The 54,844-nt window shown below is 56.9% G+C and carries 58 protein-coding genes, 1 tRNA gene and 1 pseudogene (2 of these 60 only partly in view); 28 read left to right on the forward strand and 32 right to left on the reverse strand.

What is annotated here, in order from left to right:
- From ABLQ08_RS11735 to ABLQ08_RS11770, 8 genes are all read left to right on the forward strand, one after another.
- A protein-coding gene (locus ABLQ08_RS11735) for a tetratricopeptide repeat protein (RefSeq protein WP_352942103.1) crosses the window boundary here: on the forward strand, positions 1-1,018 show its 3' portion. 104 nt of this gene lie to the left of the window's left edge; only the last 1,018 of its 1,122 coding nucleotides appear in the window; the start codon falls outside the window, past its left edge; the stop codon is at positions 1,016-1,018.
- A gap of 157 nt (positions 1,019-1,175) precedes the next feature.
- The gene (gene efp / locus ABLQ08_RS11740) at positions 1,176-1,739 is read left to right on the forward strand and encodes an elongation factor P (protein WP_094074798.1); all 564 of its coding nucleotides are present in this window, start codon (positions 1,176-1,178) and stop codon (positions 1,737-1,739) included.
- Between the two features lie 72 nt (positions 1,740-1,811).
- Complete coding sequence (locus ABLQ08_RS11745; RefSeq protein WP_352942105.1) at positions 1,812-2,618, forward strand: inositol monophosphatase family protein; 807 nt, start codon at positions 1,812-1,814, stop codon at positions 2,616-2,618.
- Positions 2,619-3,081: 463 nt separating this feature from the next.
- Complete coding sequence (locus ABLQ08_RS11750; protein ID WP_352942108.1) at positions 3,082-4,071, forward strand: flagellar motor protein MotA; 990 nt, start codon at positions 3,082-3,084, stop codon at positions 4,069-4,071.
- Between the two features lie 3 nt (positions 4,072-4,074).
- Entirely contained in the window at positions 4,075-5,118 is a 1,044-nt protein-coding gene (locus ABLQ08_RS11755; RefSeq protein WP_352942109.1) for a peptidoglycan -binding protein, read from the forward strand.
- Between the two features lie 43 nt (positions 5,119-5,161).
- Entirely contained in the window at positions 5,162-5,551 is a 390-nt protein-coding gene (locus tag ABLQ08_RS11760; RefSeq protein WP_352942112.1) for an MAPEG family protein, read from the forward strand.
- 124 nt (positions 5,552-5,675) lie between these two features.
- Positions 5,676-6,398 carry a M50 family metallopeptidase gene (locus ABLQ08_RS11765; RefSeq protein ID WP_352942114.1) on the forward strand — a complete coding sequence of 241 codons (723 nt, stop codon included), beginning with the start codon at positions 5,676-5,678 and terminating at the stop codon, positions 6,396-6,398.
- A complete protein-coding gene (locus ABLQ08_RS11770) occupies positions 6,395-7,300 on the forward strand; it encodes a bestrophin family protein (protein ID WP_352942117.1) in 906 nt (301 codons plus the stop codon). Before ABLQ08_RS11765 ends, ABLQ08_RS11770 begins: the two co-directional genes overlap by 4 nt.
- A gap of 54 nt (positions 7,301-7,354) precedes the next feature.
- On the opposite strand, the gene ABLQ08_RS11775 is transcribed toward ABLQ08_RS11770, so the two are convergent.
- From ABLQ08_RS11775 to ABLQ08_RS11785, 3 genes are read right to left on the reverse strand one after another with little or no spacing between them, the layout of a single operon-like run.
- Positions 7,355-7,537: a hypothetical protein gene (locus ABLQ08_RS11775; RefSeq protein WP_352942120.1), complete on the reverse strand. Its 183-nt coding sequence runs from the start codon at positions 7,535-7,537 to the stop codon at positions 7,355-7,357.
- A 14-nt stretch (positions 7,538-7,551) separates the two neighbouring features.
- Positions 7,552-8,703: an aromatic ring-hydroxylating oxygenase subunit alpha gene (locus ABLQ08_RS11780; protein WP_352942122.1), complete on the reverse strand. Its 1,152-nt coding sequence runs from the start codon at positions 8,701-8,703 to the stop codon at positions 7,552-7,554.
- On the reverse strand, positions 8,700-9,287 hold the full coding sequence (locus tag ABLQ08_RS11785) for a TetR/AcrR family transcriptional regulator (protein ID WP_352942124.1): 588 nt from the start codon (positions 9,285-9,287) through the stop codon (positions 8,700-8,702). The genes ABLQ08_RS11780 and ABLQ08_RS11785 overlap by 4 nt, the downstream gene beginning before the upstream one ends.
- A gap of 86 nt (positions 9,288-9,373) precedes the next feature.
- On the opposite strand from ABLQ08_RS11785, the gene ABLQ08_RS11790 reads away from it, so the two are divergent.
- Together ABLQ08_RS11790 and ABLQ08_RS11795 are read left to right on the forward strand one after the other, a co-directional pair.
- On the forward strand, positions 9,374-10,267 hold the full coding sequence (locus tag ABLQ08_RS11790; RefSeq protein ID WP_352942126.1) for a sterol desaturase family protein: 894 nt from the start codon (positions 9,374-9,376) through the stop codon (positions 10,265-10,267).
- A 13-nt stretch (positions 10,268-10,280) separates the two neighbouring features.
- Positions 10,281-10,760, forward strand: a complete 480-nt coding sequence (locus ABLQ08_RS11795; RefSeq protein ID WP_352942128.1) for a DUF2141 domain-containing protein — start codon at positions 10,281-10,283, stop codon at positions 10,758-10,760.
- A gap of 104 nt (positions 10,761-10,864) precedes the next feature.
- Here the strand turns inward: ABLQ08_RS11795 and ABLQ08_RS11800 are convergent, their stop codons facing one another.
- Positions 10,865-11,269: a LuxR C-terminal-related transcriptional regulator gene (locus ABLQ08_RS11800; protein WP_352942131.1), complete on the reverse strand. Its 405-nt coding sequence runs from the start codon at positions 11,267-11,269 to the stop codon at positions 10,865-10,867.
- Between the two features lie 16 nt (positions 11,270-11,285).
- On the opposite strand from ABLQ08_RS11800, the gene ABLQ08_RS11805 reads away from it, so the two are divergent.
- A complete protein-coding gene (locus tag ABLQ08_RS11805) occupies positions 11,286-11,648 on the forward strand; it encodes a nuclear transport factor 2 family protein (protein ID WP_352942133.1) in 363 nt (120 codons plus the stop codon).
- A gap of 186 nt (positions 11,649-11,834) precedes the next feature.
- On the opposite strand, the pseudogene ABLQ08_RS11810 reads toward ABLQ08_RS11805, so the two are convergent.
- Positions 11,835-12,560, reverse strand: a pseudogene (locus ABLQ08_RS11810) (DUF1013 domain-containing protein); the annotation flags it as partial.
- 158 nt (positions 12,561-12,718) lie between these two features.
- Entirely contained in the window at positions 12,719-13,720 is a 1,002-nt protein-coding gene (locus ABLQ08_RS11815) for an NAD(P)H-quinone oxidoreductase (RefSeq protein ID WP_352942136.1), read from the reverse strand.
- A 164-nt stretch (positions 13,721-13,884) separates the two neighbouring features.
- On the opposite strand from ABLQ08_RS11815, the gene ABLQ08_RS11820 reads away from it, so the two are divergent.
- Both ABLQ08_RS11820 and ABLQ08_RS11825 read left to right on the forward strand, forming a co-directional pair.
- The gene (locus ABLQ08_RS11820; protein WP_352942139.1) at positions 13,885-14,082 is read left to right on the forward strand and encodes a DUF1192 domain-containing protein; all 198 of its coding nucleotides are present in this window, start codon (positions 13,885-13,887) and stop codon (positions 14,080-14,082) included.
- 415 nt (positions 14,083-14,497) lie between these two features.
- Positions 14,498-15,040 carry a DUF1465 family protein gene (locus tag ABLQ08_RS11825; protein WP_352942141.1) on the forward strand — a complete coding sequence of 181 codons (543 nt, stop codon included), beginning with the start codon at positions 14,498-14,500 and terminating at the stop codon, positions 15,038-15,040.
- Between the two features lie 206 nt (positions 15,041-15,246).
- On the opposite strand, the gene rpmE is transcribed toward ABLQ08_RS11825, so the two are convergent.
- A complete protein-coding gene (gene rpmE / locus ABLQ08_RS11830; protein ID WP_008196026.1) occupies positions 15,247-15,471 on the reverse strand; it encodes a 50S ribosomal protein L31 in 225 nt (74 codons plus the stop codon).
- Here rpmE and ABLQ08_RS11835 point away from each other — a divergent pair.
- A complete protein-coding gene (locus ABLQ08_RS11835; protein WP_352942145.1) occupies positions 15,470-15,796 on the forward strand; it encodes a hypothetical protein in 327 nt (108 codons plus the stop codon). The genes rpmE and ABLQ08_RS11835 overlap by 2 nt on opposite strands.
- Positions 15,774-17,597, forward strand: a complete 1,824-nt coding sequence (locus ABLQ08_RS11840) for an ABC transporter transmembrane domain-containing protein (RefSeq protein WP_417714909.1) — start codon at positions 15,774-15,776, stop codon at positions 17,595-17,597. Before ABLQ08_RS11835 ends, ABLQ08_RS11840 begins: the two co-directional genes overlap by 23 nt.
- 98 nt (positions 17,598-17,695) lie before the next feature.
- Here ABLQ08_RS11840 and ABLQ08_RS11845 read toward each other — a convergent pair whose 3' ends face one another.
- Together ABLQ08_RS11845 and ABLQ08_RS11850 are read right to left on the reverse strand one after the other, a co-directional pair.
- Entirely contained in the window at positions 17,696-18,487 is a 792-nt protein-coding gene (locus tag ABLQ08_RS11845; protein ID WP_352942149.1) for an SDR family NAD(P)-dependent oxidoreductase, read from the reverse strand.
- A gap of 136 nt (positions 18,488-18,623) precedes the next feature.
- The gene (locus ABLQ08_RS11850; RefSeq protein WP_352942152.1) at positions 18,624-20,531 is read right to left on the reverse strand and encodes a propionyl-CoA synthetase; all 1,908 of its coding nucleotides are present in this window, start codon (positions 20,529-20,531) and stop codon (positions 18,624-18,626) included.
- 172 nt (positions 20,532-20,703) lie between these two features.
- On the opposite strand from ABLQ08_RS11850, the gene ABLQ08_RS11855 reads away from it, so the two are divergent.
- Together ABLQ08_RS11855 and ABLQ08_RS11860 are read left to right on the forward strand one after the other, a co-directional pair.
- A complete protein-coding gene (locus ABLQ08_RS11855) occupies positions 20,704-21,468 on the forward strand; it encodes a sulfite exporter TauE/SafE family protein (RefSeq protein ID WP_352942154.1) in 765 nt (254 codons plus the stop codon).
- A gap of 85 nt (positions 21,469-21,553) precedes the next feature.
- Entirely contained in the window at positions 21,554-23,188 is a 1,635-nt protein-coding gene (locus tag ABLQ08_RS11860) for an acyl-CoA synthetase (RefSeq protein WP_352942157.1), read from the forward strand.
- Positions 23,189-23,266: 78 nt separating this feature from the next.
- Here ABLQ08_RS11860 and ABLQ08_RS11865 read toward each other — a convergent pair whose 3' ends face one another.
- The gene (locus ABLQ08_RS11865) at positions 23,267-23,446 is read right to left on the reverse strand and encodes a YdcH family protein (RefSeq protein ID WP_352942159.1); all 180 of its coding nucleotides are present in this window, start codon (positions 23,444-23,446) and stop codon (positions 23,267-23,269) included.
- Between the two features lie 356 nt (positions 23,447-23,802).
- On the opposite strand from ABLQ08_RS11865, the gene ABLQ08_RS11870 reads away from it, so the two are divergent.
- The 3 genes from ABLQ08_RS11870 to ABLQ08_RS11880 all read left to right on the forward strand — a co-directional run bounded on the left by ABLQ08_RS11870 (position 23,803) and on the right by ABLQ08_RS11880 (position 25,765).
- Positions 23,803-24,009 carry a YdcH family protein gene (locus ABLQ08_RS11870; RefSeq protein ID WP_352942162.1) on the forward strand — a complete coding sequence of 69 codons (207 nt, stop codon included), beginning with the start codon at positions 23,803-23,805 and terminating at the stop codon, positions 24,007-24,009.
- A 138-nt stretch (positions 24,010-24,147) separates the two neighbouring features.
- The gene (gene purE / locus ABLQ08_RS11875; RefSeq protein ID WP_352942166.1) at positions 24,148-24,642 is read left to right on the forward strand and encodes a 5-(carboxyamino)imidazole ribonucleotide mutase; all 495 of its coding nucleotides are present in this window, start codon (positions 24,148-24,150) and stop codon (positions 24,640-24,642) included.
- A 28-nt stretch (positions 24,643-24,670) separates the two neighbouring features.
- Positions 24,671-25,765 (forward strand): 5-(carboxyamino)imidazole ribonucleotide synthase, encoded by a 1,095-nt coding sequence (locus ABLQ08_RS11880; RefSeq protein WP_352942169.1) that lies wholly within the window; start codon positions 24,671-24,673, stop codon positions 25,763-25,765.
- Positions 25,766-25,811: 46 nt separating this feature from the next.
- On the opposite strand, the gene ABLQ08_RS11885 is transcribed toward ABLQ08_RS11880, so the two are convergent.
- Positions 25,812-27,209: an MATE family efflux transporter gene (locus ABLQ08_RS11885; protein WP_352942172.1), complete on the reverse strand. Its 1,398-nt coding sequence runs from the start codon at positions 27,207-27,209 to the stop codon at positions 25,812-25,814.
- 402 nt (positions 27,210-27,611) lie between these two features.
- Between ABLQ08_RS11885 and rpsU the strand changes: the two genes are divergently transcribed.
- A complete protein-coding gene (gene rpsU / locus ABLQ08_RS11890; protein WP_008188883.1) occupies positions 27,612-27,839 on the forward strand; it encodes a 30S ribosomal protein S21 in 228 nt (75 codons plus the stop codon).
- A gap of 170 nt (positions 27,840-28,009) precedes the next feature.
- Complete coding sequence (locus tag ABLQ08_RS11895; protein ID WP_352942176.1) at positions 28,010-28,864, forward strand: tetratricopeptide repeat protein; 855 nt, start codon at positions 28,010-28,012, stop codon at positions 28,862-28,864.
- A 25-nt stretch (positions 28,865-28,889) separates the two neighbouring features.
- Here the strand turns inward: ABLQ08_RS11895 and ABLQ08_RS11900 are convergent, their stop codons facing one another.
- The 11 genes from ABLQ08_RS11900 to ABLQ08_RS11950 form a co-directional block, all read right to left on the reverse strand.
- Complete coding sequence (locus ABLQ08_RS11900) at positions 28,890-29,561, reverse strand: RluA family pseudouridine synthase (RefSeq protein ID WP_352942179.1); 672 nt, start codon at positions 29,559-29,561, stop codon at positions 28,890-28,892.
- A gap of 103 nt (positions 29,562-29,664) precedes the next feature.
- Entirely contained in the window at positions 29,665-29,946 is a 282-nt protein-coding gene (locus ABLQ08_RS11905) for an aa3-type cytochrome c oxidase subunit IV (protein WP_352942181.1), read from the reverse strand.
- Between the two features lie 165 nt (positions 29,947-30,111).
- Positions 30,112-31,491 (reverse strand): ABC1 kinase family protein, encoded by a 1,380-nt coding sequence (locus tag ABLQ08_RS11910; RefSeq protein WP_352942184.1) that lies wholly within the window; start codon positions 31,489-31,491, stop codon positions 30,112-30,114.
- 97 nt (positions 31,492-31,588) lie between these two features.
- The gene (locus ABLQ08_RS11915; protein WP_352942186.1) at positions 31,589-32,503 is read right to left on the reverse strand and encodes a heme-dependent oxidative N-demethylase family protein; all 915 of its coding nucleotides are present in this window, start codon (positions 32,501-32,503) and stop codon (positions 31,589-31,591) included.
- Between the two features lie 124 nt (positions 32,504-32,627).
- Positions 32,628-33,629, reverse strand: a complete 1,002-nt coding sequence (gene iolG, locus ABLQ08_RS11920) for an inositol 2-dehydrogenase (RefSeq protein ID WP_352942188.1) — start codon at positions 33,627-33,629, stop codon at positions 32,628-32,630.
- A 55-nt stretch (positions 33,630-33,684) separates the two neighbouring features.
- Positions 33,685-34,458, reverse strand: a complete 774-nt coding sequence (locus ABLQ08_RS11925; RefSeq protein ID WP_352942190.1) for an ATP-binding cassette domain-containing protein — start codon at positions 34,456-34,458, stop codon at positions 33,685-33,687.
- An 11-nt stretch (positions 34,459-34,469) separates the two neighbouring features.
- The gene (locus tag ABLQ08_RS11930) at positions 34,470-35,543 is read right to left on the reverse strand and encodes an ABC transporter permease (protein ID WP_352942193.1); all 1,074 of its coding nucleotides are present in this window, start codon (positions 35,541-35,543) and stop codon (positions 34,470-34,472) included.
- Positions 35,544-35,639: 96 nt separating this feature from the next.
- Positions 35,640-36,584, reverse strand: a complete 945-nt coding sequence (locus ABLQ08_RS11935; RefSeq protein WP_352942195.1) for a sugar ABC transporter substrate-binding protein — start codon at positions 36,582-36,584, stop codon at positions 35,640-35,642.
- A gap of 37 nt (positions 36,585-36,621) precedes the next feature.
- Entirely contained in the window at positions 36,622-37,455 is an 834-nt protein-coding gene (locus ABLQ08_RS11940) for a TIM barrel protein (RefSeq protein WP_352942197.1), read from the reverse strand.
- 134 nt (positions 37,456-37,589) lie between these two features.
- Positions 37,590-38,621, reverse strand: a complete 1,032-nt coding sequence (locus ABLQ08_RS11945) for a LacI family DNA-binding transcriptional regulator (RefSeq protein ID WP_352942200.1) — start codon at positions 38,619-38,621, stop codon at positions 37,590-37,592.
- Between the two features lie 180 nt (positions 38,622-38,801).
- On the reverse strand, positions 38,802-40,628 hold the full coding sequence (locus ABLQ08_RS11950; RefSeq protein ID WP_352942202.1) for a M3 family oligoendopeptidase: 1,827 nt from the start codon (positions 40,626-40,628) through the stop codon (positions 38,802-38,804).
- 188 nt (positions 40,629-40,816) lie between these two features.
- Here ABLQ08_RS11950 and ABLQ08_RS11955 point away from each other — a divergent pair, with 188 nt between their 5' ends.
- Positions 40,817-42,385 carry a sigma-54-dependent transcriptional regulator gene (locus ABLQ08_RS11955; protein WP_352942205.1) on the forward strand — a complete coding sequence of 523 codons (1,569 nt, stop codon included), beginning with the start codon at positions 40,817-40,819 and terminating at the stop codon, positions 42,383-42,385.
- A gap of 292 nt (positions 42,386-42,677) precedes the next feature.
- Positions 42,678-44,429 carry a DUF882 domain-containing protein gene (locus tag ABLQ08_RS11960; protein WP_417714913.1) on the forward strand — a complete coding sequence of 584 codons (1,752 nt, stop codon included), beginning with the start codon at positions 42,678-42,680 and terminating at the stop codon, positions 44,427-44,429.
- Between the two features lie 91 nt (positions 44,430-44,520).
- Here ABLQ08_RS11960 and ABLQ08_RS11965 read toward each other — a convergent pair whose 3' ends face one another.
- From ABLQ08_RS11965 to ABLQ08_RS11975, 3 genes are all read right to left on the reverse strand, one after another.
- Positions 44,521-44,787 (reverse strand): DUF2312 domain-containing protein, encoded by a 267-nt coding sequence (locus tag ABLQ08_RS11965; protein ID WP_207142257.1) that lies wholly within the window; start codon positions 44,785-44,787, stop codon positions 44,521-44,523.
- A 146-nt stretch (positions 44,788-44,933) separates the two neighbouring features.
- Positions 44,934-45,230: a DUF1244 domain-containing protein gene (locus tag ABLQ08_RS11970; RefSeq protein WP_352942209.1), complete on the reverse strand. Its 297-nt coding sequence runs from the start codon at positions 45,228-45,230 to the stop codon at positions 44,934-44,936.
- 39 nt (positions 45,231-45,269) lie between these two features.
- Positions 45,270-46,079, reverse strand: a complete 810-nt coding sequence (locus ABLQ08_RS11975) for an N-formylglutamate amidohydrolase (RefSeq protein ID WP_352942212.1) — start codon at positions 46,077-46,079, stop codon at positions 45,270-45,272.
- Between the two features lie 573 nt (positions 46,080-46,652).
- Here ABLQ08_RS11975 and ABLQ08_RS11980 point away from each other — a divergent pair.
- Positions 46,653-47,084, forward strand: coding sequence for a DUF1036 domain-containing protein (locus ABLQ08_RS11980; RefSeq protein WP_352942214.1), 432 nt, complete (start codon positions 46,653-46,655; stop codon positions 47,082-47,084).
- A complete protein-coding gene (pyk, locus tag ABLQ08_RS11985) occupies positions 47,081-48,517 on the forward strand; it encodes a pyruvate kinase (RefSeq protein WP_352942216.1) in 1,437 nt (478 codons plus the stop codon). Before ABLQ08_RS11980 ends, pyk begins: the two co-directional genes overlap by 4 nt.
- Positions 48,518-48,564: 47 nt before the next feature.
- Here the strand turns inward: pyk and ABLQ08_RS11990 are convergent, their stop codons facing one another.
- From ABLQ08_RS11990 to cpdR, 5 genes are all read right to left on the reverse strand, one after another.
- The gene (locus tag ABLQ08_RS11990; protein WP_352942218.1) at positions 48,565-49,572 is read right to left on the reverse strand and encodes an alpha/beta fold hydrolase; all 1,008 of its coding nucleotides are present in this window, start codon (positions 49,570-49,572) and stop codon (positions 48,565-48,567) included.
- An 81-nt stretch (positions 49,573-49,653) separates the two neighbouring features.
- Positions 49,654-50,304, reverse strand: a complete 651-nt coding sequence (locus tag ABLQ08_RS11995) for a tetratricopeptide repeat protein (RefSeq protein WP_352942220.1) — start codon at positions 50,302-50,304, stop codon at positions 49,654-49,656.
- A 173-nt stretch (positions 50,305-50,477) separates the two neighbouring features.
- Complete coding sequence (gene ykgO, locus ABLQ08_RS12000) at positions 50,478-50,603, reverse strand: type B 50S ribosomal protein L36 (RefSeq protein WP_352942222.1); 126 nt, start codon at positions 50,601-50,603, stop codon at positions 50,478-50,480.
- 153 nt (positions 50,604-50,756) lie between these two features.
- Positions 50,757-50,831: transfer RNA gene (locus ABLQ08_RS12005), tRNA-Val, on the reverse strand.
- Between the two features lie 137 nt (positions 50,832-50,968).
- Positions 50,969-51,328 carry a cell cycle two-component system response regulator CpdR gene (gene cpdR, locus ABLQ08_RS12010; RefSeq protein WP_352942224.1) on the reverse strand — a complete coding sequence of 120 codons (360 nt, stop codon included), beginning with the start codon at positions 51,326-51,328 and terminating at the stop codon, positions 50,969-50,971.
- 239 nt (positions 51,329-51,567) lie between these two features.
- Between cpdR and ABLQ08_RS12015 the strand changes: the two genes are divergently transcribed.
- Both ABLQ08_RS12015 and hisN read left to right on the forward strand, forming a co-directional pair.
- The gene (locus ABLQ08_RS12015; RefSeq protein ID WP_352942227.1) at positions 51,568-52,467 is read left to right on the forward strand and encodes an N-formylglutamate amidohydrolase; all 900 of its coding nucleotides are present in this window, start codon (positions 51,568-51,570) and stop codon (positions 52,465-52,467) included.
- A 260-nt stretch (positions 52,468-52,727) separates the two neighbouring features.
- On the forward strand, positions 52,728-53,531 hold the full coding sequence (gene hisN / locus ABLQ08_RS12020; protein WP_352942229.1) for a histidinol-phosphatase: 804 nt from the start codon (positions 52,728-52,730) through the stop codon (positions 53,529-53,531).
- A 10-nt stretch (positions 53,532-53,541) separates the two neighbouring features.
- Here the strand turns inward: hisN and ABLQ08_RS12025 are convergent, their stop codons facing one another.
- Both ABLQ08_RS12025 and ABLQ08_RS12030 read right to left on the reverse strand, forming a co-directional pair.
- Positions 53,542-54,615, reverse strand: a complete 1,074-nt coding sequence (locus tag ABLQ08_RS12025) for an alpha/beta hydrolase (RefSeq protein ID WP_352942232.1) — start codon at positions 54,613-54,615, stop codon at positions 53,542-53,544.
- 119 nt (positions 54,616-54,734) lie between these two features.
- Positions 54,735-54,844: the final stretch of a hypothetical protein gene (locus ABLQ08_RS12030; protein ID WP_352942234.1), read on the reverse strand. Its footprint extends 310 nt past the window's final position; the window shows 110 of its 420 coding nt (coding positions 311-420); its start codon lies beyond the right edge, outside the window; its stop codon occupies positions 54,735-54,737.

The raw sequence follows: 54,844 nt of genomic DNA on the forward strand, positions 1-54,844 counted from the left end.
GACCGGCGCCGAAGCGCCTGCACCGGTCGAACTGCCGACAACGTCCAGTGCAGGGTCGCTCCCGGTTCTGGTTGATGTCACGACGCAAGACAAGACACTCCTGAGCATCGTGGACGCTGGTCCGCCCAAACTTGACGAGAGCGAGGAAGCCACTGCCGACACGGCTTACACCGCATTTCAACGCGGCTGGTTCCTGACCGCTCTTGGTCTTGCCACTCCATTGGCGGAAGATGGAGACCAGGCAGCCCAGGCGCTGCTGGGTGTATTGCACGAAGCCGGCCTCGGCATCGAACAGGACAAATCCAAGGCCGCCGACTGGTATGGCCTTGCCGCTGCAAAGGGTGATGCCGGATCTGCGATGCAGCTGGCACAGTTCTATCTTCTGGGTACTGGCGTCGACGTCGATAAGAAAAGGGCAGCCGATCTATTCGAACAGGCCGCCGACGCCGGCAACGCCTCTGCGCTGTACAATCTGGCTCTGCTCTATCAGGAAGGTGACGGCCGTCCATTCGACGAGGAAAAGGCGCGCGAACTTCTGGAAGAGGCAGCAAAACGCAATGATCCGGAAGCGCAATACGCTCTTGGCCTGTCTTTTCTCGAAGCACAGAGCGGTTTGAACGACCCGGGCCAGGGTGCGTTCTGGCTTGGCCGGGCGGCAAGACGCGGACACACGTCCGCTCAGGTCTATTACGGCATACTGCGCCACCAGGGCAAGGGCGTCGATCCGAACGAAACGGAAGCCGCCGACTGGTTCGAACGTGCCGCAACAGCCGGCAATCCGGTCGCGATGAACCGCCTTGCCCGTGTTTACGCCTATGGCCGAGGAAGGGAACAGGACTATGCGGCAGCCGCCGGATGGCACCTGATTGCCCGCACGCTCGGAGTTTCCGATTTGTCGCTGGACAGGATCGTTGAAAGTCTCGATGAAACCACCATGGAAGAGGCCCGGGAGCTGGCTGAGCAATATTCGGCCACATTGATGAAACCGACGGAAGATCCGGCCGCGGAATCTCCATAATCCTTCCACTTGCCGCGGCAAAAGCAGGAAGTTTGCCTTTTTTTCTTGAAACAGGGCCGCTTTTGTGGTGGACAGGCGCGAGCAAATTCCGGCGCACCAGTCTCCGCTGGCCGTAGCGCCGCTTAAGATCCAAACAAATCATAAAGTCGGTCGTTCCATGAAAATCAACGGTAACGAAATCAAGCCCGGTAACGTGCTTCAGCACCAGGACACGCTTTGGGCCGTCGTGAAAGTTCAGCACGTAAAGCCCGGCAAGGGTGGCGCGTTTGCTCAGGTCGAAATGAAAAACCTGCTCGATGGCCGCAAGCTCAACGAGCGCTTCCGCTCGGAAGACAAGGTCGAGCGCGTTCGTCTTGAGCAAAAGGACTTCCAGTACCTTTATACCCAGGACGACATGCTGATCTTCATGGATACGGAAACCTATGAGCAGCTGGAACTTCAGTCCGATTTCGTCGGCGACCGCGCCGCGTTCCTGCAGGACGGCATGATGGTCACCGTCGAGCTGCACGAAGAACGCCCGATCGGCATCACGCTGCCGCAGCACGTAACCCTGGAAATCAGTGAAGCCGACGCTGTTGTCAAAGGTCAGACCCAGTCTTCGTCTTACAAGCCTGCACTGATGGAAAACGGCGTGCGCGTGATGGTTCCGCCATTCATCACGGCTGGTGAAAAAATCATCGTGGACACCGGCACTCTGGAATATGTTCGCCGCGCGGACTGATCCACACAAAACCAAATCCGAATTGGTGCGCCCGGCCCGAACCGGGCAGCGCCCAACAACAAGTGACAATCTATGGCCCGCACAGCTCTCCTCAACGTGATGGTTCAAGCCGCGACCAAGGCCGGACGCAGTCTGGTCCGCGACTTCGGTGAAGTGGAAAATCTGCAGGTGTCCCGCAAGGGACCCGGTGACTTCGTTTCGGCCGCTGACCGCAAGGCCGAGGAGATCCTGCGCGGAGAGCTGACCAAGGCTCGCCCGACATTTGGCCTGGTCATGGAAGAAAGCGGCGAAGTCGAAGGTACCGACGGTCAGCACCGTTGGCACATTGATCCTCTGGATGGCACGACCAACTTTCTCCACGGCATTCCGATCTTCGCAACTTCCATTGCCCTGGAACGCGCCGGAGAGATCGTTGCCGGTGTCATTTACAATCCGGTCATGGACGAGCTCTACACCGCCGAGCGCGGCCGGGGAGCTTACATGAACGACCGTCGCCTTCGCGTGGCCGGCCGGATGGAACTTCCTGAAATGGTCTTCGGAACCGGCCTTCCCTTCATCGGCAAGGGAGATCACGGGCGCACCTTGCGCGAACTTCGCTACATCATGCCGGAAGTTGCCGGCATACGGCGCGCGGGCGCTGCGGCGCTTGACCTGGCCTGGACGGCGTCTGGCCGCCTCGATGGCTATTGGGAACGTAATCTCAACTCCTGGGACATTGCAGCCGGTCTTTTGATGGTAAAGGAAGCTGGCGGTTTCGTCAGCGATCTCGATGGCAAGAACAAGATGCTGGAAAATGGTGACGTCGTCGTCGGCAACGAGGACGCCCACAAGCACCTGCTACGCTTGCTGAAAAAGGCCGAAGCACCGGCCAAGGACTGAAATCTTTCATAAGTAGCAATTCGATAACCGGCGCCCTTGACTGAAGCGTCGGTTTTCGTGCTTTCCAGACCTATTTCAGCCCTGGGTTACGTTTAGAGGTTTCCAAGGTGTCAAAAATCACGCTATCAATCTGTTAGAGCACGTCTTGTTAATTTTGAACCATTTGATGGTGTCAAACCGGTTCAGCGGCCAGGCATGGTGCGAAGGGCGATGTATTTCATCGCACAAGTATCACAACGACGCCGATAGACTGGTTTGACACCACCCTCTTATAGAGAAAATGATCGATTAACAGATTGATGGGCCGGGCCGAATTGCCCTCTGGCTTCGTTGGGTCGCACTTATGGTGAGAAACACCATAGCGTGCAATCCGCCTTGCCAGCAGCCAATTCGACTCCGGTCAAATGCTTCAAAATTGGCAAGTCGTGCTCTGACCTCTGCAACAGGTGATTGATTGCGCAATATGGCCCGTGAATTTGACCCCTATAGCCTTTCCAGCCCGAGGGCGTATCTGACTTTCATGATCATCTTTCTGGTGATCGTTGCTTTTATCGCCTTTATTCTTTTCCCTCAGATATCGACTGCCTTCATGAGCAACCCGGGCCTTAACGGCCTGATTGTCTTCGTCGGTCTGTTCGGGGTCCTCTTGCTGTTCGGCCGGGTTATCCGGCTTTTCCCGGAAATTTCCTGGGTCAACAGTTTCCGGATGGGCGACCCGGCCCTCGATACACGCTCGCCTGTCCTGCTGGCTCCGATGGCGGCCTTGCTCGGCAACAAGGCCGGGGACATGGCGCTCACGCCGACAACGGCCCGCTCCATTCTCGATTCCATTGGCATGCGCCTCGAGGAATCGCGTGAAATGTCCCGCTACCTGACGGGTCTGCTCGTGTTCCTGGGACTGCTCGGCACCTTTTGGGGCCTGCTTCAGACCGTCAGTTCAGTCGGCGCCACCATCCAATCCCTTGATGTCGGCTCGGGCGATGCCAACGTGATATTCGAAGATCTCAAGGCTGGCCTCGAAGCTCCCCTTTCGGGCATGGGCACTGCGTTTTCGTCCTCCCTGTTCGGATTGACAGGCTCCCTCGTTCTTGGCTTTCTGGATTTGCAGGCCGGTCAGGCCCAGAACCGGTTCTACAACGAACTGGAAGACTGGCTTTCGACCGTCACCGATATCGATCCGGAAGACGCAACATTCGCTGCGCCGGAGTCCTCCGGTGTCGAACAGATCCAGGCTTCTATCCAGTCATTGCAAAAGAGCATGGAAGAGGGCAGCAGCAAGAACGCCAACCAGGCCATGGCAAACCTTGCCGAAGGTATTCAGGGCCTGGTCAAGCATGTGCGTTCCGAGCAGCAAATGATGCGCGACTGGGCTGAATCGCAAGGCGATCAGCAAAAGCGGATCGAGGGTCTGTTGACTTCGATCGCCTCAGCCTTCGACCGCGCCAAGGAGTAGAACATGGCTGGTGGACTAGCCGGACTTCGCGCCCGCCGCCGCGCTCAATCGACGGACTACTGGCCTGGTTTCGTAGACGCCATGGCGACGCTCCTGCTCGTCATTATTTTCCTGCTGTCGATCTTCATGATCGCGCAATTCTTCCTGTCGCAGCAGCTTTCCGGCCGCGACACGGTCCTGAACCGGTTGAACGCACAGATCAGCGAGCTGACCGAACTGCTTGCGCTGGAGCGGGCAACTTCCGGCGAGCTTGAAGACACAATCCTCGGCCTCCAGGCCAGCCTCAGCGATGCTGAGGCAGAACAGACGCGCCTGCTTGGATTGCTGGAGAGCAGTTCCGGCGCCGCCGATGCCGCCGGTGGCCGGGCGAGCCGCCTGGAAAATCTGCTGGACGACGAAAAGCAGGTAAGCCAGGAAGCCCTTGCCCAGGTGGAACTGCTCAATCAGCAGATCGCAGCACTCAGACGCCAGATCGCAGCGGCCAATGCCGCGTTGGAGGCCTCCGAGGCCAAGGAAGCCGAAAGCCAGGCCAAGATTGCCAGCCTTGGCCGCAGGCTTAATGCCGCTCTTGTCCAGCGCGTTCAGGAGCTTTCACGGTATCGGTCCGATTTCTTCGGCCGCCTCAGGGAAATTCTCTCGCAACGCTCCGACATATCCGTTGTCGGCGACCGCTTCGTTTTCCAATCCGAAGTGCTTTTCGATTCCGGCTCGGAAGACATCAATCCGGCCGGACAGACGGAGCTCGACAAGCTGGCTGACGCGATCCAGGAACTGAGCGTTCAGATCCCGGATGAAATCAACTGGGTTCTGCGCGTTGACGGTCATACGGACGCCCGCCCACTTTCCGGCACCGGCCGCCTGCGCAACAACTGGGAACTTTCAGCGGCACGCGCGATTTCCGTTGTGCGTTACCTGATTGAAAAAGGTGTCGATCCGAAACGCCTGGTGGCCGCTGGCTTTGGTGAGTTCCAGCCCCTCGAGGAAGGGGAAACTCCCGACGTTCTGGCTCGAAACCGGCGCATCGAACTAAAGCTGACGGAACGCTGACGCTTCAAAAATCAATCAGGGCACGGGCAAACGGGACATTACAATGCAGTTCGAATATGCAACCGTCCTGATCGCGTCAGCCTTGGGCCTTGTCCATATCGCCAGCGCGTCTTTTGCCTTCAAGGCCCAGGTCGGCCACAGGTATACGATCGGAGCACGCGACGAGGACCTGGTCCCGGAAGGTGTCGCCGGACGGCTGAAACGTGCGCAGCTCAATTTCCAGGAAACATTCCCCATTCTGATCGCACTGGTCCTGGTGCTCGATCACGTTCAGGGGTTTGACGACCTTAGCATGTTCGGCGCCGCCGCTTATCTGCTTGGACGCCTTCTGTTTCTGCCGCTCTACGCACTTGGCGTGCCACTTTACCGAACTCTGGCCTGGAAACTGGCGACAGGTGGCCTGGTGTTGCTCGGTGTCTCCGCCTTTATCTGAAATCCATCAGGCAAATCAATCAACACCAGAACTCCAAAACGAAAATTCCCGCGGAAAAACACCTTCAGAAGCATTTCCGCACTCCAGTGAGTGCAGACAACGAGGACATGGACAGGGTCAAAACATGCAACTGCTCAAAGGTCATTGGCAGCTGATCGTGATCACCGGGCTTCTGTTCCTGCTCTGGAACACACCGGTCGTCATCCCTTTGAAAATCCTGATTGTCTTCCTGCATGAGTTGTCCCATGCACTCGCCACTCTTTTGACTGGCGGTTCCGTCGTTGACCTTTCGCTGTCACCTCAGCAAGGCGGTCACGTCATCTCGCGTGGTGGTAACCGGTTTATCGTGCTTTCCGCCGGATATCTCGGCTCGCTTCTCCTCGGTGTCGTGCTGCTGGTAATTGCGGTTCAAACCAAGATGGACCGGCTCGCCGTCGCTCTGTTCGGCGTCGTCACTCTCTTGATCACGGCCTTTTACATTCGGGATCTGTTTCCATTTGTCTTTTGTTCGGTCACCGGCTTGGGATTGCTCGCCGCCGCGCGGTACCTTGACCGCCGCATCAACGATCTGCTGCTGCGCGTAATCGGATTGGCAAGCATGATCTATGTCCCCTACGACATTTTCGACGACACGATCAGACGATCGGGCGTCCGCTCGGACGCCTTCATGCTTTCGGAAGAATTTGGCGGACCTACTCTGTTCTGGGGCGGATTGTGGCTTGTTCTGAGTCTCGCGGTCATCGTCTTGTGCGCTAAACACGGACTGGGTCAGAACAGCAATCTCACGTTCAGCAAACACCGCTCACGCAACAGGCGGGCCCGGTTCAGCAAGGATAGCCAGAAATGATCCTCATGGAGCCTCCTTCCGCGCTGCGACTGTTTCTTGTCATGCAAGGGTCGATCGTCCCGCAGATTGTCAGCAAGATCATTTCCGTGGCAGTGCTGTCCGGCCTTGTACTGCTGCTCGACAGGCATGTGGTTTCGCTTCCGCGCATACCGATTGCTGCCATGGGGGTCTTCGGCATTGCGCTGTCTCTGTTTCTCGGCTTCCGCAATAACGCCGCCTATGATCGATGGTGGGAAGCGCGCCGGTTGTGGGGCGCATTGATTGGCGACGTCCGGAACCTGGCCCGGCAACTGGCGCTTTTCAACATCAAGACCTCGGACCGTGACTACATACTGTCGAACGTTGTCGCCTTCGCTCACTTGCACAAGGCCTTTTTACGCAAGCAAGATGCGCAAGACGATCTATCCGAATGGATGGACAGCGCAATGGCCAACAAATTGTGTCAGACCCGCAATCCCGCCGACGCCGCGCTAAGAAGCATAACCCACCGGCTTGCAGATCTTGCACAGGCAGGTGACCTCAGCGGCTATGGTCAGATGACGATTTCACAGACCATGTCCGCACTGGCAAATGCCCAGGCGGGCTGCGAACGAATTGCGATGACACCGTTGCCATTCGTGTATTCGCTGCTTATCCGCCGTACGACCTATCTCTACTGTTTCCTGCTGCCATTTGCCCTGATTGGAGCAACAAGCTGGTTTACCCCTGTCTTCGCTGCCATTGTCGCCTATGTCTTCTTTGGCCTGCAGGCGGTGACGAACGAGTTGGAACACCCTTTTTCCAATGTTCAGAACGGATTGCCGCTGGATGCGATGTGCCGGGTGATCGAGATTTCCGCCGCCGAAGCTTCCGGCCGTGTCCCGCCGGAACCACTGACACCCAAAAACCATGTACTGACCTGACACACTTATGTGCGGTTGGTCTTGAGATCCGCCAAAGCATTGTTTCGTTCGTCGTCAAAACCCGCCGATCCAGTAAAAGCACGACAGGGCAACCAGAAGCCAGAGACCCATGACCAACCAATAGCCAACCGGCTCTTCCGACCGGCGAAAAGCACGGTGCAACCAGACTGTTCCGGTGAAAAGATCAAGAATCACCCAGCCAAGAAGCAGGAAACCCAGGAATGTCGTCCAATGCATGTTGCACTCCCAACTCAGTCCGAAACCTGCAGCCGGCTCAGAATACTGCGATGAAACCAGCGGATGGGATCTTCGGCGCCAGGGCCGAGAGAAAGCGGTCCCAACTCGAATGCCGGTGATTGCAGACCTTGCTGAACCTTCTCGCAGATCCACACATCCTCTGTCTGAAAGTCTCCTGTTTCCAGCGGGTGCCTGGTCCAGTTATCTGACGAGATGATCCCGGTTTTCTTGTCGAAGCCCTGAATGTATTTGCGCTCATCCAGCGACTGCCAGGGACCGACCCAGTGGCGGATCGTCAATCGTGTCGTTGAAGCCGACGTTGGTTTCAGTGCCGTGATCGACAACCCGTAAGGTGTCGGCACGACAAGCGTGAGTGGAAAGAGGAAATATACCCCGCCAAACCCGGCCTGCTGCGCACTCTTGATCGTGCCGATCTTGCCATTTTCGTCGCGGATCTTTTTCGGCAACCGGTGACGCACGCCCTCCTCGTTCGCGTACCAGATCATGTGATCGCCGGCTTGCTCCCAGACATTCTTGTCCGGCGTCGGGCCGCCGAGTGTCTGTTCATGCAGATAGGCAAGGTGATACCCGTCGATGGCGTTTTCCGCGAAGACCTTCCAATTGCATTTCACGTCGTAGACCAGAGGCACCGCTTCCCTGACATCGGATGCATAGAGATCATGCGGCCAGGCCTGGTCAGCGATCGGGGCAATCCAGTCGTCGAAATTCGCATTGGGATCCGGGTTGACGAAGACGAGGCCTTTGAAAATGCCCAGGCCCGCAGGTTTCAAACCGAGTTTCGATCGCTCAAGATCCGGAAAACAGGTCTGTTTGTCGGGCACACCGCGCAACTCACCTGCCAGCCCGTAGGTCCAGCGATGATAGGGGCAAACGATCGACTTGCCGATATTGCCGCCATTTCCATCAAACAGCGTGGCGCCCCTGTGACGACAGACATTATGCACCGCGCCCAGGTCACCATCCTTGTTCCGGACCACTGCGATGGGAAAGCCGCCGATTTCGACAGCCTTGTAGTCACCGGCTTCCTTGAAGTCGCTGGTAATACCGGCAAAACACCAGGCATTCAGGAACAACTGATCCACTTCCCGCTCGTGCCAAACAGGATCTATATAGGCCTCACGACCAAGACGATGGAGTTCCGTCATAGTTCCTTCCCCAGAGCCGTGACCAGCATGAGTGCAGCCTTCTTGGAGGCCTCTATGAATTGCGCCGAAACACCGATCGGATAGAGCGCTTCAACGTTGAAGTAGATACCGGTGATTCCCGCGCCGGCGGCCGTTATCTGCTCTTTCGAGGCATGTGGGTACTCCCGTACAAACTCATTCTCGATTTGCTCGACGAAGTCTTCCAGCCATTCCCGCAACCTGCGGGCCAACTCGCTGTCATCCGGTGCCCCGGCGCTCAGGGCATTGAAGACCTGCACCAGGCGCGGGTTGGCGTAACGCGGATCGAACAACAGGTCGACAAGCACACTCAACCGGTTTTCGCCCGGTAGATAGGACAATAGCGAAGCCATGGAAGCCCGACTTTGAGAAAGAAATCGTTCAATCAGCGCAGCCAGAAGATCTTCCCGGTTACCGACATTGTGCCGGATGAGCGGGCGCGCGAGGCCGGCAACCTCCGCCACCTTGGCGAGGGTCGCGCCCTCAAGACCATAACGCGCCACACAGGTTTCAAACGCGTCCAGGATCTGTTCTCTGCGGTCATCCTTAATGTCCGGACGAGCCAATTTTGCCTCCAAATAGATTTTCAATGTTGACAATCTAATCGCACGAGCTCATTTAATTGTCAACTTTGATAATTTTGGAGAGCACCTTGCAAACCTTGCTCAGCCCTATCAGCCCGACATGGCTGGAACAGTTGGAGATCTTCATCGACGACTGGTTCTTTGTCATCGCACTCGGTTTCCTGACCTTCGAACTGATCCGGTACTGGATCTACAAGCGGCTAAGCTGGACGCTGATCGGTGATACGGTCACGAATTACATCACCCTGGCCATGTTCATCGGGCTGACGATCTTTTTTCTCGGCGCGTTCTATGTTGCGACGTTCTACTACGTTTGGCAGTTTGCGATTTTCGATATTGAGATCAACTGGATAACAGTGCTTGTCTGCATCGTTCTTGCCGATCTCGTCTACTACTGGGAACACCGGTTCATGCACCGGGTGAATTTCGGCTGGGCGACCCATTCGGTTCACCATTCCTCGCCGTTCTTCAATATTTCCGTTGCTTACCGCTTCGGGCCGATGGATTCGTTCTGGCCCGTCTTCTTCCATCTTCCGCTAGTTCTACTCGGCTTCAACCCGATGGTCGTCCTGTTCGCGGAAGTTGTCGTTCAGGTCTATCAGACTGCTCTTCACACCGAAGCGGTCGGCAAGCTGCCGCGTCCGGTTGAGGCGGTCATGAACACACCATCCCATCACCGGGTTCACCATGGCTCAAACCCGGCCTATCTCGACAAGAACTACGCCGGAATCTTCATCATCTGGGACAGGATGTTCAACACATTCGCGGAAGAACGAGAGAAGGTGGCTTACGGCCTCACGCGCCCCATCAATTCCGTCAACCCGCTGGTCGCCTTCCTGCATGGCTTCTATCGCCTAGGCAAGGAGGTCTGGCAGATGCCCGGACTGCTCAACAAGGTAGGCGTGCTGATAAATCCTCCCGGGTGGCAGCCGACCAGGAAAAACAACACATCCACCAAGTAACGCGGAGTTTCAAATGCCCACAATGCGTCAACGTATCACCGCCCTTTGTGTGAGCGCCGGTATCATTATCGGTGGTGCATGGATGGCAAGCCAGGTTCCGGTCGTGGAAGCGGAAGAAGCAAAGGCTGGAACCATGCCTGGCCTTGAAGTCACCGTTGATGGCGTACGCAACGGCAACGGCCAGGTGATCGTTCTCATCATGGATAACCGGGATGCCTTCAAGGCCTATGATTACGAGGCCGCTGTCGGATACCACGAGATACCTGCGTCGACAGGCGCTATTCAAGCCTTCTTTCCCGACCTCAACTCTGGCCCCTACGCCGTGGTCGCTTTTCACGACGAGAACGGAAACCGGGATCTGGACATGAACGGGCAGGTTCCAAGCGAAGGTTACACCGTTTCGGGAGCCCGGGACGCTTACGACGAACCTCCCTTCAAACGGGCCGCCTCCAGTGATCAGAAGCAAACCGTTCGGTTGTTCTACCTGAAGTAACCAGCTCAACGGCAGTTTCTTCACGCCAGAGACGATATCGTCGCTCCACCCGGCCATGGGCACATATCCATCTTCGGATGGATTGTGCCACCGAGCCAGGACAATTAGGCTTTGACCGTCGCTCGCGTTGCAGCGATCACAGCGTGCCGGGAAGGCAGCCCCAGGCGCTCCAGAATTGCGTGAACATGATCTTTGACGGTGGCAACGCTAATACCGAGCACTTCTGCAATCGCCCGATTGGACTGTCCGGCGATCACCAGTTCGGCCACTTCCCTCTGACGGGGTGTAAGGGGTGAAAGCAGATCTTTGGTGGAAACCTGCTCGACCACCGTCACAAGAGGCGCTCCGATCAACCGGCTCGCCTCCAGATCAATCTTCAATTGCTTTCCGGACGCGGCCAATGGCGCCAGAGCATCCAGGACCCCTGGTGGTATCGGTGCCTGTGGCTTCTCGCGCAGATCAGTCAGCGCCGACGACAGGGCTTTCAGTACCTCGGGATCGACAGACATCTAGAAGGAACCCTCCATGAGCATGATGCCATTAGAAATCACCAATTTCTTCCTTGCAATGCAGGCGGGTCCTTCCGGCCTGGAAATTCTCGGCTCGGTCTTTGCGGAAGATGCCGAATACGCGGAGCCGTTTTCAGGTCAACCTGAACCCCACAAAGGACGGAAAGCCATTCTGCAAGCCTTTGCGGAAAGCAGGACGGATGCTTTTGATGACGCTGTCATCAACCTGAGATCCGTCGAAGTTTCCAACGAAACGATCACCGTGAAATGGACCTGCTACTCGCAGGCAATTCCTGGCGGAAGCGGCAGCGGGACGAACGTATTCAAAATTTCAGGCGGCCGGATCGTCTCACTGGTGACGACGCTCGACCCGGCATGAAAAAGGCCGCCAGCGACATCCGCTGGCGGCCTTTTTCAAATTTGCATACGAGCAGCAGACTTACTTGTTTTCTTCGCTGCCCTCTTCGGCCGCTCCAGCCTCTTCAGCCTCGCCTGCCTCTTCAGCTTCGCCTGTCTCTTCAGCTTCGCCAACTTCTTCAGCTGCGATGTCAAAAGATACGGTGGCTTCTTCGGTCTCTGCTTCTTCGCTCTCGCTCTTCAACGAGTTCAATTTGGCAAAGACAGCATCGGCGTCGATTTCTTCCTCTTCCTCACGCTTGATCGGAGTGCTCGGATCAAGCGAGAAAGCCGCTGCGATTGCATCTTCGCTGGTGGTATCTTCGACCGGCATCAGCGTTTCGACAGGCTCACCAACCATTGGCTGCGGAGCGTTCTTCGCAGCTTTCTCAACTTCCATGTCCAGCTCAAGCTGGCTGCAGAGGCTGAGAGTAACCGGATCAGAGGGTGTCAGGTTCGCGGAATTCCAATGGGTGCGTTCCCGGATGGCTGCAATTGTCGGCTTGGTTGTTCCGACCAGGCGCATGATCTGCGCATCCTTGAGTTCAGGATGGTTGCGCACCAGCCAGAGAATCGCGTTCGGACGGTCCTGACGACGAGATACCGGTGTGTAGCGCGGCCCCTTGCGCTTGGATTCCGGCACAACGACCTTCGACCCCTGCAGCTTCAGCTGATAGTTAGGGTCGTTCTGAGCCTTTTCGACTTCTTCGCGCGTCAGCTGGCCGGTCAGAATCGGGTCGAGCCCTTTGATCCCCTGCGCAGCTTCGCCGTCGGCAATTGCCTTTACTTCAAGCGGGTGCAGTTTGCAGAAAGAAGCAATCTGCGTGAAGCTCAGTGCGGTGTTGTCTACGAGCCAGACGGCGGTTGCCTTCGGCATAAGCGGCGTGTTCGCCATCGGATAAATTCCTCTCGTCTGCTCCCCCGCCCGGCGGGGCGAAAAAGCGGTGTTCCATCTCTGTTTCACGGGAAGTGGCGGGAATATAAGCCGAACGTCGCGGAAACGCAAATGGAGTCACACATTCCTCTTTCCGCGACGCAACATTGCGATCTGACTCACTCCATGGTCAGGACGATTTTCCCAATATGGCCAGAGCTTTCCATCCGTTTGTGCGCCTCTGCAGCCTGAGTGAAAGGGAAGGTTGAATCCATGACCGGACCGACTTTGCCCGATTCGATCAGAGGCCAGACCTTGTCTTCGAGGCTTTGGGCAATCGCCGTTTTGAATGCGTCGCTTCTCGGCCGCAAGGTCGAACCGGTATGCGTCAGACGTTTTACCATCAGGCGCGAAAAATTTACGTTCTCAGCAATTCCGTTAAGCGTCGCAATCTGGCAGATCCGCCCTTCAACCGCGGCCGCCTTCCAGTTTCGCTCGACGTAATCGCCGCCGACCATGTCCAGGATAACATCGACCCCTTTTCCGTCCGTCAGCTCCAGGATTGTCTTTTCAAAAGCCTGGTCTCGATAATTGATGACATGATCCGCTCCAAGTTTACGAACCGCCTGAGCCTTTTCGTCCGACCCGACTGTGGTGAACACCTCCGCTCCAAAGGCCTTGGCGAGCTGAACTGCCGTGGTGCCGATTCCGGAGGTTCCACCATGAACCAGAAACCGTTCTCCACTCGAGAGGCCGCACCGGTCGAACACATTCGTCCAGACGGTAAAGAACGTTTCAGGCAAGGCGGCCGCCTCGATGACGGACAGACTTTGAGGTATCGGAAGCGCGTGCCCGCCCGGCACCTTGCAATAGGTCGCATAGCCGCCGCCTGGAGCAAGCGCGGTGACCATGTCTCCAACCTTGTGCCTCTTCACGTCCTTGCCGCAGAAGACCACTTCGCCGGCAACTTCCAGGCCCGGAAGGTCCGAAGCGCCCTTCGGCGGAGGATATGCCCCCTTCCGCTGCAACACGTCCGGCCGGTTAACGCCAGCCGCGACCACCCGAATCAGAATTTCGTGAGGATCGACCACTGGCATGGCGCGCGTTTCTGATTTCAGGACCTCCGGCCCACCCGGTTCGGAAATCGCTATCGCTGACATGCTTTCCGGCAGGTTCTGCATGAAGAGCATTCCTTCTGGTTCATTTTGAGACTGGTCACCACCCGGCAACTGGTAGCCTTGACGGTTTAACCTATATTGAGTGCGCAGTCAGACTATGAGAATGAAAACAGATCACACAAGCGCTCCTTTCAGATAGAGCGCATCAGACCTCAGGGAGCCGGACAATGAGCCTTTTTGACGATGACGCCCCCAAAAAACCCGCGCAGGGCGCGATCACGGTTGGTGAGGATCTGTCCCGTCTGTCGGAATCGGAGTTAACCGAGCGCATCGAAGCGCTGAACGAAGAGGTTAACCGTACCCGGCTGGAACTGGAGCAGCGCGGCAATATTCGCGATGCTGCAAATTCATTTTTCCAGAAATAACCTTGTTATTTGTAGCAAGGTTAACAACAAATGCGAATATCTGCCGCACAGTTAGGTAAACGAGGTAGGTAAATTTTTACTCGTTTACCTCTCGTTAATCTTTCCAAAGTATAAATTTATGCATCCAGTCATCTGGATGTGAGTGGCTCCTGTCCACTCTGTTTGACGCCTCCCTGTTAAAGACTTCTGAGCCGCAACCGTGCGGCTCTTTTTTTTGACCGCGCCTCATAGTATCTTATTGAAGTTCCGGCAAAAGCCGCTTTCTGCCAATCTGGCATACAGCTTGCAAAGCTATCGGCATGAGGAGCCGTTTCGTTCCAAAAAGGAACACCTGGCAAGGGATGTCTTATCCCGGGACAGGTCAGTAATAAAGAAACGGGTCAAACTGGAAGAGTAACTGAGGCGTAGTAATCCCATGACGGAAGAAACAAAAAAAGCCGTTGGTCCTGTTGGTGCCGTTCACATCGCGCATCACCTTGCCAATTCCGACAACTTCCAGAACCTGTTTCAGGAAGGCATGTCCCTGGTTGAGGAAACTGCCACCTATCTTGACGGCAGCGGACGCGACGAAGCCAAGCAACTGCCCCGTCCGGCTTCACTTGCATACGCCACCGAATCCATGCGCCTGACGACCCGTTTGATGCAGCTGGCGTCCTGGCTGTTGCTGCAACGCGCCGTCAACGAGGGTGAAATGTCCCGCGAACAGGCCGGCAGCGAAAAGAACAAGGTTCGCCTCGACAAGCTTTCCAGTTCCACCGGCGGCCCATCCTGGGACGAACTTCCGGCAACCCTGCGCGATCTGATCGAGCGTTCCACACGGCTTCAGGAGCGTGTCGTGCATCTGGACAAGATGCTTTATCGCAAGGATGCCGAAGAACACATCGAAGAAGCCACCAACGACAATCCGGTCGCCTCCCAGATCAGTCAGTTGCACGCCGCCTTCGGCAAGCTCGGCTAAGACTGCCGACACTCTTCTTTCACGGAAGCCGCCGCAAGGCGGCTTTTGTTTTTCCCGGCCCGAGTTTTCATCATTCTCTGCTGACCGGAAGAACATCAGCGATACGACAGGGAACAGTCGAAGGATCGACGACTTGTTTCATTTGCAGACAACAAAAAACCCGGCCAAAGGCCGGGTTTTTCGATAAGAAGCTGTTGCTAAGGTTATTAGGAACCCAGGAAACCAGCGAACTTGTTCTTGAAGCGGGACACACGGCCGCCGCGGTCCATCAGCTGACGGTCACCGCCAGTCCATGCCGGGTGAGACGTCGGGTCGATGTCCAGCTGCAGGGTGTCGCCTTCCGCACCATATGTGGAGCGGGTGGTGAATTCGGTACCATCGGTCATGACGACCTTGATGGTGTGGTAGTCGGGATGGATATCCGCTTTCATGGCCGATCCTTTCAAGCGCGTTGAGCTTCTTTCCGGGAAAGTCGCTACGCCAGCGCAAAACGAAGTAAAGGGCCGCCGATCCGGTTGCGGACGCCGCCCTCAGAAACATGAAGCGGGGATATACCCTAAGGCGACAGGCAAGACAAGGGGCAAAATCCTGCAATTCCTGTTTGGCTTCGATCAAGGAATTGCAGTCGGAAATCTGTCACATCGCAATAAACCGGCCATCAACCTTAAAGCCATTGTGCGATTGCCGGAACATGATAAAGACGGAGCCGACAAAGATCTGGCTGGTAGGAATGATGAGGAGAGCCATCTTGGCTGACACCCCTGCTGCAAGTGCAAACACCGATCAGAATAAATCCCGCAGGTCCCTAAGGCCGCTAACCCGGCTGTTGCCTTACCTTTTGAAACACAAAGGCATGGTGTCGGCAGCGGTCGCGGCTCTGTTTTCCGCGGCAATCATCACACTGATCTTGCCGGCAGCCGTGCGCAGGATGATCGATTTCGGCTTTGGTGCCGATGACCCTGCACTGGTGAACTCGTACTTTATTGTCCTGATCGGTGTCGTCTGCGCCTTGGCTACCGCAAGCGCCACACGCTATTTCCTGGTAATGTGGATCGGTGAGCGAGTGGTCGCGGAAGTCCGTTCTGATGTGTTTGCACACATGACACGGCTCAGCCCTTCATTTTACGACAGCGCCAAATCCGGCGAGATCCTGTCGAGACTGACCGCGGACACAACCCAGATCAAGGCGGCGTTTGGCTCCAGCGCATCTCTCGCGATGCGCAATTTTCTGATGTTTGCCGGGGCCTCCGTAATGATGGTGGTCACCAGCCCGCGACTTTCGGTCATCGTTCTGGCCGCCATCCCGGTTATCCTTGTCCCGGTGCTGGGCTTTGGAAGACAGGTGCGCAAGCGTTCGCGCTTTGCGCAGGACACTCTGGCCAGTGCCTCGGCCTATGCCAGCGAAATGCTCGGTTCGGTCAGAACCCTTCAGGCCTTTACCCATGAACGCCTCAGCTCTGACAAATACAGCTCCGCGATTGAAACTGCATTTCAGGCGGCCCGTAAGGCAATCCTGGCGCGCGCGGCCCTGACCGGCTTTGCCATTTGTGTGATCGGTGCCAGCATCGTTGCAGTCCTTTGGATCGGTGCAAGCGATGTCTTTGCCGGAAGAATTACCGGCGGTGAATTGAGCCAGTTCCTGCTCTATTCCATTCTGGCAGCAGGATCCCTGGCAGCACTCTCGGAGGTCTGGGGCGAACTCTCACAGGCGGCTGGGGCGGCAGAACGCCTGTCCGAACTTCTGGAAGTCCAACCGGAAATCAGCGCTCCGGCCAACCCGGTCAAGCTTCCCGAAAGAACTCGAGGCAACATTTCCTTCAACGATGTCTCGTTTGCTTACCAGAACAGCAAGAACATGCCCGTTGTCCGGGACCTGACCCTCGAGGTTTCTCCTGGCGAAACCGTTGCCGTTGTCGGCCCGTCCGGCGCTGGCAAGTCCACCCTGTTCAGCCTGTTGATGCGCTACTACGATCCGAACTCGGGCATTGTTCGCCTGAACGGTGTCGAGCTTTCCAAACTCGATCCGGAAGACCTGCGCCGGCACATTGCGCTTGTTCCCCAGGACACCGCAATTTTTGGTGCGTCCATTGCCGAAAACATCGCCTACGGACAGCCGGATGCGAGCCGGGAGGACATTGTTGCCGCCGCCAAGGCGGCCCTCGCCGCTCCCTTCATTGAGGCGATGCCTGATGGATACGACACCATGGTCGGCGAACGCGGCATCACACTTTCAGGCGGACAGCGCCAACGGATCGCGATTGCAAGGGCTGTTTTGAAAAGCGCACCCGTTCTGCTCCTCGACGAAGCCACAAGTGCCCTGGACGCTGAAAGCGAGAACCTGGTGCAACAGGCACTCGATCGCCTGATGCAGGATCGCACGACCCTGGTGATCGCCCACAGGCTTGCAACCGTTCTGAAGGCCGACCGGATCGTTGTCATGGAAGACGGGCGGATCGTGGAATCGGGAACTCACGCCGAACTCAGCGCGGCAGGAGGGCTCTACGCCAAACTTGCCCGGCTGCAATTCGGCGCCGAAGAGCAAAAAGAGACGGCGTAGCCGCCGTCTCTTTGATCAATCATGAAATTTCCGGGCTACCCACCACCATTGCGGCAAAGCTCAGCGCATGCTGAGACCCGAGAGCCAGACTTGCTGGCTCAGCTGTCATCCGGCACGGCAACGGTGTAGTTCAGAGGCAGGCGTCCGCCGTCGGCGAAAATCGTCTGCCCGGTAACGTATCCGGCATCACTAGACGCCAGAAAGGCTGCCACACCGGCAATCTCCGCCGGCTCACCGATCCGCAGCATCGGCGTACGCGACAGGACGCGATTTTTCGCAGCCGGGTCGCTGTTCACGGTGGCCAGCATTTCGGTCATGATCGAGCCTGGCCCGATTGCATTCACCCGGATGCCGTATTGCGCGAGCGACAGAGCCGCCGTCTTGGTCAGCTGCGTCATGCCGCCCTTGGAGACGCAGTAGGGAATCTGATTCGGGATTGCGACAACTGAATTGATCGACGACATGTTGATGATGCAGCCCGGTTCGCCGCCATTTTCAACTTTTTCAACCATGTGCCGGGCAACTGCCTGCGAGCACAGAAACGCTCCTTTCAGGTTCACCGAAAGAACGCGGTCGAAGTCTTCTTCTTCAACCTCAAGAAAATCGCCACCGGCTACGATTCCGGCATTGTTCACCAGGATATCGATATCGCCAAATGCATTCAGGGTTTCAGCGACCAAGTTCCGGACATCGAGACGCTCGGAGACATTGCAGTGAATATAGAGCACGTCACCCAGGCTCTTGAGTTCCTCGGCCGCTTCTTCTCCTGTTGTGTCGTCCACATCGGCGATAACGACCTTGGCGCCATCCATGACAAATCGCTTGGCAACGGCAAATCCGATCCCACGCGCTGCGCCCGTAATGATGGCGACCTTATTCTCCAAAGACACGAAAAACCTCACGGCTGCTAAAGAAATCTGAAGCCGCGTAACAAACGCGGGCCGCCACGCGGCGGCCCGACATTAGTGTGCAAAATTGACGCTGTCGATGCCTTCTGAAGACCTCCAGTAACGTCACCTCATTTGATCAAGCCGAAATCCCATGTGATTTCAAGGCGTCACTGATTTCGTCCAAGATTGCCGGATCGTCGATCGTTGCCGGCATCTTGTAGCTCTCGCCATCTGCGATCTGGCGCATGGTTCCCCGAAGGATCTTGCCGGAGCGTGTCTTGGGCAAACGGTCGACTGTGATCGCGATCTTGAAGGCGGCCACGGGGCCGATTTTCTCGCGCACCAGTCTCACCAGTTCCTTTTCGATTTCGTCATGTGAGCGCTCGACCCCTGCCTTCAGAACCACGAAGCCGCAGGGCAGCTGCCCCTTCAACTTGTCGGCAATTCCGATAACCGCGCATTCCGCGACATCCGGATGGGTCGCCAGGACTTCCTCCATGCCACCGGTGGAGAGCCGGTGTCCTGCAACGTTGATGATGTCATCCGTCCGCGCCATGATCGACAGGTAGCCGTCATCGTCGATCACTCCGGCATCTGCCGTCTTGTAGTACCCGGGGAACTCGGCAAGATATGCGTCGAAGAAGCGCTGATCGGCATTCCAGAGCGTCGGCAGACAGCCCGGCGGCAAGGGAAGTTTTACAACGATGTTGCCCAGCGTGTTCGCACCGAGCGGATGACCGGCATCGTCCAGAACCTGGACATCGTATCCGGGCATCGGCACTGTCGGAGATCCCGGTTTGACTGGCAACTGCCCAAGGCCGAGCGGATTGCCGACCATGCACCAACCGCTTTCCGTTTGCCACCAATGGTCAATCACCGGCACCTGCAGTTGATCAATCGCCCAGTTGACCGTTTCCGGGTCGGCCCTTTCCCCGGCCAGGAACAGAGACCGGTAGGTGGAAAGGTCGTACCTCTTGATCAGCTCACCATTCGGATCTTCCTTGCGGATCGCCCGGAATGCTGTCGGTGCCGTGAAGAGAGAAACGACCTTGTGGTCGGAGATGACGCGCCAGAAAACACCGGCATCGGGGGTTCCGACCGGCTTGCCTTCGAACACAACCGTCGTGCAGCCATGCAGAAGCGGGGCATAGCAAATGTAGGAGTGGCCGACGACCCAGCCGACATCGGACGCCGCCCAGAAAACTTCACCTGGCTGAACATCATAGAGATTGGACATCGTCCATTTCAGCGCGACCATATGGCCGCCGTTGTCCCTGACCACACCCTTGGGCTGTCCAGTCGTACCGGAAGTGTAAAGGATGTAGAGCGGATCCGTTGCCTTGACCGGCACGGGAGCGACTTTGCGCCCTTCCGCCTTTGCTTCGTCGGTCAGGCTTCCGAGATCAAAATCACGGCCGTCGATCAGGCCCGCCTCCTGCTCCTCTCGCTGAAACACCAGGCAACATTCCGGCTTGTGCGTCGAAAGGCTGATCGCCTCGTCAAGCAGCGGCTTGTAAGCGATGACGCGTCCCGGTTCGATACCGCAGGAAGCCGCGATGATCGCTTTTGGAGATGCATCGTCAATTCGGGTTGCCAGTTCATTGGCGGCAAAGCCGCCGAAGACCACTGAATGAATGACACCAAGGCGAGCGCAGGCCAGCATTGCCATCACTGCCTGCGGGATCATCGGCATATAGATGATCGCCCGATCGCCTTTTTCCAGTCCCCTGTCTTGCAGAACGGCCGCGAACGCCTCGACTTCCTCAAGGAGCTCCGCGTAAGTGTAGGTCGCAGTCTTGCCGGTGATCGGGCTGTCGTAGATCAGTGCAGGCTGCCCGGGACGACCGCGCTCGACATGCCTGTCCAGACAGTTGTAGCTGGTGTTGCATTCCCAGTCGGGGAACCACCGGCCATACTGCCCCTGATCGGGATCAAAAACCCTGTCGGTGGTTGAAATCCAGTCGATCTCCGAGGCTGCAGCCTTCCAGAATCCTTGCGGATCGTCCTTCCAGCCCTGATAGACTTCGTGATAGCGGCTTGCCATGAAATGTCCTCCCAAACAGCCAGTCCGGCCTTTGGTCCACAGAGTGCTGTAAGGGCAGGAGAAATTGCAAGCCTTCCCGCGTTATCAATTTGGAGGTCGGGACTTTACGTAAGCACTCTGGCATGCTTGTTACGCAGGTCCGTTCCCTGTACTTACCTGAACTTTCCTGCTTATGGTCCCTATCACAGATCCCTGGTTTTACGCCGCAGCCATTCCCGCGGTGTTTCTTGTCGGCCTGTCCAAGGGCGGTTTCGGCGGCACAATGGCCATGCTCGGCGTGCCGATCATGACGCTTGTCATCTCACCGCTTCAGGCAGCCGGGATCATGTTGCCGATACTGGTGATCATGGATGTGGTCGCGCTGACCGCCTACAAGGGCCGCGCCGACTGGAAAACCTTGTCGCTTCTCATTCCAGCCGCTGTGATTGGCATTGGAATCGGCTGGACGACAGCTGCTTATGTGGACGACACATTCGTAACGCTGCTGGTCGGAGTTACCTCTATCGCATTCGTGGCGGATTATGTCTTCAAGCGGAGAAAGGCAGCCGAGGGCGCGAGACACAATCCGCCGAAAGGTCTGTTCTGGGGGTCCATCGCCGGCTTCACCAGCTTCATCAGCCACACTGGCGGCCCGCCATTTCAGATGTACGTGCTGCCACTGCGTCTGAGCCCCGCTCTTTTCGTCGGGACGGCGGTGATATTCTTTGCCGTTGTAAATGCCGTCAAACTGATCCCGTATTTCATGCTCGGGCAGTTCGACACCACCAACCTGACAACGTCTGTCACGCTGTTTCCCGTTGCCCTGATCGCAACCCTGGCAGGTGTCAGGCTGGTCAGGATCATCAAGGGCGAGACCTTTTACGGGATCATCTACACCTTCATGGGTATTATCGGCGCGAAACTGACCTATGACGGCATTTCGGCGTATCTTCTGTGATCTGCAGCATCCGGGCCAAATGATGCATTGCACACTTGATCATTTCCGGCTTTCATGACGGAAAATTGATCAAGGGAGGATGATCATGGGTTCCAATGTCAGCCCTTACTCGCAAGGGCTTGATAAGAATACGGCTAACTACGCCCCGCTTAGCCCGCTTAGTTTTCTTGCACGCGCTGCGGATGTTTTCCCCGAACGCACTGCGATCATCCATGGAAAGCAACGGACCGATTACCGGACATTCTATCGCCGGTCCCGCCAGCTTGCCTCGGCCCTGAGCACACTCGGCATCGGCACCAATGACACTGTCAGCGTAATGCTGTCCAATGTCCCGCCAATGCTCGAGGCCCACTACGGCGTGCCCATGGCCAAGGCGGTTCTGCATTCCATGAACACCCGTCTCGACGCCGCGGTCATTGCTTTCCAGCTCGATCACGCAAATTGCAAGGTCCTGATCACTGATCGGGAATATGCCGCCGTCATCAAGGAAGCGCTTGGCATTGCGAAGGTTAGGCCAACGGTGATCGACTATTCCGATCCGGAATTTCCGCAGGACGGAGAGCGGCTTGGAACGCTCGATTATGAGGAGTTCCTGCAGTCAGGTGTTCCCGAATTCACATGGTCCCTGCCGGATGACGAGTGGGATGCCATCACGCTCAACTATACGTCCGGAACCACCGGAAACCCGAAAGGCGTGGTGTACCATCACCGCGGCGCCTATCTACTCGCTCAGGCCAATGTGATTACCGCCTCCATGGCCAAACACCCAGTCTATCTCTGGACCCTGCCGATGTTTCATTGCAACGGCTGGTGTTTCCCCTGGTCTCTGTCGGTCGTGGCCGGAACGCATGTCTGTTTGCGCTGGGTCCGTCCGAAACCGATGTGGGACCTGATCGCCGACGAAAAGGTCACCCACCTGTGCGGCGCGCCGATCATCATGTCGACGCTTCTGAACGCAGGCGACGATCAGAAACGCGAACTCGATCACGAGGTCGATTTCTTCACGGCTGCTGCCCCGCCACCAGAAAGCGTTCTGGCCGCCATGAAGACCGCTGGCTTCAACGTCACGCATCTTTACGGTTTGACCGAAGTCTACGGTCCGGCGGTGGTGAATGACTGGAAGTCGGAATGGGACGAATTGCCGCTCGGTGAGCAGGCACAGAAGAAAGCAAGGCAAGGTGTACGCTATGTCGCACTGGAAGACCTGACGGTTCTCGATCCCGAAACTCTGGATCCGGTTCCGGCTGACGGGGAAACGCTGGGCGAAGTCATGTTCCGCGGCAACGTGGTCATGAAAGGCTATCTGAAAAATCCCGAAGCCACGCAAAAGGCGTTTGAGGGTGGCTGGTTTCATTCCGGAGATCTCGGCGTTATGCACCCGGACGGCTACATCCAGCTCAAGGACCGGTCGAAGGACATCATCATTTCCGGTGGCGAGAACATTTCCTCCATCGAGGTCGAGGAAGTTCTCTACAAGCATCCCGACGTCCAGGCTGCGGCTGTTGTCGCCCGGCCGGATGAAAAATGGGGCGAAACGCCCTGTGCCTTTGTGGAACTCAAACCGGGCTCGGAAGCCAGCGAAGCGGACCTGATCGCGTTCTGCCGGGACTATCTCGCCAACTTCAAGACTCCCAAGACCGTGGTCTTCTGCGACCTGCCGAAAACCTCGACCGGCAAGATCCAGAAATTCGCCCTGCGCGAGCAGGCAAAGGCACTCTGAATTCCTGACAGATGCCTGCCTCAAAATACAAAAACGCCGCGACTTGCGCGGCGTTTTTTCATTTCACGGTTTGATGCGTCAATGGAGGGTCACATCTTGCCGTATTCGCTCAATCTCGTCCTTGATCTTGAGCTTTTGCCGTTTCATGTCAGCCAATTCCAGGGAGTCTGTACTCGGGTGCAACTGAGCGTCCTCAATCTTGCGTTCCATTTCCGCGTGACGGCGCTCGAGTTCGGCGAGATGCGACTGCATTGACATGGATAAAACCTCCTGTCTGTTGGCTCAACAGCTGCACACTGCCACAGAAAATCCAGCCTTGTCGATTGCAGATTCTGCATATCTGACCTGTTTCGACGTCGAATTATGCATTCGAGCGACTATCCTTAGAAAACCTTGAAAAACTCGCTTCAAATAAGCGGTTCAAAACTCATGAAAAATTCCCACAACATTTTCGTCAGCTTACAATTGTCAAGGCAATGCAATTTTTTTCACAATCTGTTTTCCTGCCGGGTTTTCGAAGCATCTAAAATTAGGCCGGAGGCCCGACAAAGATGCTATCTTGCCCGGTAGCAGTAAAATGGAATAGGACTTGTGTCCTGATTTGGGGGACATGGATGGCGGAAATGGAAACGGATGCACTGCGAATGGAGCTCGCACAGCTCCGTCAGGAACACAGGGATCTTGATGTGGCAGTGGAGGCGTTGGCGGCAACCTCTAACCATGATGTCCTTCAGTTACAGCGCCTGAAGAAGAAGAAACTGATGATCAAGGACCGGATCACGGCGCTTGAGGATCAGCTCTTTCCGGACATCATCGCCTGACAAGCCCTCCCCTTGCGGCTTCCAGATCCAGCATCCTATCCAACTTTTGGCCGGATTCCGGCGATTGACGCTTGCGATGCGCTGCGCTCTGCCTATACTCCGCGGCTCTTCTGAGCCAGCTGGAATGGAGAGCATGAAATGGCACAAGCTGATGTCGCAATCATCATGGGCAGTCAATCCGACTGGCCGACTATGAAACATGCGGCGGACACGCTCGATCAGCTGGGCGTCAGCTACGAAGCCCGAATCGTTTCCGCACACCGAACTCCGGACCGCATGTACGACTTTGCCAAAGGAGCAAAGGCCGAAGGGTTCAAGGTGATCATTGCGGGAGCCGGCGGTGCCGCGCACCTGCCAGGAATGACGGCCTCGCTCACACCGCTCCCGGTATTTGGCGTGCCGGTTGAAAGCCGCGCCCTGTCCGGCGAAGACAGCCTCCTGTCAATCGTGCAGATGCCAGGCGGAATTCCCGTCGGCACGCTGGCAATCGGCAAGGCAGGCGCGACGAACGCGGCCCTTCTGGCAGCCGCGGTCCTGGCCTTGAGCGACAAGGACATCGAAACGGCGCTCGACACGTACCGGGCAAACAGAACGGCGTCGGTTGCCGAACACCCGACCGACGACATCAACTAAGGCTTCCGGCAGCAACAGGAACAAGGTGATGAGCGCAAAGTCCCGCTTGAACCCAGGCGATACCATTGGAATTCTAGGTGGCGGGCAGCTCGGCCGAATGTTGGCCCAGTCTGCGGCAAGCCTCGGCTTGAAGACGCATATCTATTGTCCGGATTCAAACAGCCCGGCCTTTGATGTCTGCGCGTCCCACACGCTCGCCTCTTATGAAGACACCGACGCGCTCGACCGGTTCGCCGATGCGGTCTCCGTCGTAACCTATGAATTTGAAAATGTGCCGGGTCAGACCGCGGCTCATCTCGATGCCAGGGTTCCAGTCAGGCCAGGTGTCCGGGCGCTCGAAGTCTCGCAGGACCGCCTGTTCGAGAAACAGTTCCTGTCCGGTGCGGGTGTCTCAATTGCCGATTTTGCCGAAATCAATTCGCAGCAGGATCTTGAAACCGCACTACAGAGTTTCGCCGGCAGGGGTGTTCTGAAAACACGCCGCTTCGGTTATGACGGCAAAGGCCAGTTGATGATCCGTGAACTGAAAGACGCCGAGGGCGCGATTGAGAAACTTGGTTCGGTACCTGCGGTGCTGGAGGATCTGATCCCGTTCGAGTGTGAAGTGTCGGTTATTGTTGCAAGGGATCTTGAGGGAACCTGCTCCAGCTACGATATTGCCCGCAATCATCACGAAAATCACATTCTGAAGACCTCGACTGTCCCGGCCGGTGTTTCTGAAGCAACCCTTGAGGTCGCTCGCACCATGGCCGAGCAGATCGTCTCGAGCCTGGAATATGTGGGCGTGATGGGCGTTGAAATGTTCCTTGTAAGGGACGGCGATGTTGAAACGCTTCTTGTCAATGAAGTTGCGCCACGCGTGCACAATTCCGGTCACTGGACACAAGACGCCTGCCTGACCTCCCAGTTCGACCAGCACATTAGGGCCGTTGCCGGATGGCCGCTCGGCTCTTCGGCCCGTCACTCTGACGTTGTCATGGAAAATCTGATCGGCTTCGACGCGGATGCCTGGGAAGATGTTTTGAAGGAATCGTCAGCACGCCTGCATCTTTACGGCAAGTCCGAAACGCGGGAAGGCCGCAAGATGGGGCATGTGAACAGGGTTTCTCCAAAGTCGGATTGAAGGTGCCGACCGGTGACACCGGCACAGACCTGTGTCGCCGATTGTCTTAGCCTCTGACCAGTCCGAGCTGCTCGCGCTTGGCAAAGCGCACATTTGCCAGCAAGGCAACGCAAGCCAGACCTCCGGCGAGACCGCACCAAACGCCAACGCCTCCCCAACCGGCTGCAAACCCGAGGCCGAGGGACAGGCTGATGCCGACCCCCCAATACCCGAACAACGCGTAAAAGAGCGGTATCGTGGTATCACCCAGCCCGCGCAGGTTGTTCACGCCAATGATCTGCCCGCCGTCGGCCAGCTGGAACAATGCCGCGACCAGCAGGAACGACACGCCATAGGCAAGGACTTCTTCAGCCTGCGGATCGTTGAGATCGAGATAAAGCCCCACCAGCGTCTCTGGTATGGTCCAGAAAAGCACCGCGAAGCAGCCCATGAAGATCATGGTGACAGCCAGGGATGTCCACCCGGCCCGGCCGATTCCGACATGATCGCCGCGACCGGCCGCAAGACTGACCCTGGTCATGGCGGCAACCGAAAGTCCGACCGGCACCATGAAGGTGATCGAGGCGATCTGCAGTGCGATGCCATGTCCCGCGAGCGGGATGGTCCCCAGCCAGCCGATCATGATGGCTGATGCGGTGAAGAGCGAACCTTCCGCAACAATCGTCAGACCGATCGGTGCTCCCAACCGCACGATCTGAAAGAAGACCGGCCAGTCGGAACGCCAGATTCGGCCGAGAATGTTGTAGCGTCGAAGCTTGGGATGCCAGAGCGAATAAAAGAGCAGAAAGAGAAATGTGGTTGACGCACTGAATACGGACGCGATTCCTGCGCCAACAAGCTCAAGGCGCGGAAAACCGAATTCACCGAAAATCAGGACATAGTCCAGAATGGCATTTACGACAGCACCCGCAATCGTTGCCCACAAGACCACCTGCGTACGTTCCATCACGGTCAGGAAGCCACGAACGGCCATGATCAACAGAGCAGGTGCCATCGACCACTGCAGGACGCGCATGTAAACCCCGGCCAGCCGCGCCAGCTCGGGCTCCTGTCCGAGCAGCAGCAGAATCGATTCGATGAAGAACAGCACGCACCAGACCGGCAGGCAGAAAAGCGCGGAGACCCAGAACCCCATGCGCACGGCCCGGCGCAGGTCGCGTGGTTTGCGCTGACCGCGCGCACGTGCAGCAAGCGGAATCACGGCCTGCAGAACACCCATGCCGAAGAACCAGAGCAGCGTGAAGAAGTTGAATGCGAGCACCGAGGCAGCAAGTTCTTCCGCGCCCAAGCGGCCGATCATGAGCACGTCCGTCGTGTTGATCGCCATTTGCGCGAGCTGCGCTCCGGCAAGCGGCAATCCAAGGGCCAGCGTTGGCAGGATGTCACTGCGCCAAAGAGATGTGCCCTGCGCCGAACCGGGGGCTTCGGACGCACGCTGCGCCATTGCTTCCTCCAACAATTAGGGCTAAGACCCGCCTTCTTGATCGAGGCTTGAGGCCTGGGTGAGGCTTTCACCTCTAATCCGCAAAAGACAAAGTGTCCATATTTCTTCTCCGCCTGGAAACGACGCTGAGTCAGAATAGGCGTTCTTTCTTTGCGAATGACTGTGGACACATAGGGTTTGCTCTGGTATTAAGCCCGCCAAAGTGAGCGACGCGTCAGCGGCGATCCGGTTTCTGTACACAAGTGAATGCATTGTACAAAAGTGCTTATTGCGTTGACTGCTTGTGATCAGGGCAGTCGCGTAGATTGTTGACAAGACCTCGCTTCAATCAAAGTCCAATTCTGGCAAAGTCCAATTCTGGCTGTGGATAGGCCGCAGCGCATCGAAAACGGGAAAAAACGCGTGCAGGTTCTGGTTCGCGACAACAATGTCGATCAAGCGCTGAAGGCGCTCAAGAAAAAGATGCAGCGCGAAGGCATCTTCCGTGAAATGAAGCTTCGCGGTCATTTTGAAAAGCCGTCTGAAAAGAAGGCGCGTGAAAAGGCTGAAGCTATTCGCCGTGCGCGCAAGCTGGCTCGCAAGCGGGCACAGCGTGAAGGTCTGCTCCCGGGCAAGTCCGCTCGCCGTTAATCCGGCTTGAGTGCGCCTGGCGGTGAAGACCGCCATTCCTAAGCATAAATGCCGTAAGGCCGGCCGAAGTTACGGTCGGCTTTTTGGCGTTTGTTTCAGATTGCTTGGGACATGAGCGGGCAATTCCATCCGCAGTCACATTAACGCCCAATTGGAGGCAGATGAACGGCATGTCCAATCGCTTGACTGTAAGAGATCATATGTGCCGCATGCGCAAGTATCTGCCCCATGCAACGCTGTTCAGCCTGGCTACACTCCTGGCTGCATGTAACACCAGCGGTGTTTATAACGACGTTCCGATCAACAGCTCGGTCGGCTCGTCCACCAATATTGCCTCCCTTACCGCTGTAATCGAATCCAATCCTTCGGATGCGAATGCATACAGCACGCGCGGCATCGCATATGGTCAGGCCGGCAAGCTTGACCTTGCAATTGAAGACTTCAATCGTGCGATTCAGTTGAACCCGCAGTCCTATCAGACCTATGCCAACCGGGCATTGGTCTATCGCCGCCAGGGCAAGAACGACCTGGCTGTTGCCGACTACACGCGGGCCATCAATATCAAGCCGGATTACGACGTGGCATATGTCGGTCGCGGGAACATTTATCGTCAGCAGGGCAACTTCAACGCCGCCCTCGCCGACTTCAATTCCGTGATCGCCCGCGACAGCTCCGATGCAAGAGCATTCTACAATCGTGGCCTGATCTATCAGGCACAAAACCAGGACAACCTGGCGATTGAGGACTTTGCGACAGCCATCGGACTGAATCCGAAGGCAGCGGCTCCCTACATCGCCCGCGGGATTTCCTATCTGGCCGTAAACGATCCAAACGCAGCGTTTTCCGATCTGTCCATGGCAGTGAATCTCGACCGGGAATCCTCGGTTGCCTGGGCAAATCGCGGGCTGGCTCTCGAAATGCTCGGCAAGCAGAAAGACGCACGCCGCAACTACACCCGCGCCATGTCCCTGGACAATTCAAACAAGATTGCACGGGACGGATTGGGCCGGGTCGGTCAGGGCTAAGGCCCGTTTTCCCGAAGTCGGTTTTCTAGAACGGGCACTCGGCCCGGAAAGTCACGCGCTCGCCACTTGAAGGATGATGCAGCTCGAGACTTTCTGCATGCAGAGCCAACCGATCCGATGCGGTCAGTGCATCACCTTCAGCATAGAAGCGGTCACCGATGATCGGATGTCCGAGCGACAACATGTGCACGCGCAGTTGATGAGATCGGCCTGTGTGGGGAAACAGCCGGACCCGAGAGGTTCTTTCTGTGCGGTCCACTACCGTCCAACGGGTCAGTGCCGGCTTCCCGTGCTCGAAACTCACCATCTGCTTCGGACGGTTCGGCCAGTCGCATACCAGAGGAAGATCGACCTCCCCTTCCTCTTCCGACAGATGTCCCCAGACTTCGGCAAGGTAGGTTTTGCGGGTCTTGCGTCTCTCGAACTGCAACCCCAGATGACGATGCGCCGCCGCATTCATTGCCAGAACCATCACACCGGATGTGTCCATGTCCAACCGGTGCACGATACGCGCGCCTGGATGAAGTTCCTGGGCACGCCGCTCCAGGCAATCGGAATGTTCTTCCGCTTTCCCCGGAACACTCAGCAGTCCACTCTGCTTGTTGACGACAAGCAGGTCGGCGTCCTCATGCAGGATCGGCAGGAAGGGATCCGCGGGTGGGCGGTAGACAAACGGACCGGGCGCTGAATGGTTCATAGCCATTGCTCTAAAACGAAAGGCGCGGACCGAGCCGCGCCTTTGAAACACATACCGGAGATTGTTCCATCGTCAGCTGAGTGTCGACGGAAATTCCGCAGGCTTAAACCAGCAGAATGGTCAGAACGCCGGTTGCCAGAAAAACGGCTGCAGGCGGAATCCAGCCGGTCGCACCAAGTGCAAGGCCGATAGCGGAAGCAACGATGGTCGCGATCAGCATCAGCCAACCGAACACGGTTGCGGCAGTGCCGCCAAAGGCGAACAGGATCAGGCAAAGGACGACGTTCAGGACAGCCACGGTTCCAACTTTGGAGAAGTTGATGAACCCTTCGTATGTCCGCTCGTGAGCGTCGTAGTCCATTGCGGGCGCGTTGTTGTCAGACATAAAGTCCCCCAGGAAGATTCATAAGTCGGCTGCCTTCATACAATAAAGTTTTCCGGTTCGGCAATCATCGGATCGGCAGAATCCGCCCTCTGGGACGCGACTTTTTGACGAATTGCCCTTGAGACTATGCAAATCGGCCACATCCGGGGATTTCATGACCGGTTTTCAGGCTGCAGTCGGGGCTCCGACAAGACCCGCGCCCTCAAGAACACTCTGCTGGCGCCGCCGAACCGTGGCTGCTTCGAAGCCTTCGATCTGCTCGTTGAACATCTCGAAGAAATTCAACTCTGCCCGTAAATGCAGAAACACTCCTCCAAGGCCGATTGCGGCTCTATCCATGAAGACAAACTCTTGCGGCACGGTTACCGGTCCCAGTTCCTTGAGAGCGGAATGGACACGGAACGCTTCCTTGCGGCCATACTCGGCCGCTGAAACGCCGTCGGCGATCGAACGGACCCGGTCACTGAGCAAGGGACCGTAGATAAACCTTGCCCAGATATTGAGGACCTCAATGATCTCTTTCTTGAGGTTCTTGAAACCCCAGCGCTCATAGGCGGAAACGACCCGGTCGTTATCCTCTTCCAGAAGGCCCCGGTAGAGTTCCACGACCCCCTCGACAAAGGCTTCCGGGAAGATGCGGATACAGCCATAGTCGAGCAGATTGATTCCGGCTGGGGCGCTTTCCTGCTCAAACACGGTGTAATTGCCCAAATGCGGGTCACCGTGAATGACACCATAGTGGCTGAACGGATGCCACCATGCGTGGAACATGGTCCTCGCAAGCAAATTTCGCTCTTCCTGACTATGCTCCTTGTATTCAAGCAAGGGTTTGCCCGTCAGCCATCCCATCGTCAGAAGCCGCCCGGTCGACAGGTCATCCATGACTTCCGGTATCCGGATCTGGTCGGCATCGGACAGAATCTCGCTGTACATTGCGATATGCGCAGCTTCGCGCACATAATCGAGTTCTTCGCGAACCCTTGCGCTGATTTCCTTGGCAATTTCACGTGTATCGATGGCAGGGCTCATGCGCCGGTGCAACGAAAACAGCATTTGCAGCTGTTTCAGATCCGCCTCCACCGCGGAAGCCATATCCGGATATTGCAGCTTGCAGGCCAGAACCCTGCCGTCATGGCTGGTGGCACGGTGCACCTGACCAAGTGACGCCGCCGCGGCCGGTTCCCGGCCGAATTCGTCAAACCGGCTTTGCCAGTTCGCACCGAGCTCAGCCCGCATGCGCCGCTTGACAAAGGCCCATCCCATGGGAGGCGCACTTGCCTGCAGTTTCGCCAGCTCCGTCGTATATTCCGGCGGCAGGGCGTCCGGTATGGTCGACAGCAGTTGAGCCACTTTCATCAACGGACCTTTGAGACCTCCAAGCGCAGCTGCAAGCTCGGCGGCATTCTTCGCATTGTCGAGCTCCATGCCGAACAACCGGGCACCGGCAACCTTGGCGGCAATGCCACCCATATTGGTACCGACCTTGGCATAACGCCCCATCCGGGCACTGAACCGATTGCTTTCCCGGTCTTTGGACTGCGGCATGTGATGGTTTGCTCCCAATTGCTGTTCAGGCGCTGTCTCCACGCACTAAATATGAACTACTGCGGCAATATCCAGTTGATTTGGGCGACGAAGCACTTCAGGGCACTGCAGACTCGGTGAAAAAACCCTCCAGAGCGCCTGCCAACGCATCGCGCGTTTCGCCCAGCCCCTTGTAGTCAAGCTGGTCATCATCCAGCGCCAGCAACTGCTTGTGAAGACCTCCCGCGATGTCGGCACGATCGTCCTGTGTCTTCAGCGCCGCCAGGGGATCGTGATGGATCTTGATTGCGAACAGGATATCCCCGCTTTCGGGCAGTCGTCGCAATGTCTGACGTTCCACCCGCAGGAACAAACTGGCCAGGGCCTGGTCCGGACAGTCGAACCGCATGTCCTTGGGAAGCGGATGATGAAGATCACTATCGGGATGTATCGACCAGTTGAACCGGCACACAAGCTGATCGACCTTGAGATTGTCAAACAACCGCGCCACCATCTGACCCATCCGGCTGCCATTGAAACCCGGCACGCCTTCGTGAATGCCGCTCATCGATTTTCCGAACTTTTCGGCAAGGGACCAGGAGGACGGAAAACACAGGGACGCCGCCACCAGCCGATACCCGTCATCGCCCGGACGCATGAGGATAAGATCTTCCTGTACAAGCCTTGACGCGGTCAAAAGCGCGGGCTTGTCGGTCAAAGACACTTCGCGGCCAGCAGTCGGAATCCCGACCGATCCGGATGCGATCTGATGCGTCGCGCCATGGAATCGGGACAGATTGTCTGTGATGAGAGCTAGGACTTCCGCCTGGGCCGCTTCCGTGCCGGCTTCCTCTCGAAAGACACTGTCCGGTTGAAGCGAATAGAGACGTTCTTTTTCTGCCAGATGAACGGCAAAAAACGGATCCGGCTCCAGCCATATCGCCTCATCGATCGGCTTCAGGCCGACTGTAAATGGCTGACTGGTGCCATCATAAGGGGTGTGCTGAAAGGAAGGCGACGAACTGAACGACATGCAGTCTGACCTGCGGATAAGGGGTTGGCACTCAAGCGCAAGGCGCTCCGCATCCGATCAAATTCGCCGACGCCATTCAAGTCGATTTTCGTCTAGCTTGCTTCCTTCAGGCCGAAATTCAGGACTAATGAATTTCGGACATCTGGACCTTGCGTCCCTCCTTGGCCGACTTGATGGCAGCTTCGGCCAATGCCAGCGCAAGCAATCCGTCTTCACCTGAAGGGGAAGCGATCGTCCCTTCCAAAATCGTGTCGACAAAGGCGCGAATTTCGGCGGCATAGGCATCCATGTACCGGGTCATGAAGAAGTCATGGAGCTGCGGCCGCGTGAAACCATCCGAATTCGCCAACTCGATGGAAACCGGTCTCTGATTTTCCGCCGTCAGCATCCCGGTCGATCCGAACACCTCCAGGCGCTGGTCATAGCCATAGGCCGCGCGGCGGGAGTTCTGGATCGTGCACTGCTTTCCGTCAGCCGTCGTCATGACCACCGTCACCGTGTCGAAGTCATCATGTTCTGCGACCCTGGGATCCACGAGGACCGAGGCCGTAGCCTGCACACTGGCGACCTCTTCACCCAGCAGGAACCGCGCGATATCGAAATCGTGGATCGTCATATCGCGGAATATGCCGCCCGAAACGTCGATATATTCAAACGGCGGCAGACCGGGATCGCGGGAGGTGATCGAGACCTGCTCAACGGTCCCTACCCTGCCATCGACAACGGCTTTTCTGACGGCTGCGAAATGCGGATCGAAACGCCGATTGAAGCCGAGCATCAACGGAGTGCCTGCCTCACGCACAACCTCAAGGCAGGTTTTCACCCGCTGCAAATCCAGATCGACCGGCTTTTCGCAAAAGACAGCCTTGCCCAGGCGGGCGAAACGTTCGATCAGATCCGCATGAGTGTTTGTCGGCGTGCAGATCAGAACCCCGTTCAGACCTTCCATCCCCGCGATTTCGTCAATCGAGGCCACCTGACAATTGTATTTGTGTGCGACCGCGCTTGCCGCGGTTTCCAGCGGATCGGCCACCGCCACGAGCGTTGCTTCCCTGATGCCGGATATGGCATGGGCATGCACCTGACCAATCCGCCCGGCGCCCAATAAGGCCAGCTTCACTGTCATCCTGTTTTCCTTCGTCGGTTTTCCGGTTGCCTAGTAGGCACGCCCGGAAGCGGGCCTAAGCGGTTTCGGCAAATTCAGGCTGGGTCTTTGCGCCGGTGATATAGGAAACCACATCCTCGCCATCGGTCTCTTCCTTGCGAAGATTTGCGCAGATGCGCCCGCGCCGGAACACGACGATCCTGTCCACCAGGTCGAACACCTGCCGCATGTTGTGGGAGATCAGGATCAACGGTTCGCCCTGTTCCTTCAGCGTGCGGATGATGTTTTCCACTTGCGCGGTTTCCTGCACGCCGAGTGCTGCAGTCGGTTCGTCCATGATGGTCAGCTTGGAGTGGAAGGTCGCTGTCCGTGCGATGGCCACACATTGCCGCTGACCGCCCGACATATTGCGGATCGTGTTGCGAATGTTGGGGATCTTCACCGCGGTCTTTTCAAGTCCCTTCATGGTTGCCTCGCGCATGCCCTTGTAGTCGAGCAAACGGAAAGGTCCGAGAAAGTTCAGCTTGGTCAGCTCCCGGCCAAGAAACAGGTTATCCGGAACATCCAGATCGTCGGCAAGCGCCAGCGTCTGGAAAACCGTCTCGATACCCGCCTCGCGGGCCTCGAGAGGTCCGGCAAAGTGAACCTGTTTGCCGTCGAAGATGATGTCGCCGCGCGTGCGTTGCTCAACCCCGGTGATCTGGCGGACGAAGGTGGACTTGCCGGCCCCGTTGTCGCCCATGATCGCAACATGCTCGCCCTTGCGCAGCGAAAAGCTTGCGCCTTCCAGAGCGTGGACGCCACCGTAATGCTTGGTCAGGTCCCGGGTTTCAAGGATGATATCACTCATGTCTTCTCCCCTCAGGCCCGTGCCGCCGCGCGGCGCTGGCGCCACTGATCCAGAACAACCGCAGCAACGATGATCACGCCCTTGACCATTTCCTGGTAATAGGCATCGAGCCGCAGGAAGGTGAAACCGGAAATGATCACGCCGAAAATCAGCGCCCCCAGCACCGTTCCCAGGATCGAACCGCGTCCACCGGAAAGCGAAACGCCGCCGATGACCGCCATGGCAATGGCGTCAAGTTCATAGACCAGCCCCATTCCGGCTTGTGCCGTCAGGTTCTTTGAACTCAGAACAATTGCGGCCAGCGAAGCAAGAGTTCCGGCGATGACGTAAACAAGCACCTTGTGCCGGTCGACGCTGATCCCCGCCATGCGCGCGCCTTCTTCATTGGAGCCGATGGCATAAGTGTGCTTGCCGTAGACGGTGTATTTCAGGACGAGGTGAAACAGGATTGCCAGCGCGACGAAAATGATGACCGGCATCATGCCGGCGCCAATCGAAGCGTAACTCTCCGTCGGAAAGGAAATCGGGTTGCCCTTCGACCACCACTTGGCGATACCGCGCGCGGTCACCATCATGCCAAGCGTGGCGATGAACGGCGGAATGCGGGTATAGGCAATCAGGAGACCGTTAACGGCCCCCGCCACGATACCGCAGGCCATGCCGACGACAATCGGAATAATCACGGGAAGGTCAAGCAAGGCCGGACCGAAGATCGCCTTGGGATTGGGATTTCCGTTCACCTCGGCAACCTGCGCGAAACTCATCGCGATCATGGCGGTTGCGCCGACAATCGAACCGGAACTCAGGTCGATGCCACCGACAATGATGACCTGCGTCACGCCGAGCGCAATTATGCCGATAATCGCGACCTGCAGGATAATGATCTTGAGCCGGGCTTCATTGAAGATGGAATCGAACCGGTCATTGCTGTCGAACAGAAAACTCTGTCCCATCAAGGCCGCACCAAGCCCCTCAAAAATCAGAATGATGAGCACGAGTGCCATGAAGACGTTGAGCTCGTTCGGCCATCGCCGCTTTGTGGAGTCGAATTTAAGGCCGCCCGTCCCATGCGTCGTATCCGACATGTTCCGGCTCCTCCCAGGTTGTCGTTCGTTTTCTTTTGCGAAAAGAAAGCCGGGTGACGCCTCGTTCGCGCCACCCGGTCAGGCTGTTCAGTGACGTCAGTTCTTCGACAGGTAGTCTGCGATGTTGCCGGGTGTCACGAGTTCAAACGGAATGTAGACCGACTGCGCTACGTCTTCGCCGCGTGCCAGCGACAATGCCGCGTTCAGAGCACCGGAGCCCTGCCCGGCTGCATTCTGAAAAACGGTGACATCCAGATCACCGGACTGCATGGCTTGCAACGCATCCTGAGTCGCGTCGATGCCGCCAACGACAACTTCATCCATGCTGATGCCATTGGCCTTCATCGCCTGGATTGCGCCGATCGCCATTTCGTCATTGTTGGCGAAAACCGCATCGAACGGTTCACCGGTCGACAACCAGTTCGTCATCAGATCCTGAGCTTCGTTCCGGCTGTAGTTAGCGGTCTGCTCATCAATCAGGGTGATGAAGTTGCACATGTCCATGCCGATCACGTCATGAACATCCTTGGTGCGCTGGATCGCAGACTGGTTCTGCAATTCACCGATGAACAGATACGCGCGCGCTCCGTCGGTCTTGCCCGCGGCACGCAGCTGCTGGCAGACTTCGAATGCCTGCAAAGTACCCGACTCGATTTCGTTCGAACCGACGAAAGCCTGATTGTCCGGCATGGTGTCGAGGTTGATCGGCTGACGGTTTACATAGACCAGCGGCACGCCTGCAGCAGCGGCCGCATTGGACATGGCCTCTGTTGCAGAGGTATCCACCGGATTGACGATGATTGCATCGACACCGGATGCGATGAAATTGTTGATCTGGTCAAGCTGCCGCGCAACATCGTTCTGCGCATCCTCGATCTGAACGTCGACCCCGTCCATGCCGTCTGACAGTTCCTGGATGCCGTTCCGTAGAACGGTCAGGAAATTGTCGTCAAACAGAGCCATGGACACCCCGATGTTTTCGGCCATGGCACTGGTCGACAGAAGTGCGGACATAGCGGCCGCCGTTAGAAAACGCTTCATGATTTCCTCCACTTTGACTGAAGCAATAAAGGGTTTGTCACCCCGGAAGGAGCGACGTTTCGGCAGACACGGCACTGTCCAAGTGCCTCATCGATGCCTGCAACTCGTCTTTCGGCTGTGCGAAATTGTGAACGATGGGAGAAAAGGCTTCATACGAGACCGGTCCGTCGAAACCTGCATCCAGCAGGTCCCGCAGCTGTTCGATATTGCCCAGCCGATCGTTCGGCCCGACCAGAACGCGATGCTCGTCGCCGATTTCCTGCAATGCGAGATCGTGATCCTCGACACCTGAAACATGGACGATGCCGGTGGCGCCCGGAAAAATCTCGGTTTCGCTTGCAAGGTAATGATGGAAAGTGTCATGGACCAGCTTCAGCTGCCCCTCGCCGCCGAGAGAAGCAATGGCTTCCATCGCTTCGGATTTGTAACGCAGCGATGAATGCTCAAAGCCGAGCGGCTCAACCAACCCGACAATGTCGAAGGATTTCAGCATCGGCAGGATTTCGCGAAGAGCGAGGCGCAGGTTCGCCTGACGCTCGCCATTGCCGCAACCATGTCCGTCACATCGCGGAATCAAACTGATCGTTTCCGCTCCGATGGCTTTTGCGATCGTCAGCAATACCTCAGCTTCCGACGCCTTCCGGTCGTCCCAGGCATTGAACATCTTGACTTCGGAAAGCCCGAGTATCCGCAGGCCTGAAGCTTTTGCCTTTGCCTTGACCATGTCGGGTGCATCGCCGTCGAACAGTTCAGACGGGAGGTCATTCCTGAACTCGACGCCAATGCACCCGAGCATCGCCGCCAGATCAAATGCGTCGGTATAGTTCTGGCGAGCGACTGTCATGTGATTCAAGGCGAATTGAAGCGCCATCTGGACCTCGGGGCTGTGTTTCGAATTGCCCGTACGCTTGCAGGTCGGAAGGTCTTTCTTCAATCGCGAAATCGGCAATTTTCCATCATTTCTGATGAAAAAATCATGTTTTTAATGATGTAATTTCGTCAAATTCAGAGAATTTCCGGAACAAAGATATCCGGTTGGAGGAAAATCTGGCGCGGTTCGTCGGTGACGCCATTGTCGGCGGCGTCCAGCATCGCTTCGACAAGAGTTCCGCACAGCTTCTCCAGGGGCGTGCTGTCAATGAGCGTGACATAACCATCCTGCAGGGCGCTGCTTGAGATCTCCGTCAACTCGTTGACGACCATCGTGACCTGTGCGGGGTCACACCGCTCGCGCACCGCCTCGATCGCTCCTTCCATCCCTCCACCGGCAACAAATATGCCGCGCAGGTCGTCATGGCGCTGGAGCAGATCCAGCGTTGCCTCATAAGTCACGTTCCGCGTCTCGAGATTGACGAGAGTTTCAAGCAACTCGAACCGCTTGGGCTGCTCGCGGAAATAGCTGCGAAAGCCGGTTTCCCTTAGCTCATGACCATGCCAGCGGCTTCCACCGACAAAGACGGCCACCTTGCCGGTCCGGTGACCGGTGTTATAGATCGTCCAGGCTGCCATACGCCCGATCTTCATGTTGTTTAGGCCGACATAACTGTGCCTCAGCCCCTGAGCGAAATCGTTGAGCAACGCAAAGACAGGAACGTTGCGGCGATAGAGTTCACGGACGGCACGGGTCGTCTCGTGATGGTTCACCGCGGTCGCCGCGACCGCATGATTGCGCTGCCCCAGTTCGTAGATCAGCTCCGCCTGTTCTGCCGGGTCCTGGGACTTGGCAAAGACGATGTTCGGCTGACCGCGAACGGAGGCGCATGCTCGAACCTTTGCACCGAAGGTGTCGGCGAAACGCTTATAGAATTCCTGGTTTTCCTTTTGCAGAAGAATGCCCAGGCGACGCTCCGGGAGATCTGAACGCAAACGTTGGAGAATGAGGGGGGCGGCGTGGTAACCGATCCGTTCGGCAGCCTCATACACCTTGCGTGCCGTCGCCTCGCGAACCTTTTCACGTCCGTTCAGGACCCTGTCGACAGTGGCAGTGCTTACTCCGGCTTCGCGAGCCAGATCGGTGATTGTGGGGCGCCGTGACATCGAAACTCCTGTGCTGGAATTTGATGTTATTCAATCATCGCAATTTCATTGAAACGCAAGTTTTTTGACGAGGGCGCAAAACAGCCGGAAGGAAAGCGACCGGTCAGAACACTCTCCATGCCTGAAACGAAAAAGGGAGAGCTCCAAGGAACTCTCCCCTGATCAAAATCAAAACCGCAGTCAGGCCTGATCCAGTTCCTCAAGCTCATCGATAATACGCTCGATGACCGCAAGACCCTTTTTCCAGAAATCCGGGTCCGTCGCGCTCAGGCCAAAAGGAGCAAGCAATTCGGAATGGTGCTTCGTGCCACCCGCCTTCAGCAGATCGAAGTATTTCTCCTGGAAACCGGTCTCGGCCTCTTCATAAACCGCATAGAGCGAGTTCACCAGACAGTCGCCGAAGGCATAGGCATAGACATAGAACGGTGAATGGATGAAGTGCGGAATATAGGTCCAGAAGGTCTCATATCCTTCGTTCAGCTTGATCGCCGGACCGAGGCTCTCTCCCTGTACGGAGAGCCACAGCTCGCCAATCTTGTCAGCAGTCAGCTCGCCATTGCGGCGCTCCGTATGAACCTTGCGCTCGAATGTGTAGAAAGCGATCTGCCGGACCACGGTGTTGATCATGTCCTCGGCTTTCGAGGCCAGCATGATCTTGCGTGTCTGTGGATTGTCCGCCCGGCCCAGAAGTGATTTGAAGGTCAGCATTTCACCAAAAACGCTGGCCGTTTCGGCCAGTGTCAGCGGTGTTGGTGCCATGAGTGGACCGTTGGGCCCGGCCAGAACCTGATGGACGCCATGACCAAGCTCGTGCGCAAGCGTCATCACATCACGGATCTTGCCCTGATAGTTGACCAGGACATACGGGTGTGCGCTCGGGACCGTGGGGTGCGCGAATGCCCCTGGGGCCTTGCCGGACCTGGCCGGCGCATCGATCCAGCCCTTGTCGAAGAACCGTCCGGCAATCTCGGCCATATCAGGGGAAAAGTTGCTGTAGGCGGCAAGAACCGTGTCCTTGGCCTCATTCCATGGAATGACGCGCGTATCTGCATCCGGCAACGGCGCATTCCGGTCCCAGGTGTTGAGCTGGTCCATACCCAGCCATCTGGCCTTCAGTTTGTAATAACGGTGCGACAAGCGCGGATAGGCATCGCGAACTGCTGCAACAAGCGCATCAACCACTTCACGCTCAACCCGGTTAGCCAGGTGGCGGCTGTCGGCGATGTCGGAAAAGTTCCGCCAGCGATCGGAGATTTCCTTGTCCTTGGCCAAAGTGTTGGTGATGAGCGTGAAGGTTCGAAGGTTTTCCGAGAAGGTCTTGGTGAGCGCCGCCGAAGCGAGCTTGCGTTTTTCTGCTGAAGGATCCACCAGCAGATTCAAGGTCGGCTCGATGGCAAGCGCTTCCCCGTCGACTTCAAAAGTGAGGGACGCCATGGTTTCGTCGAACAGGCGGTTCCAGGCACTGCTGCCGGTCACAGATTTTTCGTGAAACAGCTGCTCGACCCGATCTTCCAGCTGATACGGCTTGCCCTTGCGCAGATCCTCGATCCAGGGACGGAAATGCGCGAGATGCTCGTCCTTGAGGGCCGCTTCAATTACCGCGTCGTCAACGGTGTTCAACTCCAGCGTAAAAAACAGCAGATGCGAGCTGGCCGTCGTTATCTGTTCCTGGACGTCGCCGTAGAATTTCTGTGCAACCGGGTCGATGGTGTTTCCCGCATAGACAAGACCGGCGAACGAGATCAGCCGCCCCATGAGGTCTTCCAGGTCCTCATAGGCACGGATAGCGGTGACGAGCGCCGGGATGTTGTCCTTGGCGAGCTCGGCCAGACGCCCCTTGTAGGAGGTCTCGAAGGTCTTGGCTCGTTCCAGAGATTCCTTCAGGTCCGCTGCGACCTCAGGGGCATCCATCGCCGGATAAAGATCACTCAGGTTCCACTCCGGCAGATTGCCGAGTTCGGCGGACGCAGAAGATTGAGGCGCAAAGACTGGATGCGGCATCGGCATTATTCACTCCGGTGAAAAGTCGCCCTGAACGGGACGTCGGATTCTCTGTTTCTGAATTTGTAGGCCGGTGCACCCGTGACCTGCAATTGAAAACAGATAACTTTTTTACCTTCCCTTGGACGATTTATTTACCCAATTGCGACCAGAATGGTTCGAAACGATACAAATCCGGAAAAATCGAACGAACCATGCAAGCAATCAGCGGCAAAATCCTCATTGTTGACGACGATCCGATCCAGCGCAGGCTGCTTCAGGAAGCGGTCAAGAAATTCGGTTACCGGTCGAAGACTGCAGAGAACGGCGCTGAAGCTGTGCGCATCATGACCGGACCAGAGGCAAGCGAGATCGATCTGATCATTCTGGATATGGTCATGCCGGAGCTCGACGGCCTTGGGGTGCTGGAGCGGCTGCGCGGCGACAAGATTGCAACGCCCGTCATCGTCCAGACCGCCCATGGCGGCATCGACACCGTCGTGAACGTAATGAATGCCGGCGCACAGGATTTTGTCGTCAAGCCGGTTGCCCCGGAGCGGCTCAACGTTTCCATCAGGAACCTCCTGAAGACGAGCGCGCTGGAAGATGAAATCACCAGATTTCGCAACAAGGCATCCGGCACGCTGACCTTTGCCGACATCATCACACATTCCGCGGCCATGGAACGCGTGATCAATCTGGGCAAGAGGGCAGCCGCCTCCAACATTCCCATTCTGATCGAAGGGGAAAGCGGTGTCGGCAAGGAAATGATCGCCAGTGCCATTCAGGGTTCGAGCGACCGGAAGTCGAAGTCGCTGGTGACCGTGAATTGTGGCGCAATCCCTGAAAATCTCGTGGAGTCCATTCTTTTCGGGCACGAAAAGGGTGCCTTTACCGGCGCTGTCGACAAGCATACCGGCAAGTTCCAGGAAGCTCACGGAGGCACGCTGTTTCTGGATGAAGTCGGCGAACTGCCGCAGGACGTGCAGGTGAAACTGCTGCGCGCCATTCAGGAAAACGAAATTGACCCGATCGGTGCCCGCCGACCGGTGAAGGTCGACTTCCGGCTGATATCGGCAACCAACCGCCGTCTGATCGACCAGGTAAAGGATGGCGCGTTCCGTGAAGACCTTTATTACCGTCTGAACGTTTTCCCGATCTGGATTCCACCTCTGCGGGATCGCCGGGAGGACATACCGGCACTTACCCGGCATTTTCTGGCGCGCTTTGCAGCTGAAGAAGGCAAGCCGCACGTCGCCGGCGTTACGTCCGACACGCTTGCAATGCTTCAGGACTATCATTGGCCCGGCAACATCCGGCAGCTGGAAAACGCAGTCTTCCGGGCGGTGGTTCTTTGTGACGGCGCTCAACTGACCATAAACGATTTTCCGCAGGTCCAGGCCGCACTCGACCAGCCTGTTTCCCAGGCCGTGTCAGCACCACATCTGCAACCTGCTCCTGTATCGGTTCAGCCGCATTCTGCACAGGAGGCCACCGAACCGCAGAGCCCGGCTGAAACAGCACACGCGGAAAGCCCTTCCGTCCAGGCACCACAATCCGGGTTCGAGTTCGCAGCCCCTTTCGGATTCATGCGCAACCTCGACCAGGACGGACACGTCCGCAAACTCGCCGACATTGAAGAAGAGCTGATTCGGGCCGCGATCAATCACTACTCGGGCCGAATGACCGAAGTGGCAAGAAGGTTGGGAATCGGTCGCTCCACGTTGTATCGCAAGCTCAAGGAATACGGGCTGGAAGATACCAACAAGGACGCCGCAGCCTGACTTTTGTTAATTTCGGTGATGGCTGAGAATTGGACGATTTTTTGTCGCATTCTGCCTTTATCCAGCTTCACGTAAGATTTTTTGCCACAAATGCAGGTGGGGCGTTGCAATTCTGCCACGATTATCGCGCAAGCGAAATTAAGGTAAAAACTTCTTAACTTGCAGCGGTTAGTATATGTCTCCTGCTGGGGAGCACGGGATGGGCGAAAGCCTTCGAAAAACGGCGAGATAGAGATTGCGTAACCGGTTTGTTGATTTCGACACCGTCGCTTGGCTGAAACGCGCTGCAAGAATTGCGGGAGCGTTGACCGTTGCTTATGCCTGTCTGGCAACTTCCGCCGTAGCGGAAACCCGGACACTGAAGCTTTACAACACTCACACCAAGGAACGGGTGTCGATTACCTTCAAGAAGAACGGCCGCTACCTGCCGGGTGGCCTGCGTGAAGCCAACCGCTTTCTTCGGGACTGGCGCCGCAACGAGATCATCAAGATGGATCCAGAGCTTCTGGACCTTGTGTGGGAAGTCTACAAGAAGGTTGGCGCCCGGGACTATATTCACGTTGTTTCAAGTTACCGCTCACCCGCGACCAACAACATGCTGCGCAAACGGTCCAGGGGTGTTGCCAAGAACAGTCAGCATACGCTCGGCAAAGCCATGGACTTCTATATTCCCGGGGTCAATCTTTCCAAGCTGCGCGCCACCGGGCTGCGCAAGGAAGTTGGCGGTGTCGGCTATTATCCCAAATCCGGATCTCCCTTCGTACACATGGATACCGGCCGGGTGCGGCATTGGCCAAAGATGAGCCGCTCGCAGCTCGCCAGGGTATTCCCGAATGGCAAGACGCTGCACATCCCGTCCGACGGCAAGCCGCTGAAGGGCTACAAGCTTGCGCTGGCTGAATCCAAGTCCGGCAAGAAACGCACGTCGAAACCGACTATCGTCGCCTCGAGTTCGCGATCAAGCTCCAGCAGCAATCCGTCGACCACGCGGGACCAGAGCCTGACTGCTCCCGGAAAGCCGATCCAGGCTTCTTCAGGAAGCGACAACAATTCGTCCGGTGGCGGTAATCTTTTCGCCAGCCTGTTTGGTCGTGGCGGCAGCAACGACACGGAACAGAACACGCGGCCAGGTGCGGTCGGCAGCAAGCCGAAGGCAACTCAGACCGCAGACGCGTCTCCCGTCATCAAGAACCCGCCTGTACCGACTCGCAAGGTTCTGCAGACAGAACCTGAAACACCTGTCGTCGACGAAGCGCCGATTGTTGTCGCCAGCGCTGCTCCGGTTTTGAAACCACAAGACGAAGCACCGGAAACACCGGCGATCGCAAACACGCCGCTGGCACCCAATACGCTTGACGCGCAGCGTGTCGCCATTGAAAGCGGTGAGCAACCAGCGCCGACCAATGAGACCATCGACACGCGCTTCCAGATTGCGCGCGCGCCATCTCAGAAGCCGGACAACGGCTTGAGTGAAGCCGCGCGCATCGCCGCCGCACAGCTCGGCATTTCGGACGATGTTCCGGTGCCCGGAACGGCCCCGACGGACGACCCCGTGGCAGCAATTGCTGCGGCAACCGGCACCGCGGTGCCATCACCATCGCCGGCACCGCGACCGGAAGCAACCCTCGCCTATGCCTCTGCGACCGCGACACCTCCGAGCCTGAACCGTTCGCTGCTGCCGTCCGCAACCGGTCAGCAGCGCAGGAACGAACAGCGCAGCGCTGCACCGGAGACGGAAAAACGGAAGCCCGCTCAGCCTTCCCTGTCCGGCCGCATACCGCGTAACCAGATCGTCGACCCGCTCGCCGGATTTGCCAGCTTGCCGGACAAGTCCGAACCGACACTTCTGTCCGGAGCAGGAACGACCCGTCACCAGACCTTTGCCTGGCTCAGCCACCCCGATCAGCGCAAGCTGAAAAATGTGATGATGCCGGGTAACCGTTTCGTCAATTCAAGTTTCGAGGCGGCGCCGTATGCTGACCTGAGGACAGATCGATTCGATGGACCGGCTGTTGTCGTCTTGCCGGTACGCTTTGCCCGGTAACAATTAATCGGTCCGGGATCGGGCAGATGAATATGCGCAAAAGAAAAGAGCGGCTGAAACGCCGCTCTTTTTGTGTGTGCAAGCTGTCGGCTCAGCCTTCGGAAGGTCCCGGGCCTGCCATACCGAGAGCATGCATGTAGAGGTCGAGTACCGCTTCTTCTTCTTCGCGCTCATGTGGCTGCTTTTTGCGAAGTGAAACGACTTTGCGCAGGATCTTCACGTCGTAGCCGTTGCCCTTGGCTTCCGCGTAAACATCCTTGATGTCGTCGGAAATGACCTTCTTTTCTTCTTCCAAACGCTCGATACGTTCAACGAAAGCACGCAGCTGGTCGGCTGCAACTCCACCCGGATCGGACATGTATTCTTGTCTCCTTATGTGTGTTTCTCGATTTGTTCAAATGAGGGACCGGCTGATGTCGAGCATCACTGCCGGCCCTGAATTGTTAAGCTGCCGTGCCAGACTCGCCCCGGCCCGTCAAGATTCGAATGCGGGCTGAGAACTGCTCAGTGCTGAGGTTTGTTCTTCTCGAACGCCGCTTTCTGTTCAGCCGTGGCCTCGGTCTGATACTTGGTTTTCCATTCGTCATAGGGCATGCCGTAGACGATTTCCCGGGCATCTGCCTTCTCAAGGGTAAGCCCCTTTTCCTCGGCGGCGTCCTGATACCAGTTGGAAAGGCAGTTCCGGCAGAAACCGGCAAGGTTCATCATGTCGATGTTCTGCACATCCGTACGGTTGCGCAGGTGATCCACCAGGCGCCTGAAGACAGCTGCTTCCAGTTCCAGTTTTGTCTGATCGTCCATCTCGATGAACTCCTCCGTCTCGTCAATTGGCCCGCGTGCCTAGTCGATTTCGGTGCGGGATTTGTAATGCTGGACTTTCCTGCAATCAGGCCGCCGCGCGATATCGCGCAAAATAGGCTCCAGCCGGTCGGCCCATTCAAGCACGCCTGCCTCGTCGGCAATCAGATCCTGTCGCAGTTCCAGCAGAACCTGTGACAGACCGCGGCGCGTTGCGTGCCGATACATTGTGTCGTTTTTGAGAGCTCCGTCATAAGGCTCGTTGTCACCGACAACAAGCCCGTCCTGCGCCCGCAATCCCTCCAACATCGGCTTGACCGCACGCGGATCACTATCCCACAGGACGGTAGCGTGCCAGGGACGCGGAACACCACGCCAGACCGGTGTGAAACTGTGGATCGAAACAACGGCCGGCGGCTCTGATTTCTCCAGCATCGCGTCCAGCGTCCTATCGACCATGTCATGATACGGCTTGTGAAACTGTTCGATCCGGTACGCCCGTTCTGCCTCGTCCACTTTCGCATTGCCGGGAACAACGGCTCCGTCCGACAGACGCATGATCAGTGTGGGATCGTCTTCGCCCCGGTTCGGATCGATGAGAAGACGGGAGAAAGTCGACAGACAAGCGGGCGCCCTGAGCCGATGTGCAAGTTCCAGCGTAACGGCCCGTGCCCCGATGTCATAACCGATATGCCGCTCGAACTGCTCCTTCGGCACGCCAAGGTCGCCATATCCGGGCGGCACGGAGTTGCAGGCATGGTCACACAAGAGCAAAAGCCCCGCATCGAAATTGCCTTCGATGTATTCAGTCGGCTGAAAGGCCTCAACGGCCACGGCTGCTGTTTCTGTCATATCTCGCTTCGTGAAAAGTCTTCAGACCCTGCGCTTGTCTTGCCTGACCTGGACCACGCAGGCAAGGACGCCAAGCAAGGCACGTCATTGCCGGATGACCCGGGTTGAACAAGAGGCACCGGGAAGATGCAGGCGCACAGGTTTACGGCAAACGGCGTCAGGAACCAAGCCTGAATGCATAAATCACGTTCCGGAGCTGTTGGCGATTCGAAGCGCTTTAAATTTTGCCACCGGACAGGGGAAAACTCTGTGAATACAGCGCTATTTACGTTGCGTAACGCTAAATGTATACGATTTATTGACGCCTAATCTCTATCAGAAACCAAACCGCCATGTTCCCGCCCCATTTCTGACCTCATAGGAGATGTGACCGTACGACTGGGCAGTGACGACAGGACGGTTTCCGGAAACGAGGTTGGGTGAAAGCACCAACATAACCTGTTAACGACGTTGACAAGACCCGCTTGTCCACGCAAAAAGCGAATGTCTGTAAAGCAGCAAAGTGAACGACTGCATATGTTTGAGGTTGGGGAACGGTACCAGTTAAGGTCTCGGGCACGTAGCAACGTGCCCATGATGGCTTTCTTCACCGGCTTTCTCGCCTTGCTGTTTCTCTCGACGACCAGTGATGAAGCCAAGGCTGATTTGCGGCTCTGCAACAAGACCGACAGTCAGGTCGGTGTCGCCATAGGCTACAAGGATAAGACCGACTGGGTTACCGAAGGCTGGTGGAACCTCGCTTCCAACTCCTGTGAAACATTGGTTCCAGGTTCACTGGTGTCACGATACTATTACATCTACGCAGTTGATTACGACCAATTCGGCGAATGGGGAGGCCGGGCGTTCATGTGCACCCGGGAAAAAGAATTCACCATTCGCGGGATTGAGGACTGTGTGGCTCGAGGTTTCGAGCGGACAGGCTTTTTTGAAATAGACACGGGCGAACAGAGCAGCTGGACGGTCCAGTTGACGGAGCCCGTGCAACAAGGAACAGGTGGGCGATGAGGCGTAACCGACGAGTCAAGATTCTAGCAACTCTCGGACCCTCCTCCTCAGAACAAGACATCATTGAAAAGCTGTATCGTGCTGGTGCGGATGTGTTCCGCATCAACATGAGTCATACAGATCATGACCGTCTTAAGATGCTCGTTGAACGCATCCGTTCTGTTGAGGAAAATCTTGGGCGACCAATAGGGATCCTGGCGGATCTTCAAGGTCCGAAACTCCGCGTGGGTACATTTGCCGATGGCCCTGTCATGCTGGAAAACGGCGCGACCTTTACCCTGGATGCCGACACATCCGGTGGCGACGTCAACCGCGTGCACCTGCCGCACCCGGAAATTCTTCAAGCCCTGGAGCCCGGTCACCGACTGCTTCTGGACGACGGTAAGGTCCAGTTGAAAGTTGTCGATGCCACTCCGACCAAAGCCATCACCGAAGTTGTTGTCGGCGGCAAACTGTCCGATCGCAAGGGCGTCAGCGTTCCCGATTCCGAAATTGCCACCAGCGCAATGACCGAAAAGGATCACAAGGACCTGATCGCCGCTCTCGACCAGAACGTCGACTGGGTTGCCTTGTCCTTCGTTCAGCGCCCCGATGATCTGGCGGAAGTCCGCAAGATCACGCGTGGCCGCGCCGGTGTTCTTGCCAAGATCGAAAAGCCGCAGGCTATCGGTCGCCTGGACGAAATTATCGAGCTTTCCGATGCAGTCATGGTGGCTCGCGGTGATCTCGGCGTTGAAATGCCGCTGGAACAGGTTCCCGGCCTGCAGAAGCGCATCACGCGTGCCTGCCGCCGCGCCGGCAAGCCGGTGGTGATCGCGACCCAGATGCTGGAATCCATGATTTCCGCACCGGTTCCAACCCGCGCTGAAGTCTCCGACGTCGCCACTGCCGTCTTTGAAGGCGCCGATGCGGTCATGCTGTCCGCAGAATCCGCCGCTGGTGATTTTCCGGTCGAAGCCGTCGCAACGATGGACAAGATTGCGCAACAGGTTGAACAGGACAGCAACTACCGCGCCATCATCTACGCTCAGCGGGCCGAGCCGGAAGCAACAGGTGCGGACGCGATTTCCGCTGCTGCGCGGCAGATTGCCGAAACGCTCAACCTGGCCGCGGTCGTCTGCTACACGACCTCCGGCGCAACAGGCCTTCGCGCTTCCCGCGAACGTCCTTCCTGCCCGGTGATCGTTCTTTCTCCGGTTCTGGCAACTGCGAGACGCCTGTCACTTGGCTGGGGGCTGCACTGCGTGGTCAGCGAAGATGCCGCCAACGAAGAAGACATGATCGATCGCGCCTGCCGCATTTCCTATTCCGAGGATTTTGCCAAGCCAGGACAGCGCATCATCGTCACTGCCGGTGTCCCGTTCGGCACCCCGGGCTCCACCAACATGCTGCGGATTGCCTTTGTCGGCAACGACGGTCAGGGTGGCATTTGACATTCTAATCGGTTGAAAACCAAAGGCGGCCCCCAGGGCCGCCTTTTTTATGCATGCTCCATCGCTCTTTGACGACCGACTGAACGTTGATCGTATTCAACTTGCGTCTCCACCCGGCACATCAGCCTTTCCAGACCCTGCACAATCTTTTGTGTGTGCGTGTGATGCGGCATGTGCCCTGCCCTGTCCAGAACCATCAATTCGGCGTCGGGAAGGCTTGTCAAAAGCCCCTCGCAATGGATGGAGGGCCAGACGACGCTGTCCTGTGTTCCGGTTACAATCAGGGTCGGCTGAACGAGGGTTGCATAGTCTTTCGATTGCTCGGTGACAGCCTGCTTCAATCTCGTGATGGTCAACGCGTTTGCACGAAAAGCCTCCGGCCGGAACAGCAGCGGCACTCTTGTATCCGAAAGGTAGTTTTCAGGCGGTTGATCGGGTGAAAAAACGCTCGTGATTGCACAAGATGCCAGTCTCTCAGCAATCGGCAACGTCAGGGTCCAGCAGAAAAGCCTGCCGATCAAAGGCATCGAAGCTAGCGAATAATACCAATTCACACCGCCCGGCCATGGATGACTGACAGGAGCGAGAAATGCGAGACCCTTGACCCGATCAGGCGCAACCAACCCGAGAGCCGCCGCGACTGATCCTCCAAGCGAATGACCGACTACAACCGCGTTGGTCACTTCCAGCTTTTTCAGAAGACCGGCAATGACCCTTGCCTGCTCTCTCGGCGTGACGTGTCCCTTCCGTTGCCTCTCCGAAAATCCGAGACCTGGCCTGTCGATGAAAAGAAGCGGATACTTCCCTCTCAGAGTCCCCAGAAACGCCAGGCGAGTGTCATAAGCATTTCCGCTCGCCCCGTGCAGAAACGTGAGGACAGGTGCGTCCTGATTGTCTAGCGCCACCGGATAGAAGTGATAATGCAACCGGACGCCATCGATGACCATAAAGCGACCGTCAGGTTTCAGCTTTCGGGTTATCTGTGAGGCACGCCACAACGTGTAGAATGCGCATGCGCAAAGCAGGGCCACGAGCGTCATCAATACATAAGACATATGCCGGAGATAGCACCCGTTCCACGGCGATCAAGCCTTTCCGGGGGATCGGGACCGTTTCGGTTTCAATTGATCTCGGGGTCAGGCCGGCTCGCCTTCAGCTTCCTTCTCAAGGTCTTCAATCGCCTTGGTAGCGTTTTCCAGACCTGGATTGACCTTGATTGCCCGTCTGAAGGTTTCCAGCGCCTCGCTTTCAAAGCCAAGGCGCCGCTGGATGATCGCCAGTCCGGACAAAGCTCCCCAGTGCCGGGGTTCCAAGGCGAGCGTACGCTCGATATCGACAAGCGACTTGCCGAAATCCTCTCGCATGTAGTGAACGGTTGCCCGTCGGTTCCAGCCTTCTGCAAAAGACGGCTTCAGCACCACGACGATATCCAGGAGATCCAGAGCCAATGCGTGATCTTCCGCCTGAATGGCCTTGCCGGCACGGGACATCAGCACATCAACGGTGTCACTGCCTGAATCCATCCAGATTCTCTGGATCTCACGGGCGGCACGCTCGGCTTTCGCAGGATCATCCGCATCCGCCAAATCGGCGTAGAGCTCGTCCAGGAGACTTTCTTCGTCGTCCGGGTCGGTTTCCTCAACCACCACCTGCCCGTTATCGTCCGGCAAGTCTTCCGGCATCGGGCTGAAGTCTTCCGCAGAAGGAGGCGCGACTTCGGGTCCGAGATCCGGTACAGGTTGAGCTCCGGCAAAACCGGCGCTCATCACATAAAGAAGGGCAAACACAAAAATCCGCATCCGACGATTATGGAACGTTGGATGCGGTGGTCAATCCGGGAATTTGACACATCTTCGTGCGCTGACGGTCGAACCGGTCTTTGAATCTTCCACGAAGCCTATTAACGGCTTCAATTCCAAGGAAAATCCTCAGGCCTGCACGCAACAGCGCAGCAGCAAGATTAACCCTGGCGAGCCTTGAAGCGCGGGTTTTTCTTGTTGATGATGAAGACACGGCCTTTGCGGCGAACCATACGGTTGTCACGGTGGCGGGTCATAAGCGCTTTAAGCGAATTCTTGATCTTCATGTCACTGTCCCCCCTAAAGGGTTCTTGTTACTTTAAACCAAATGAGCGCCTAAGGCGCTCACGTTCGATTGGGCCGTCATAAAGCAGCAGCAAGTTCTGCGCCTGTCTTCAAGATCAACCCGCGCCTCTTGGAACCTACAATCAGCGCAATAATGGTGGGCGTGACAGGGATTGAACCTGTGACCCCTTCGATGTCAACGAAGTGCTCTCCCGCTGAGCTACACGCCCGAATTTCTCGGTAGTCCGGCGCACCAGCGCCGTGGTGGAGTGCGATATAACGGGGATCTCAAATCAGTGCAACCCCCCTTTTTACCGAACTGTCAAATTTTCCCGTATCCGGCCCTGCCCCCTGTTGAAAGCTGCGCTCAAGCAGCCAGCATCCGCTCCACTTCCTGCACCAAATCCTTCAAGTGGAAGGGCTTAGACAAGACTTTCGCATCTTTGGGTGCATCCGATTCCGGATTGAGCGCGACCGCGGCGAAGCCGGTAATGAACATCACCTTTAGATCCGGATCGAGTTCTGTCGCCCGGCGCGCCAGTTCAATCCCGTCCATTTCAGGCATCACGATATCAGTCAGCAGCAAGGAAAAAGGTTCTTCGCGCAAACGCTCATAAGCGCTTTTGCCGTTGTCGAAGGAGATCACATCATACCCTGCGTTCTCGAGCGCCTTCGCCAGGAAGCGGCGCATGTCATTATCATCTTCGGCAAGCAGAATACGCGACATCGTAAACGACCATCTCTCTTAATATTGTTGATGATGCGGGTTCACCTTCAGCCGGTTATAGCCCGAATTCCACAGAATGATAGGGAGAATTGGTTCTCCTAAGCTTTTGAGCGCATCACTGTGGACTGTGTGTTGATTCCTTGGCACCATGGGGCATGCCTTCATGTAGTCAGTCGGGCACGGCATGGACCACGAAGAGCAATATTGGGACATATCATTTGACGGATAAAAAGCATTCTGTGAGCGAGACCCCCTTCGAAGCCGACTTTAACGGCTTACCGGCTTTTGATGTACTTTGTCCCGCCGATCAGCGCCTTCCCTACGTCTTCAACTCCCCGCATTCCGGACGTCAGTATTCGAAAGATTTTCTTGCCTCTTCAAGGCTCGACGAAAATTCGATCCGCCGATCCGAAGACGCCTATGTCGATGATCTCTTTGCTCACGTCGTACCGCTGGGAGCCCCGCTTCTGCGCGCGCATTTTCCAAGAGCCTATCTGGATGTGAACCGGGAACCCTATGAGCTGGACCCGAAAATGTTCGATGGCCGGCTGCCCACTTACGCAAACATACGCTCCATCAGAGTTGCCGGCGGCCTGGGCACAGTTGCGAAGATCGTCAGCGAAAACCACGAGATCTACCGTCATCGTCTTCCCGTCGAGGAAGCGCTGAACCGCGTTGAGGAAATCTACAAGCCCTATCACACGACCTTGCGGCGGCTTTTGGCCCAGACCCATGTCACGTTCGGATACGCGGTGCTGATCGACTGCCATTCGATGCCGTCCAGCGTCAAATGCCAGACAACCGACACGCGTCCGGACTTTGTCCTCGGCGATCGCTACGGCACCAGCTGCAACAGCGATCTTACGGACTTCGCCTATTCGGTCCTCAAGAACATGGGCTTCAATGTCAGCCGTAACAAACCGTATGCCGGCGGGTTCATCACGGAACATTACGGCAGGCCCGCAAGCGGATTGCACGCCCTGCAGATCGAGATCAACCGCGGTCTCTACATGGACGAAACCACGCACCAGCCTTCCGTCGGTTTCGGGGATCTCTTCAACGCGCTGCGGGAATTTGCGCGCGAACTCACATCGATGCCGGATGCAGCATTGCCCGCCGACCCTATCGCAGCAGAATAAAAAGAAGGCCGCGCTCAATAGAGGCGGCCCGAGTCTAGGGAGGAAACGCCCAAGAAGGGCGGCACGGCAGAGTATGCCGCACCGCAATAATATTGCACCGCACCGCACAAACTTCAAGTCGCCCTCCCCGCGATTCCTGATCATATTTTGAGCAAAAGGTCAGGTTTTGCGGATTCAATTTTCAGCAGAACGGGTTATACAGGCAGCAACTCGGGCATTCTGTGACGATTGAGCCGCCTGATGCGGCACGGAGGGGATTGATGACAACGACACCTGTTTCCAGTTCAAACGAGTTCGCTCCTTTTCTGGACAGGCTTGCGGATGCCGCCAGCGAGGCGATCATGCCGCACTTCCGGTCGGGCTTCGACGTTCACAACAAATGGGAACACGGTTTCGACCCTGTAACCGTTGCCGATCGAAACGGTGAAACCGCGATGCGCGCGCTCATCAACAGCACCTATCCCGGTCACGGCATTCTGGGCGAAGAACACGGACCGGAAAACCTCGATGCAGAAAACGTCTGGGTGCTGGATCCGATCGATGGCACTCGTGCCTTCATCACCGGCCTGCCGACCTGGGGCACCTTGATCGGATTGCGTACTGCGGGCAAACCGAGCCTCGGCATGATGGTTCAGCCCTATGTCGGCGAAAGGTATGGGGGCGACGGCGAAACGGCCTGGTACCAGGGGCCGCTCGGCGAGAAGAAGCTCAAGACCCGGGCATGTGACAGTCTTGAAGAAGCAACCATTTTTACAACAACGCCGGCTATCTTCGAAGAGGACGAACGGGCCGCATTCGACCGCATTGAGGCTTCCGTTCAGCTCTCCAGATACGGCACCGACTGCTATGCCTACTGCATGGTGGCCGCCGGGCACGGTGATGCCGTCATCGAATCCGGGCTCCAGGCCTACGATATCGTCGCCCTTGTCCCGATCATCGAAGGAGCCGGTGGCGTTGTCACCACCTGGACCGGCGGTTCGCCAGCCGATGGCGGCCGGATCCTGGCTTCCGGAAGCCCGCAATTGCACGAAATACTCTTGAAGGAACTCGCTTTGAAAAGCTGATCAAGCTGCTTCACTGCAGCGCGCGTTTCAGCTCTTGCTCGGCTTCCAAACCAGGTATGAAAGCATCGAATGCAGCCCAGAACTGATCGCGGAACACATCGCGTTCCATCATCAGTTCGTGTGCGGCGCCTGGAATCTCCACATAGGCGGCGGCTTTTGTGCGCGAGACGAAATCCTCGACAGCCGGCGTCGAAACAACCTTGTCATTGCCAGCGGCAAGCACCAGACAGGGAAGCTTCAGGTTTGGCCCGGCATTTCGTTTGCGCAGAGGCAGAATTGTCCTTGCCGCAGCATTGACCCATCCCATGGTGGGGGCGCCGATCCCCAGCTCCGGTGCTGCTTTCAGCACTTCGTTGAACCGCTCGAACCGGACCTTGTCGGACGTCTGACGATTGGTCTCGAAGGGCACGAGTATTTCTCCGTTTCCGCCTGGCACGAAGACCCGGCCAAATCCGGTCCAGGAAAACAACCTTGCGAGGGGAAATCCGACCTTTTCGACAAATGCTGAGGTCTTCGGAGCTGTCGCCTTCAAGGGAGGGCGTCCCAGAAGGCCGAAACTGATCTTCCTCAGGCACCATCGCCACGCAGCGGCAAAATCCGGCGTCCATGCGCCGGAAGGCAATCCCAGCAACGGCGCGGTTATGACGGCCCGGTCCAGCATCGTCCGGAGCCGCTCGGTATCGGACAGAAGTACAAGCCCCCCTGTTGAATGAGCCAGTGCGAAATGCGGCCCGGGATAAGTCGCCAGGGAGACCTGCTTAAGTATGGTCCGTAGGTCTATCCGAAACTTTTTGAAACTCGACACATGACCGCGTCTGGGATTGCGCGTCAAACGCTGCGATCCTCCCTGCCCGCGCCAATCGAAGGTCACAACGGCAAACCCGCGCGAGCGCAAGTCCTCGATCACCTCGAAGTACTTTTCTATGAACTCTGCACGTCCCTGCAGCAGCGTCACGGTACCACGCCGCTGCTTCCCGGCAGCATGCCAGTGCGCATAGCGGATCTTGACCTTGTCAGGCGTCATCACAAACCCGGATTCTGCACCGTCCGGTATGGGATTGTCTGGATGGTCGATAAGGCTCATGGCATTCCGATTCACGAAGGGTTCTTATCAGTGATAGCGGGCTTGTGCCGGAGCGACAACAAACTTCAGGCCGGCACCTGCGGGCACCGGCCTTGAAAAGAATGTGATCCCTGGTGAAGTTACCAGCGGTACTGCCAGTGTTTGCGGTGTCCGGCAGGACGGCTGCGAACGATGTCGGCGGTTCTGGAATCAACGACCAGCCGCATCGGCATTCCACGCCAGCCAATCG

It is taken from the genome of Roseibium sp. SCP14 (assembly GCF_040329475.1).
Lineage (GTDB): Bacteria > Pseudomonadota > Alphaproteobacteria > Rhizobiales > Stappiaceae > Roseibium.

Coding starts and splice junctions, on each gene's coding strand:
- efp (WP_094074798.1), top strand. CDS start 1,176: ATGAAAATCAACGGTAACGAAATCAAGCCCGGTAACGTGCTTCAGCAC.
- ABLQ08_RS11745 (WP_352942105.1), top strand. CDS start 1,812: ATGGCCCGCACAGCTCTCCTCAACGTGATGGTTCAAGCCGCGACCAAG.
- ABLQ08_RS11750 (WP_352942108.1), top strand. CDS start 3,082: ATGGCCCGTGAATTTGACCCCTATAGCCTTTCCAGCCCGAGGGCGTAT.
- ABLQ08_RS11755 (WP_352942109.1), top strand. CDS start 4,075: ATGGCTGGTGGACTAGCCGGACTTCGCGCCCGCCGCCGCGCTCAATCG.
- ABLQ08_RS11760 (WP_352942112.1), top strand. CDS start 5,162: ATGCAGTTCGAATATGCAACCGTCCTGATCGCGTCAGCCTTGGGCCTT.
- ABLQ08_RS11765 (WP_352942114.1), top strand. CDS start 5,676: ATGCAACTGCTCAAAGGTCATTGGCAGCTGATCGTGATCACCGGGCTT.
- ABLQ08_RS11770 (WP_352942117.1), top strand. CDS start 6,395: ATGATCCTCATGGAGCCTCCTTCCGCGCTGCGACTGTTTCTTGTCATG.
- ABLQ08_RS11775 (WP_352942120.1), bottom strand. CDS start 7,537: ATGCATTGGACGACATTCCTGGGTTTCCTGCTTCTTGGCTGGGTGATT.
- ABLQ08_RS11780 (WP_352942122.1), bottom strand. CDS start 8,703: ATGACGGAACTCCATCGTCTTGGTCGTGAGGCCTATATAGATCCTGTT.
- ABLQ08_RS11795 (WP_352942128.1), top strand. CDS start 10,281: ATGCCCACAATGCGTCAACGTATCACCGCCCTTTGTGTGAGCGCCGGT.
- ABLQ08_RS11800 (WP_352942131.1), bottom strand. CDS start 11,269: ATGTCTGTCGATCCCGAGGTACTGAAAGCCCTGTCGTCGGCGCTGACT.
- ABLQ08_RS11805 (WP_352942133.1), top strand. CDS start 11,286: ATGAGCATGATGCCATTAGAAATCACCAATTTCTTCCTTGCAATGCAG.
- ABLQ08_RS11815 (WP_352942136.1), bottom strand. CDS start 13,720: ATGCAGAACCTGCCGGAAAGCATGTCAGCGATAGCGATTTCCGAACCG.
- ABLQ08_RS11820 (WP_352942139.1), top strand. CDS start 13,885: ATGAGCCTTTTTGACGATGACGCCCCCAAAAAACCCGCGCAGGGCGCG.
- ABLQ08_RS11825 (WP_352942141.1), top strand. CDS start 14,498: ATGACGGAAGAAACAAAAAAAGCCGTTGGTCCTGTTGGTGCCGTTCAC.
- ABLQ08_RS11835 (WP_352942145.1), top strand. CDS start 15,470: ATGGCCGATCCTTTCAAGCGCGTTGAGCTTCTTTCCGGGAAAGTCGCT.
- rpmE (WP_008196026.1), bottom strand. CDS start 15,471: ATGAAAGCGGATATCCATCCCGACTACCACACCATCAAGGTCGTCATG.
- ABLQ08_RS11840 (WP_417714909.1), top strand. CDS start 15,774: ATGAGGAGAGCCATCTTGGCTGACACCCCTGCTGCAAGTGCAAACACC.
- ABLQ08_RS11850 (WP_352942152.1), bottom strand. CDS start 20,531: ATGGCAAGCCGCTATCACGAAGTCTATCAGGGCTGGAAGGACGATCCG.
- ABLQ08_RS11855 (WP_352942154.1), top strand. CDS start 20,704: ATGGTCCCTATCACAGATCCCTGGTTTTACGCCGCAGCCATTCCCGCG.
- ABLQ08_RS11860 (WP_352942157.1), top strand. CDS start 21,554: ATGGGTTCCAATGTCAGCCCTTACTCGCAAGGGCTTGATAAGAATACG.
- ABLQ08_RS11865 (WP_352942159.1), bottom strand. CDS start 23,446: ATGTCAATGCAGTCGCATCTCGCCGAACTCGAGCGCCGTCACGCGGAA.
- ABLQ08_RS11870 (WP_352942162.1), top strand. CDS start 23,803: ATGGCGGAAATGGAAACGGATGCACTGCGAATGGAGCTCGCACAGCTC.
- purE (WP_352942166.1), top strand. CDS start 24,148: ATGGCACAAGCTGATGTCGCAATCATCATGGGCAGTCAATCCGACTGG.
- ABLQ08_RS11880 (WP_352942169.1), top strand. CDS start 24,671: ATGAGCGCAAAGTCCCGCTTGAACCCAGGCGATACCATTGGAATTCTA.
- ABLQ08_RS11885 (WP_352942172.1), bottom strand. CDS start 27,209: ATGGCGCAGCGTGCGTCCGAAGCCCCCGGTTCGGCGCAGGGCACATCT.
- ABLQ08_RS11895 (WP_352942176.1), top strand. CDS start 28,010: ATGTCCAATCGCTTGACTGTAAGAGATCATATGTGCCGCATGCGCAAG.
- ABLQ08_RS11900 (WP_352942179.1), bottom strand. CDS start 29,561: ATGAACCATTCAGCGCCCGGTCCGTTTGTCTACCGCCCACCCGCGGAT.
- ABLQ08_RS11905 (WP_352942181.1), bottom strand. CDS start 29,946: ATGTCTGACAACAACGCGCCCGCAATGGACTACGACGCTCACGAGCGG.
- ABLQ08_RS11910 (WP_352942184.1), bottom strand. CDS start 31,491: ATGCCGCAGTCCAAAGACCGGGAAAGCAATCGGTTCAGTGCCCGGATG.
- ABLQ08_RS11915 (WP_352942186.1), bottom strand. CDS start 32,503: ATGTCGTTCAGTTCGTCGCCTTCCTTTCAGCACACCCCTTATGATGGC.
- iolG (WP_352942188.1), bottom strand. CDS start 33,629: ATGACAGTGAAGCTGGCCTTATTGGGCGCCGGGCGGATTGGTCAGGTG.
- ABLQ08_RS11925 (WP_352942190.1), bottom strand. CDS start 34,458: ATGAGTGATATCATCCTTGAAACCCGGGACCTGACCAAGCATTACGGT.
- ABLQ08_RS11930 (WP_352942193.1), bottom strand. CDS start 35,543: ATGTCGGATACGACGCATGGGACGGGCGGCCTTAAATTCGACTCCACA.
- ABLQ08_RS11935 (WP_352942195.1), bottom strand. CDS start 36,584: ATGAAGCGTTTTCTAACGGCGGCCGCTATGTCCGCACTTCTGTCGACC.
- ABLQ08_RS11940 (WP_352942197.1), bottom strand. CDS start 37,455: ATGGCGCTTCAATTCGCCTTGAATCACATGACAGTCGCTCGCCAGAAC.
- ABLQ08_RS11945 (WP_352942200.1), bottom strand. CDS start 38,621: ATGTCACGGCGCCCCACAATCACCGATCTGGCTCGCGAAGCCGGAGTA.
- ABLQ08_RS11950 (WP_352942202.1), bottom strand. CDS start 40,628: ATGCCGATGCCGCATCCAGTCTTTGCGCCTCAATCTTCTGCGTCCGCC.
- ABLQ08_RS11955 (WP_352942205.1), top strand. CDS start 40,817: ATGCAAGCAATCAGCGGCAAAATCCTCATTGTTGACGACGATCCGATC.
- ABLQ08_RS11965 (WP_207142257.1), bottom strand. CDS start 44,787: ATGTCCGATCCGGGTGGAGTTGCAGCCGACCAGCTGCGTGCTTTCGTT.
- ABLQ08_RS11970 (WP_352942209.1), bottom strand. CDS start 45,230: ATGGACGATCAGACAAAACTGGAACTGGAAGCAGCTGTCTTCAGGCGC.
- ABLQ08_RS11975 (WP_352942212.1), bottom strand. CDS start 46,079: ATGACAGAAACAGCAGCCGTGGCCGTTGAGGCCTTTCAGCCGACTGAA.
- ABLQ08_RS11980 (WP_352942214.1), top strand. CDS start 46,653: ATGATGGCTTTCTTCACCGGCTTTCTCGCCTTGCTGTTTCTCTCGACG.
- pyk (WP_352942216.1), top strand. CDS start 47,081: ATGAGGCGTAACCGACGAGTCAAGATTCTAGCAACTCTCGGACCCTCC.
- ABLQ08_RS11990 (WP_352942218.1), bottom strand. CDS start 49,572: ATGTCTTATGTATTGATGACGCTCGTGGCCCTGCTTTGCGCATGCGCA.
- ykgO (WP_352942222.1), bottom strand. CDS start 50,603: ATGAAGATCAAGAATTCGCTTAAAGCGCTTATGACCCGCCACCGTGAC.
- cpdR (WP_352942224.1), bottom strand. CDS start 51,328: ATGTCGCGTATTCTGCTTGCCGAAGATGATAATGACATGCGCCGCTTC.
- hisN (WP_352942229.1), top strand. CDS start 52,728: ATGACAACGACACCTGTTTCCAGTTCAAACGAGTTCGCTCCTTTTCTG.
- ABLQ08_RS12025 (WP_352942232.1), bottom strand. CDS start 54,615: ATGAGCCTTATCGACCATCCAGACAATCCCATACCGGACGGTGCAGAA.